Annotated in this window: 40 protein-coding genes; 13 read left to right on the top strand and 27 right to left on the bottom strand. The window is 63.4% G+C overall.

What is annotated here, in order from left to right; all coding sequences use genetic code 11:
- Positions 1 to 55 precede the first annotated feature (55 nt).
- Positions 56 to 949 (top strand): hypothetical protein, encoded by an 894-nt coding sequence (locus tag GNK13_RS10020; RefSeq protein ID WP_164102374.1) that lies wholly within the window; start codon positions 56 to 58, stop codon positions 947 to 949.
- Positions 950 to 974: 25 nt separating this feature from the next.
- On the opposite strand, the gene GNK13_RS10015 is transcribed toward GNK13_RS10020, so the two are convergent.
- The gene (locus GNK13_RS10015) at positions 975 to 1,361 is read right to left on the bottom strand and encodes an acyl-CoA thioesterase (protein WP_164102373.1); all 387 of its coding nucleotides are present in this window, start codon (positions 1,359 to 1,361) and stop codon (positions 975 to 977) included.
- A gap of 159 nt (positions 1,362 to 1,520) precedes the next feature.
- On the opposite strand from GNK13_RS10015, the gene GNK13_RS10010 reads away from it, so the two are divergent.
- Entirely contained in the window at positions 1,521 to 2,030 is a 510-nt protein-coding gene (locus GNK13_RS10010; protein ID WP_164102372.1) for an acetolactate synthase, read from the top strand.
- A 444-nt stretch (positions 2,031 to 2,474) separates the two neighbouring features.
- Here the strand turns inward: GNK13_RS10010 and GNK13_RS10005 are convergent, their stop codons facing one another.
- The 16 genes from GNK13_RS10005 to GNK13_RS09930 all read right to left on the bottom strand — a co-directional run bounded on the left by GNK13_RS10005 (position 2,475) and on the right by GNK13_RS09930 (position 29,041).
- Positions 2,475 to 3,794, bottom strand: a complete 1,320-nt coding sequence (locus tag GNK13_RS10005; protein WP_164102371.1) for a citrate synthase — start codon at positions 3,792 to 3,794, stop codon at positions 2,475 to 2,477.
- 88 nt (positions 3,795 to 3,882) lie between these two features.
- A complete protein-coding gene (locus GNK13_RS10000) occupies positions 3,883 to 5,172 on the bottom strand; it encodes a hemolysin family protein (RefSeq protein ID WP_164102370.1) in 1,290 nt (429 codons plus the stop codon).
- Positions 5,169 to 5,921 (bottom strand): rRNA maturation RNase YbeY, encoded by a 753-nt coding sequence (ybeY, locus tag GNK13_RS09995; RefSeq protein WP_164102369.1) that lies wholly within the window; start codon positions 5,919 to 5,921, stop codon positions 5,169 to 5,171. Before ybeY ends, GNK13_RS10000 begins: the two co-directional genes overlap by 4 nt.
- Entirely contained in the window at positions 5,890 to 8,247 is a 2,358-nt protein-coding gene (locus tag GNK13_RS09990) for an HD family phosphohydrolase (protein WP_164102368.1), read from the bottom strand. Before GNK13_RS09990 ends, ybeY begins: the two co-directional genes overlap by 32 nt.
- Positions 8,248 to 8,316: 69 nt before the next feature.
- Positions 8,317 to 9,375 carry a PhoH family protein gene (locus GNK13_RS09985; protein WP_235935014.1) on the bottom strand — a complete coding sequence of 353 codons (1,059 nt, stop codon included), beginning with the start codon at positions 9,373 to 9,375 and terminating at the stop codon, positions 8,317 to 8,319.
- A gap of 158 nt (positions 9,376 to 9,533) precedes the next feature.
- Positions 9,534 to 10,457 (bottom strand): phosphatidate cytidylyltransferase, encoded by a 924-nt coding sequence (locus tag GNK13_RS09980; RefSeq protein WP_164102367.1) that lies wholly within the window; start codon positions 10,455 to 10,457, stop codon positions 9,534 to 9,536.
- A gap of 198 nt (positions 10,458 to 10,655) precedes the next feature.
- Entirely contained in the window at positions 10,656 to 11,366 is a 711-nt protein-coding gene (gene uppS, locus GNK13_RS09975) for a polyprenyl diphosphate synthase (protein WP_261345404.1), read from the bottom strand.
- Positions 11,363 to 12,682: an adenylosuccinate synthase gene (locus tag GNK13_RS09970; RefSeq protein WP_203329015.1), complete on the bottom strand. Its 1,320-nt coding sequence runs from the start codon at positions 12,680 to 12,682 to the stop codon at positions 11,363 to 11,365. The genes uppS and GNK13_RS09970 overlap by 4 nt, the downstream gene beginning before the upstream one ends.
- A gap of 131 nt (positions 12,683 to 12,813) precedes the next feature.
- Positions 12,814 to 13,377 carry a glutathione peroxidase gene (locus tag GNK13_RS09965; protein WP_164102366.1) on the bottom strand — a complete coding sequence of 188 codons (564 nt, stop codon included), beginning with the start codon at positions 13,375 to 13,377 and terminating at the stop codon, positions 12,814 to 12,816.
- Between the two features lie 153 nt (positions 13,378 to 13,530).
- Positions 13,531 to 15,213 (bottom strand): MFS transporter, encoded by a 1,683-nt coding sequence (locus GNK13_RS09960; RefSeq protein WP_164102365.1) that lies wholly within the window; start codon positions 15,211 to 15,213, stop codon positions 13,531 to 13,533.
- Positions 15,214 to 15,612: 399 nt separating this feature from the next.
- Positions 15,613 to 17,121: a cytochrome B6 gene (locus GNK13_RS09955; RefSeq protein WP_203329014.1), complete on the bottom strand. Its 1,509-nt coding sequence runs from the start codon at positions 17,119 to 17,121 to the stop codon at positions 15,613 to 15,615.
- A 119-nt stretch (positions 17,122 to 17,240) separates the two neighbouring features.
- Positions 17,241 to 19,994, bottom strand: coding sequence for a malto-oligosyltrehalose synthase (gene treY, locus GNK13_RS09950; RefSeq protein ID WP_203329013.1), 2,754 nt, complete (start codon positions 19,992 to 19,994; stop codon positions 17,241 to 17,243).
- A 47-nt stretch (positions 19,995 to 20,041) separates the two neighbouring features.
- Positions 20,042 to 21,820, bottom strand: coding sequence for a malto-oligosyltrehalose trehalohydrolase (treZ, locus tag GNK13_RS09945; protein WP_203329012.1), 1,779 nt, complete (start codon positions 21,818 to 21,820; stop codon positions 20,042 to 20,044).
- A gap of 10 nt (positions 21,821 to 21,830) precedes the next feature.
- Positions 21,831 to 24,095, bottom strand: coding sequence for a glycogen debranching protein GlgX (gene glgX, locus GNK13_RS09940; protein WP_235935012.1), 2,265 nt, complete (start codon positions 24,093 to 24,095; stop codon positions 21,831 to 21,833).
- 556 nt (positions 24,096 to 24,651) lie between these two features.
- A complete protein-coding gene (locus tag GNK13_RS09935) occupies positions 24,652 to 26,115 on the bottom strand; it encodes a DUF1501 domain-containing protein (RefSeq protein ID WP_235935010.1) in 1,464 nt (487 codons plus the stop codon).
- A 16-nt stretch (positions 26,116 to 26,131) separates the two neighbouring features.
- Positions 26,132 to 29,041: a PSD1 and planctomycete cytochrome C domain-containing protein gene (locus tag GNK13_RS09930; protein WP_203329011.1), complete on the bottom strand. Its 2,910-nt coding sequence runs from the start codon at positions 29,039 to 29,041 to the stop codon at positions 26,132 to 26,134.
- A gap of 234 nt (positions 29,042 to 29,275) precedes the next feature.
- Between GNK13_RS09930 and GNK13_RS09925 the strand changes: the two genes are divergently transcribed.
- Positions 29,276 to 32,350 carry a PVC-type heme-binding CxxCH protein gene (locus GNK13_RS09925; protein ID WP_164102363.1) on the top strand — a complete coding sequence of 1,025 codons (3,075 nt, stop codon included), beginning with the start codon at positions 29,276 to 29,278 and terminating at the stop codon, positions 32,348 to 32,350.
- 111 nt (positions 32,351 to 32,461) lie between these two features.
- Positions 32,462 to 34,237 carry an aspartate--tRNA ligase gene (gene aspS, locus GNK13_RS09920; protein WP_164102362.1) on the top strand — a complete coding sequence of 592 codons (1,776 nt, stop codon included), beginning with the start codon at positions 32,462 to 32,464 and terminating at the stop codon, positions 34,235 to 34,237.
- A gap of 248 nt (positions 34,238 to 34,485) precedes the next feature.
- On the opposite strand, the gene GNK13_RS09915 is transcribed toward aspS, so the two are convergent.
- The 9 genes from GNK13_RS09915 to rny form a co-directional block, all read right to left on the bottom strand.
- A complete protein-coding gene (locus GNK13_RS09915) occupies positions 34,486 to 35,055 on the bottom strand; it encodes a hypothetical protein (protein WP_164102361.1) in 570 nt (189 codons plus the stop codon).
- Between the two features lie 192 nt (positions 35,056 to 35,247).
- Entirely contained in the window at positions 35,248 to 36,243 is a 996-nt protein-coding gene (locus GNK13_RS09910; RefSeq protein WP_164102360.1) for an ABC transporter ATP-binding protein, read from the bottom strand.
- A 26-nt stretch (positions 36,244 to 36,269) separates the two neighbouring features.
- Positions 36,270 to 37,298 carry an ABC transporter ATP-binding protein gene (locus tag GNK13_RS09905; protein ID WP_164102359.1) on the bottom strand — a complete coding sequence of 343 codons (1,029 nt, stop codon included), beginning with the start codon at positions 37,296 to 37,298 and terminating at the stop codon, positions 36,270 to 36,272.
- Positions 37,299 to 37,318: 20 nt separating this feature from the next.
- A complete protein-coding gene (locus tag GNK13_RS09900; protein ID WP_164102397.1) occupies positions 37,319 to 38,548 on the bottom strand; it encodes an ABC transporter permease in 1,230 nt (409 codons plus the stop codon).
- 119 nt (positions 38,549 to 38,667) lie between these two features.
- Complete coding sequence (locus GNK13_RS09895; RefSeq protein ID WP_164102358.1) at positions 38,668 to 39,597, bottom strand: ABC transporter permease; 930 nt, start codon at positions 39,595 to 39,597, stop codon at positions 38,668 to 38,670.
- The gene (locus GNK13_RS09890) at positions 39,597 to 41,576 is read right to left on the bottom strand and encodes a peptide ABC transporter substrate-binding protein (RefSeq protein ID WP_164102357.1); all 1,980 of its coding nucleotides are present in this window, start codon (positions 41,574 to 41,576) and stop codon (positions 39,597 to 39,599) included. The genes GNK13_RS09895 and GNK13_RS09890 overlap by 1 nt, the downstream gene beginning before the upstream one ends.
- A gap of 65 nt (positions 41,577 to 41,641) precedes the next feature.
- Positions 41,642 to 42,727 carry a succinylglutamate desuccinylase/aspartoacylase family protein gene (locus GNK13_RS09885; protein ID WP_164102356.1) on the bottom strand — a complete coding sequence of 362 codons (1,086 nt, stop codon included), beginning with the start codon at positions 42,725 to 42,727 and terminating at the stop codon, positions 41,642 to 41,644.
- A gap of 48 nt (positions 42,728 to 42,775) precedes the next feature.
- A complete protein-coding gene (locus tag GNK13_RS09880) occupies positions 42,776 to 43,567 on the bottom strand; it encodes a TIGR00282 family metallophosphoesterase (RefSeq protein WP_164102355.1) in 792 nt (263 codons plus the stop codon).
- A gap of 202 nt (positions 43,568 to 43,769) precedes the next feature.
- Complete coding sequence (gene rny, locus GNK13_RS09875; RefSeq protein WP_164102354.1) at positions 43,770 to 45,332, bottom strand: ribonuclease Y; 1,563 nt, start codon at positions 45,330 to 45,332, stop codon at positions 43,770 to 43,772.
- Positions 45,333 to 46,043: 711 nt separating this feature from the next.
- Between rny and tilS the strand changes: the two genes are divergently transcribed.
- The 7 genes from tilS (at position 46,044) to folD (ending at position 54,820) form a co-directional block, all read left to right on the top strand.
- Positions 46,044 to 47,273: a tRNA lysidine(34) synthetase TilS gene (gene tilS / locus GNK13_RS09870; protein ID WP_164102353.1), complete on the top strand. Its 1,230-nt coding sequence runs from the start codon at positions 46,044 to 46,046 to the stop codon at positions 47,271 to 47,273.
- An 85-nt stretch (positions 47,274 to 47,358) separates the two neighbouring features.
- Positions 47,359 to 48,528, top strand: a complete 1,170-nt coding sequence (locus tag GNK13_RS09865; RefSeq protein ID WP_164102352.1) for a leucine-rich repeat domain-containing protein — start codon at positions 47,359 to 47,361, stop codon at positions 48,526 to 48,528.
- Positions 48,529 to 48,746: 218 nt separating this feature from the next.
- On the top strand, positions 48,747 to 51,428 hold the full coding sequence (ppdK, locus tag GNK13_RS09860) for a pyruvate, phosphate dikinase (protein ID WP_164102351.1): 2,682 nt from the start codon (positions 48,747 to 48,749) through the stop codon (positions 51,426 to 51,428).
- A gap of 101 nt (positions 51,429 to 51,529) precedes the next feature.
- Positions 51,530 to 51,865 (top strand): scaffolding protein, encoded by a 336-nt coding sequence (locus GNK13_RS09855; RefSeq protein ID WP_164102350.1) that lies wholly within the window; start codon positions 51,530 to 51,532, stop codon positions 51,863 to 51,865.
- A 431-nt stretch (positions 51,866 to 52,296) separates the two neighbouring features.
- Positions 52,297 to 52,872, top strand: a complete 576-nt coding sequence (locus GNK13_RS09850; RefSeq protein ID WP_235935006.1) for a hypothetical protein — start codon at positions 52,297 to 52,299, stop codon at positions 52,870 to 52,872.
- A 13-nt stretch (positions 52,873 to 52,885) separates the two neighbouring features.
- Entirely contained in the window at positions 52,886 to 53,674 is a 789-nt protein-coding gene (locus tag GNK13_RS09845) for an SDR family NAD(P)-dependent oxidoreductase (protein WP_164102349.1), read from the top strand.
- Positions 53,675 to 53,938: 264 nt separating this feature from the next.
- On the top strand, positions 53,939 to 54,820 hold the full coding sequence (folD, locus tag GNK13_RS09840) for a bifunctional methylenetetrahydrofolate dehydrogenase/methenyltetrahydrofolate cyclohydrolase FolD (RefSeq protein WP_164102348.1): 882 nt from the start codon (positions 53,939 to 53,941) through the stop codon (positions 54,818 to 54,820).
- A 115-nt stretch (positions 54,821 to 54,935) separates the two neighbouring features.
- Here the strand turns inward: folD and GNK13_RS09835 are convergent, their stop codons facing one another.
- Positions 54,936 to 55,484: a MaoC/PaaZ C-terminal domain-containing protein gene (locus GNK13_RS09835; protein WP_164102347.1), complete on the bottom strand. Its 549-nt coding sequence runs from the start codon at positions 55,482 to 55,484 to the stop codon at positions 54,936 to 54,938.
- Between the two features lie 284 nt (positions 55,485 to 55,768).
- On the opposite strand from GNK13_RS09835, the gene GNK13_RS09830 reads away from it, so the two are divergent.
- Together GNK13_RS09830 and GNK13_RS09825 are read left to right on the top strand one after the other, a co-directional pair.
- Positions 55,769 to 57,124 (top strand): FG-GAP repeat domain-containing protein, encoded by a 1,356-nt coding sequence (locus GNK13_RS09830; RefSeq protein WP_235935004.1) that lies wholly within the window; start codon positions 55,769 to 55,771, stop codon positions 57,122 to 57,124.
- A complete protein-coding gene (locus GNK13_RS09825) occupies positions 57,111 to 57,488 on the top strand; it encodes a nucleotide pyrophosphohydrolase (protein ID WP_164102346.1) in 378 nt (125 codons plus the stop codon). The genes GNK13_RS09830 and GNK13_RS09825 overlap by 14 nt, the downstream gene beginning before the upstream one ends.
- Positions 57,489 to 57,671 lie beyond the last annotated feature (183 nt).

Below are 57,671 nucleotides of genomic sequence, written 5' to 3'. Positions count from 1 at the left end.
AATTCGCATCCTGCGAATCTGCTCGTTCCGATTCCCGCTCGCATGGAGGCAACCGATGTTCCGACGATCGATGACGACTCTCGCCCTGGGGATGTTGTGTGCCGCAGGGGCGGCTCCCCTGACCGCGGCCGCCGAAGCTGACTACGCTTTGCAGTACAAATTCCGGCAGGGCGAGCAGGTGCGGTACCGCGTCGTGCACATGGCCAAAACCAAGACGCGGATGGGGGATACCGAGGAGACCTCGCAAGTCCGCACGGTCAGCGTCAAAGTCTGGGATATCACCGAAGTCAATGACGAGGGAGACACCCGCTTCAACCACGGCGTCGCCTCGGTCGAGATGAGCCAGCAAGCCGGAGACGCCGAAGAGATTCGCTGGGACAGCACCAGCGATGACATTCCGCCGGTCCAGTTCAGCCAAGTCGCCGAGCGGCTCGGACGAACCCTCGGCTCGGTCCTGATCAACTCGCAAGGCCAGGTCAAGGAACGGAGTGAAGGAAGTGGCGGTTCGAGCAGCCTCGGGATGGGCGACGTGACGATGCCCTTGCCTGCCAACCGTGTGAAGGTGGGCGACAACTGGGCCGTTCCCCGTGAAGTTCGGGCCCGCAACGAAGCGGGAACCCAGAAGATCATCAAGATCCGCGAGCTGTACACGCTCGAAAAAGTCCAAACCGGCGTCGCCACGATCAGCGTACGGAGCGAGCCGCTAACCCCGATCGAGGATCAGGCGGTCAAGTCGCAGTTGGTTCAGCAGCTGAGCAACGGCACGATCCGATTCGACATCGACGCCGGGCGAGTCCTCAGCCGTCAACTCGACTGGGACGAGACGGTCGTCGGTTTCCAGGGGGCGAGCAGCATGATGGAATACCGCGCGCGGCTGACCGAAGAGCTCGAGGCGAGCGAGTCGCAGCGGACCGCCCGCCTAGTGACCCCCGAGGATGCGGATTACTGAACACGGTGCGGATTGGGGTGGGAAACTAGCCCGCTTGCAGCGAGGCGGGCAGCCGTTTGACTCGGCCGTCGGAACCGACGCAGGCGATGGTCGACTGGGCGGTGACGATCAGCTCCTCGCCGCGGGTGATCCGGTAGGAGTGGCGAATCCGCGCCCCGCGGGCCGACTCGACCGCCGTTTCCAGCTCCAGCAGATCATCGAATTCGGCCGGCTGGAAGTACCGCACGTTCATCTCCGAGACGACCAGCATCAGCCCTTCGTCTTCGAACGTTTTGTAGCTTTGGCCGAGCGAGCGGAGGAGTTCGACCCGCCCCCGCTCGAAATAGTTGAGATAATTGGCGTGGTGCACTCGGCGCTGGCCATCGGTTTCGCTGTAGGTGACGCGGATCGTCAAACGGTGCGAGCGGTGCATGGGCGTCGGTTACCGTCGAGAGAGGAATTGAAGAGCGGCGGGGGGTGGTTTGACCCATCGGGCGGAGGCAGCCTACACTTGTCCGCGCTCTCACGCGAAGCCAGTCGCCACAGGGGGCGAAATTTTTTTAGGCCGTAGCATTATTGGAAAGCATTTACGATGAGCGTTGGTGAGGGAGCGGGAACTTCGTTCGACACGATGCGGGGACGCGATTACGCGGGAATCCGCCAGTTCACCGTTTTTCTGGAAAACCGGGTGGGACAACTGCTGGAGTTGATCCGCCGCTTCGAAGGCACGGGGATCCGCATCGTCGCCCTGTCGATCAATGATGCGGCCGAGTGCGCGTTCGTCCGGTTCGTGGTCAGCGATCCCGAGCGGGGACGCGAGATTTTGGAGCGAGCCGGGCTGGCGATCATCGAATCGGACCTGATCGGCGTCCAGCTTCCCGGCGGGCCTCAGCCGCTGCTGCGAGTCTGCACGGCGCTGCTGCAGGCCGAGGTTAACATCATCCAGGCTTACCCGCTGCTGACTCAGCCTGGCGGTATCCCCTCGGTCGCCCTGATGGTCGACAACCTCGAGCTCTCGACCGAGACGCTCAACAGCAAGGGCTTCCACATCATCACCGAAGCCGACTTGTCCGACAGCGATGAACCCGAAGGTTTGGCGTAGGGGCGATTTGACCGTCGTTTAAGAAACGGCTCTGAGTCATCACCCTCCCCCCGGGAGGGTCGGGCTGGGACGGTGAAAAGCCCGGAGGAAAAAGTCGCCAGAAGTAGAAACGGCACGTCAAAACATCACCCTCCCGCTTGCGGGAGGGTCGGGCTGGGATGGTAGAAAGCCCGGAGGAAAAAGTCGCCAGAAGTAGAAACGGCGCGTCAAAACATCACCCTCCCCCCGGGAAGGTCGGGCTCTTAGGCCCGGGGAGGGCAATGGGTTTCGGCACGAACTCTCGATTGAGCCGTTAGAAAACAAGCCAATTCGTTGAGGAAAAAGGGTCGCACGCACTTATCACGCGAACGTCTCCCGGCCCCTCCCCGCTCGTTCCTCGCGACCCTCCCGGGGGGAGGGTGTCGTTCTGTTTTTCGACTGACGCGAGCGGCCCAGTTACTCGCCCTACGACCGCGATTCGATCGGGGTCCACTCCCGCTCGGTCGGGCCGACGTAGATCTGCCGCGGGCGACCGATCCGCTTGCTCGGCGAGTTGTGCATCTCGACCCAGTGGGCCAACCAGCCGGGGAGCCGTCCGATGGCGAACAGCACTGTGAACATCTGAACGGGAATTCCCAGAGCTCGGTAGATCACGCCCGAGTAGAAGTCGACGTTCGGATACAGCTTCCGCTCGACGAAGTACGGATCCCGCAGGGCGACCTCTTCGAGCTTCTGGGCGACTTCGAACAACGGGTCGTCCAGTTGCAGCTTGGCGAGCAGCTTGTCGCAGGCTTTCTTGATGATCAACGCTCGCGGGTCGTAGTTCTTGTAGACCCGGTGGCCAAAGCCCATCAAACGGAAGCCGTTCGTCTTGTCCTTGGCCATGTTGACGTACTTGTCGACATCGCCGCCGTCGTCAGCGATCTGCTGGAGCATGTTGACGCAGGCCTCGTTGGCACCGCCGTGCAGCGGTCCCCAGAGGGCGCTGATCCCGGCCGAGATGCAAGCGAACAGGTTCGCGTCGCTGCTGCCGACCATCCGCACGGTCGAGGTGCTGCAGTTCTGTTCGTGGTCGGCGTGCACGATCAGGAGCAGGTTGAGCGCTTCGGCGAAATCGGGATCGATCTCGTAAGGCCCGGCCGGCGTGGCGAACATCAAGTGCAGGAAGTTCGACGTGTAGTCGAGGTCGTTCCGCGGGTACATGAACGGCTGGCCGATCGACTTTTTGTAGCTGTAGGCGGCGATCGTCGGCAGTTTGGCCAGCAGCCGGTAGATGCTGATCGTGACCTGCTCGGGATCGTTCGGATCGAGCGAGTCTTGGTAGAAGGTCGAGAGGGCGCCGACGACGCTCGAGAGGATCGCCATCGGGTGGGCGTCGCGAGGAAAGCCGTTGTAGAACGACTTCATTTCCTCGTGGATCATCGTGTGTTGGCGGATTCCCTCGCGGAATGTCCGCAGCTCCGAGGCGGTCGGCAATTCGCCGTAGAGCAGCAAGTACGACATCTCGATGAAGTCGCAGTTCTGGGCGATCGTTTCGATCGGGTAACCGCGATAGCGGAGGATGCCTTCCTCGCCGTTGAGGAACGTGATGGCGCTGGTCGTGCTGCCCGTGTTGACGAATCCTTCGTCGAGGGTGATCACCCCCGTCTTGGCACGCAGCTTGGAAATATCCAAGGCGCTTTCGTTTTCCGTGCCTGTGATCACGGGTAATTCGAGCACAGTGTCACCGATGCTGAGTTTTGCGGTATCGGTTTGCTCTGCCGTGCGGCTGGTCGCCGTGCTCATCCGAATATCCCTATGAGGCCAGTCTTTGATTGGGTTCTGATTGGACACGCAGTGTACCGAGGGAGCTATCGGTCGACAATTCGGCAGCTCAACTTGGTTCGGCCGGCCGCCCATTTTGGCGGTGCAGGCGGAGTCGTTCGATTTGCCGGTTCGAGGCCCGCAAGACCTCGATCCGCAGCGGTCCGACCGTCAGCTCCTGGCCGTCGACCGGAATGCTCCCGGCGTGATGCAGGACGAATCCGGCGACCGTTTCGTATTCCTCCGACTCGGGCAGATCCCAGCCGAGCTGTTCGTTCAGCTCGTCGATCATCACGCGGCCCGCCGCTTCGGCCGTATCGTCGTCGAGCACCTTCAGCTCGATCTGCTCCTCGTCGTCCGACTCGTCGACGATTTCTCCGACGATCTCCTCAAGCGCGTCTTCGATCGTGACCACCCCGGCGGTCTGCTGGAATTCGTCGAGCACGATCGCCATGTGGCTGCGGCTGTGGAGGAACTCGCGGAGCAGCGACTCGACCGAACGATCGGTCGAAACGTACCAGGCCTTGCGGAGCAGCGACTCGAGGGGGCACGCGGGAAGCGTTCCAGCGATCACTTCGGGCAGCAAATCCTTGACGTACAGAATGCCCACGATCCGGTCGAGCGTCTCGTCGTAGACCGGCAGCCGCGTCCGGCCGACCTCGACGACAAACCGCATCACCTCGGGCCACGGCATCCCCAGACGGATCGCGTTGACGTCGCTCCGCGGCGTCATGATGTGCCCAACCGTGTCCTCGTGCAGCTCCAGCACCCCCTGGATCATCTCGCGGACGCCTTGCCCAAAGTAGCCCTCGCGGGAGCCAGCCATCAGGTTCTTGCGAATCTCGTCGTGCAGGATGTCCTCTTCGTCCTCCTCCTCGTCTCCCTGTCCGGCGAGCCGGCGGGTAAGGATTTCAAGGATCTCGCCCGGGGCCGACAAGGGAACCGCCACGATCGACAGCGAACGCCAGAACGGCCACGTGTGGTAGAGCAGCTGCGAGGAGGCGAACCGCGTGACCGCCGAGGGAAACCAGAGGTGCGTGAGCATGATCGAGGCGCCGGAGATCACCGCCCACAGGACCAGCGTCGCCAAGGTAAAGTCGGTCCCTCGCCAGACCACCAGCGAGGCGGTTCCAAAGGCAAGAAAAATCACGTTCCCAATCACGCGCAAATACTCGGCGCCCCGGATCGCGTCGTGCTGGTGATCGAGCACCGCTCCGTACCGCTCGCGGCGATGCTTGAGCCGGCAGTAGGCTTCCAGCGAGCGGCCGGCAAAGTTGTCCAACAGCTCGGTTCCGAGTCCCCCGACGGCTCCGGCGACAAAACCGACGGTGGATATGGGCAGCAGGGTCTCGAGCGTCACGGCGACCGCTCCGCTGAGTCGACGCCATCCCGCTCCGCTGAGTCGACATCGTACCGCTCCGCCGAGTCGACGTCGTACCGCTCCGCCGAGTCGACATCGTACCGCTCCGCCGAGTCGACATCGTACCGCTCCGCTCCGGGGAGCCCGAGCGATTGCAGGACGCGCTGTTCGGCGATCCGCATCTGGCGGCGGTCCTCCGCTTCTCGGTCGTCCATCCCGGCGAGATGCAGCGTGCCGTGGATCACGTACAGGGCCAGTTCGGTGGCCGCCGGCCAGTTGGTTCCGGCGGCCTGCCGCAACGCGGTCTCCCAGCTGACGATCAACTCGCCTTCGAGGACCTCCCCTTCGCACGCATACGGAAAGCTGATCACGTCGGTTTCCCAGTCGTGCTGGAGAAACTGGCGGTTGAGCTCGTGGATCTGGGGATCGTCCACGACGGCGATCTCGATCGATCCCTGGCGAAAGCCCCGCTCGAGTGCGGCGGCCGCCGCCGCGGTGCGAAGCAGTTCGAGCGTATCCGCCGGGATCGCCGGTAGCCGCCAAGAGCTACCGGCGCCGCTAGGCTCGGGGTCGCCCGAATCGGAGTCGTCCGAACCGGAGTTGGATTGGGGGGAAGCTGGCTCCGCTTCTCCGTCGAGATGCGAATGAACTTCGATCTGCAGCGAAGGAGCGGCGGCGGGCCGTGGGCTCGGGTGGGGCCGCGGGCTTGAGGCGAGCTCAGGCCGATTGTTGGCCGGGATATTTGACACGTGCGTGATAGATGGCGGTCAGAGATTTAACCAGGCTGTGCTTGATAACGTCCAACTGTAGCAGCGTCAGCCCACATTCGTCGAATTGGCGGTCGGTCAATTTTTTCATCGCGATCGAGTCGACCAAGCTGGCGATTCGCGAAGGGGTCGGGTCGACCAGCGCCCGGGCAGCGCTCTCGACCGTGTCGGCGAGCATTAAGACGGCCGCTTCGAGCGTCTGGGGACGCGGGCCGGGGTAGCGGAAATCCTTGTCCGAAACTTCTTCGCCGTTCGGATTCTGCTCGCTCTTGCGGGCCGCTTGGTGGTAGAAGTACTCGACCAGCGTCGTCCCGTGGTGCTGGAGAATGAAGTCGATGATCGGAGCCGGCAGGTGGTGCGAACGGGCCAAGTCCGCGCCGTCTTTGACGTGCGCGATGATCACCAGCGTGCTCATTGCCGGCTGTAGCGAATCGTGCTGGTTCGGTCCCTGTCCCTGGTTTTCGATGAAGTAGTCGGGTTTGAACATCTTGCCGATGTCGTGGAAGTACGCTCCCACGCGGACCAGCAAGCCGTTGGCTCCGATCCGTTCGGCGGCTGCTTCGGCGATCGAGGCGACGTTGATCGAGTGGTTGTAGGTGCCGGGGGCTCGCTGGGCTAACTGCCGCAGCAGCGGATGGCTGGCGTCGCCCAGCTCGAGCAGGCTGAGGTCGGTCTGGACGCCAAACAATTTCTCGACCAGCGGCAGCAGACCGGTCATTGCCAGCGAGGCGACGACGACGAAGCCGGCGGTCCAGACCGCTTCGGAGACCAGACCGCTCACCGCGGTGCTGAAGGGAAGCGCGTGAAAAAAGCCCTCCGGCGCGACGCCGGTCGGCTGATCCATCATCGTCTGGTCGGTGACGATCCCGATCCCGATCACTGTCGCCGCGGTCACGATCGCCGCTCCGATTCCCACGTACAGCAGCCGTGAACGACTGCGAATCCGGCCCAGGAACAGGATACAGCTGAGCGACGCGGCCGAGAGCGAAACCAAGTCGTTGACGTCCTGGCTGACGAACAGCGTCGTGGCCAGGCAGAGCGCCGAGAGCAGCACCAAAGCCAGCTCACGGCCGTAGGCGATGGCGGCCACGATCGCGGCCATCGTCAACGGCACGACCTCCGACTGCCACTGTTCGCGGGAGGCGAATTGGCACAGCGCGATGGTGATCGTCGCCAGCCCCAGCAGGCGGGCCAGCTGCAGATGGTCGAGGATCATCCGTCGGTCGTCGACGAAGTAGATGTAGCCGCCGACCAGCATGTACAGCGCGGTGATCATCCCGAAGTAGGCCCCGACGCGGAGCATCCGGTCGGTCCACGTCTGCCGCTCGCGGAGCTGATTCCACTCGTAGCGAAGCAGTTCGAGTTTCTCCGCTCGCAGCGGACGCCCGGCCGGAGCGAGACTGGTCACTCCCGCGGTGAAGGGAACCATCACCGGCTCGACGCTCTCGGCCGCCGCGTCGCGGGCTGCCGCACTCAGCTCCGGGTCGTACGTCAACGTCACCGGCAGCCGCTCGGCCAACCACTCGGCGATCATCTCGGCGGCGACCGGGGCTTCCTCGCGTTCGAAACGCTGGATCACTTCGCGTTTGAGCCGATCGACCAATTCGATCGACGCGGTGGCGATCCGGACTTTGTCGATCTCGACGGGGATCGCCAAATCGGGATGCCCTGCATCGTAGACATTGATCACCGCCTGATTGCCGGCGTCGATCGAGTGGCTCAGGCTGAGCAGCAGCCCGTGCTCGATGTGCGGCAGCAGAGCCAGCTTGACCGCTTCGTCGAGCCGCTTCAGCTCCGGATCGTCGGCAAAGGTCGCCTTGAGCGCGGCGAAGCGAGCCAGCGCCGAATCGTCTGGGCCAGCCGTCTCGTCGCCGATGAAGAAGTCTCCCCAGGCGTCCTGCCCTTCACTGCTGAGCTGTTCGAGGCTCGGCGCCGAGAGGACCAGGAACAGCTGGTCCCGAAGCGCTTCCCGCAGCTGGTTCAGCGATTGGCTGCGGTTGCGGTAGTAGACGATCGTTTCGCGCCGTCGCTGGTCCTGCAGGATCCGCGTCTTGGTCTCGTCGGGAACCTGAAAGTTCACGCGGGCGATCATGTCCCGCGGCGGGACGTAGCCGGTGCGATAGGAGAACGGCGGCTCCCAGCACTGGCAGACGACCAGCATGATCACCGCCGCCAAGCCGGCCAGGGCAAAGCGGCCCCAGAGCGCAGCATGTCGGAACTGCTCGCTGAGCTGCTGGAAGCGGCCCGGCGGCAACGGTAAGGCTTGGACCCGTTCGACCCGGGTACGCTTGGAAGGAACAGCACTCATGGGCATTTCGCCGGTGACGGCTGGAGATCGCCGAGCCGAGGCTCCGCGACTCAACCGCGCCGGTGATTATCAGCCTTCCTGTTCTTCGTAGGCACGCACGATCCGCTGGACCAATTTGTGGCGAACGATGTCAGTCTTTTGCAGCCGGACCATGCCGATTTCTTTGATGCCGCCGAGCCGCAGGATGGCGTCCCGCAGTCCGCTCTGAACGCCCCGCGGCAGATCGAGTTGCGACGTGTCGCCGCTGACGACCATGCGGCTCCGCTCTCCCATCCGCGTGAGGAACATCTTCATCTGGGCGACGGTCGTGTTCTGGGCTTCGTCCAGGATAATGAACGAGTCGTTCAGCGTGCGACCCCGCATGTACGCCAGCGGGATGACTTCGATCACGTCCTGCTCCATCAGCGTTCGCGCCCGATCGAAATCGATCATCTCGTTGAGCGCGTCGAGCAGCGGACGCAGGTAAGGATTTAGCTTTGCACGTAAGTCGCCCGGAAGGAAGCCGAGATTCTCTCCCGCCTCGACCGCTGGCCGCACGAGCACGATCTTGCGGACCGTCTGAGCCTTGAGTGCCTCGACCGCACAAGCCACGGCCAGATAGGTTTTGCCCGTCCCGGCCGGTCCGACGCAAAACGTCAGATCGTGTTCGTGGATCGCGTCGACATACGCCGCTTGCCCTTCGGTCCGCGGCTTGATCCGCCGACCGGCGGCCTGGATGTCGATGTCGCCCGGGCCGCTCATCGCGCCGCTGCCGAACAGCGGGCTGCCGCCCCCTCGCAGTCGCTCGTCACCGGCCCCCAGGGAGCCGGGCCGCGGCGAGCCGCCCCGCGAGGAACCGCTTCGCAGGACGCCGGAAGTTTTTTCCGCCAAGGCAACCTGCTCGTCCAAGATGTGGTCGACATCCTGGGGGAGCAGCGAACCGCGGCGCTCGAGAACCTCCCGCATCTTTTTCAGAACCCGCATCGCCGTGCGGACTTCCCGGTGCTCACCGGCGACCCGGATCCGCCCGTTGCGATGCGTGATCGAGACGTCGCAGCGGCTGCGGATGGCGCGGATGTGCTGATCGCGCGTGCCAAACAAGGTCAGCACGTCGCCCGGACTCGAGACCTCGAGGGTCGTTTCTGTCACGTGATCCCTTTCGCCTCGCCGCCCCAGCCCAGGAGGCGGAGCGTTGCCGAGGACTTCGGTTTGGAGGACGGATGCGAACGGAACAAACGCTGTCGTTCAACCGCAAGTATAGACCGCAGCCCACAGGGAAGGTGAAACCGAACCGCCGCCAGCGACCCTCACGCCACCGGTCCAGCCACGCCCGCTACGAAGCACAGATAGGCCGGCAGCGACGCCCCGATCAGCGAGTCGGTCACATCCCAGACGCCGCCGAGTCCCGGCAACAAGCCCCCGCTGTCCTTGGCTCCCGAATCCCGCTTGATCAGCGACTCGGCCAAATCCCCGAACATGCCCGCCAGTGCACAGGCCACGCCGAGCACGATCGGACCCCACCACGGGGCACCGGTGGGGAAGCCGGTCAGGGCCGGAAAAAGCCAGATAATGCATCCATAGCTGACGAGAATCGCAAACACGATTCCCCCGATCGCTCCCTCCCATGTCTTGCCCGGGCTGAGCCTCGGAATCAGTTTGTGGCGGCCCAAAGAGCGGCCTGTGAAGTAGGCTCCCGCGTCGGCCGATTTCGTCGCTGCGACCATCGTCACCAGGGCAGCTAGCCCCCACGCGGACGTGCTCCCAAGTCCCCGTAGCGCGACGAGCATCGCCAGCGGAAGGCCGACGTAGAGGGCGATGAACCCCCCTGAGGCGAGCCGTTCAATCGCTCCCGTGGGGCCTCTTCCGTAGGTGGACATTTCGGCAGCAAACACGATTCCCACCGCTGCGATCCCCCCGATCACGATCCAACCCAACCGGCCGACGGGACAGTCCGGTGGATACACCTCCCCAGCGAGCCCCCAGGCCGATGGAATCGTCGCCGCAAGCGTGACGAGCAAGGCACCAGCGACGGCGACCGGCGTGCGAACCAGCCGCCCGGCATGGACCAGCAACCGCGAAAGCTCCGTCGACGTCCCGCCGGCAAAGAACACCAGCAGCGGCAGCAACCACACGCCGCCGACGCCCCGAGGAGGGTAGTTTGCATCGAGCCACAGGCAGACGGCGACGATCGCCAGCAACACCGCGGAACTAATTAAGCGATCTCGCAGCACGTTCGGTTCAGTCCTTATTGGGTTTGGCCGTGATTCTGGCTCGGCTCTATCAAAAAACTGCTCCTTACCATTACCCTCCCCCCGGGAGGGTCGGGCTCTCAGGCCCGGGGAGGGCCAGCGGTGCACTTCGCGCGGATGCCCTCCCCGCTCCTTCCTCGCGATCCTCTCGAGGGGGGACGTTCACGTTTTCGGAAGAGTTTAGCGGCTCGTCAGGCCGCCGTAGCGGCGACTGCGGCGGGCAAAATCGGCGACCGCCTGCTCGAGGTCTTCGCGGGAGAACTCCGGCCAGTACTTGGGCGTGAACCACAGTTCCGCATAGCTGATCTGCCAGAGCAGAAAATTGCTGACGCGATGCTCTCCGCCGGTGCGAATCAGTAGATCCGGATCGGGAATCGCGCGGGTGTAGAGCGTGTTGGCGAAGGTCGTTTCGTCGATCGCCTCCGGCTCGAGCTCGCCGTTGCCGACGCGGCGGGCCAACTGCCGCGTTGCCTCGACGATCTCGCCCCGCCCACCGTAGTCGATCGCCAGGATCAACTGCGTGCCTGGGTTGGCCGCCGAGAGCCGTTCGGTCTCCTCCATTTCAGCGATCACTTCCGCGGGGAGCCGGTCGCGGCGGCCGATCACCGTCAACCGCATCCCCTGGTCCATGATGATTTGCCGCTCCCCGACCAGATATTCCTGGAGGAGCTGCATCAGGAACTGGACTTCGCTCTCCGGACGCTTCCAGTTCTCGCTCGAGAGGCAATAAAGGGTGAGCGCTTCAATGCCCCACTCGGTGCACGTTTCGCTGACCATCCGAACGGTTTCCGCGCCCCGGCGATGCCCCTCAATGCGGGGCAAGCCGAGCTGCTCGGCCCAGCGGCCGTTGCCGTCCATGATGAACGCGATGTGCCGGGGCCGCTCGTTCACCGCAGGGGAGCTTCCGCGACGGGAGAATCGACAAAAATCGTCTGAGCGCGGTCGGGACCGACCGAGAGGATTCCCACCGGGACTCCGACCAGGGCTTCGATGCGGCGGACGTAGTCGATCGCTCCGGCCGGGAACTCGTCGACCCGGCGGGCATCGTCGACCGGCTCGTTCCAGCCGGGGATCGTCTCGTAGATCGGACGGCAGCGGCGGAGCGCGTCGACGTGCGTCGGCAACTGCTCGATTCGCTCGCCATCGAGATCGTAGGCCACGCAGACCTTGATCTCGTCCAAGTGGCTGAGGACGTCCATCATCATCAGGGCCAGCCGAGTCACGCCGCTGAGTCGAGCGGTGTAGCGGACCGCCACTGCGTCGAACCACCCGCAGCGGCGAGGCCGACCGGTGGTCGTGCCGTACTCGTTGCCGAGCTTGCGAATTCGCTCGCCCGTGGCGTCTTCGAGCTCGGTCGGGAACGGTCCCCCGCCGACCCGCGTGCTGTACGCCTTGCAGACGCCGATCACCTCGTCAATCCACCGCGGCGGCACCCCGGCTCCGGCGCACACGCCGACGCCGCTGCTGTTGCTGCTGGTCACGAACGGGTAGGTCCCGTGGTCGATGTCCAGCAGCGCTCCCTGGGCTCCTTCGTAGAGGATTTGCTGATTCGCCTCGGCCGCATCGAGCAACAAATAGGTCGTGTCGCCGATCATCGGCCGCAGCCGCTCGGCCCAGGCCGCAGCCCGTTCGGCCACGACCGACGGTTCGAGCTGGGCGAGTTCTTCGTCGCTCCCGCCGAGCCCGCGGAGGATGGCGATCTTCTGCTCGGCGACCGCTCGAATGCGTTCGTCCCGACCGCCGTTGACCAAATCGGCCACGCGAATCGCATGCGTGCGGCCGACTTTGTCGCGATAGCAGGGGCCGATCCCGCGGAGCGTCGTTCCGATCGATTCGTTGCCGACGTGCTGCTTGTTGAGCAGCCGGTCTTCGACGATGTGCCACGGCATCACCAGGTGCGCCCGCTCGCTGATCCGCAAATTCGAACCGCAGGCAATCCCGCGCTTCTCGAGTGCGTCGAGCTCATCGATCATCGTCGACGGATTGATGACCACCCCGGGGGTGATCAGGTTCTGCACCTGGGAGTGCAAAATGCCGCTGGGGATATGGTGCAATTTGTAGGTCTCGTTGCCCGCGACGACCGTGTGGCCGGCGTTGGCTCCACCTTGGTAGCGAACGACCAAATCAAATTGAGGGGCCAGCAGGTCGACGAGTTTGCCTTTGGCTTCGTCGCCCCATTGCAAGCCGATAACGCACGTTCCGGGCACCGATGATCCTCCCGCTGCGGGACGCGACCGGCGCTCCGCTCGCGCACGATCGTCCCCTGCGGCTGTGGTGTGGTCAAAACAAACGGCAAAGCGTAGAAAACCAGACCCCAAAGAGCAACCCAGGGCCCCGGTTACAGCTCCGCTTCGATCGCTTTGATCACTTCGGGGGCTTCCGGCTTGGTGCGGGGGCTGAAGCGGGCCGCCACTTGGCCGTCGCGGCCGATCACGAATTTTTCAAAGTTCCAGCTGATCTCGCCGCTGCCGACCGGTTCGGTGTTCCGCGAGGTCAAGTACTTGTACAGCGGCGCGGCGCCTTCGCCGTTGACTTCCAGCTTCGAGAACAGGGGAAAGCTGACGTCGTACTTGGTCGTGCAGAACTGCTTGATCTCGGCGTCGGTTCCCGGCTCTTGCCCTTTGAACTGATTGCAGGGGAAGCCGAGCACGACGAAGCCCTTGTCCTGGTACTTTTCATAAATCGCCTGCAGCCCTTCGTACTGCGGAGTCAGCCCGCATTTGCTGGCGACGTTGACGATCAGCACGACCTGGCCTTTGTACTTCTCCAGATCGACCGATTCCCCTTCGATCGTCTTGGCTTGGAAGTCGAGCGCGTGGGCCGGTTGCTGGGAATCCGCAGCCTGCAGGGTGGAAGCGGTCAAGGCGATGGCTCCGGCAGCGAGCAAAGCGAACAGTTTCATCGAAGCAAGTTCCTGTCTAAGGGTAGGGAAAATTCGGCGCAGCTCGAAAGAAAACTGGAAACGGCCGTGGCGAGCGGGACGCAGCCCAACAGCCCGTCCCGCTCGAGGTGCATCATAAGCGATCCGCGGCGCCACTACCGCACGGCGGCGCCACTACCGTACGGCGGCCTCGACGCCGCCGGTGTACTGCTCGCCGCTCTCGTCCAGATCCGAGTCGACGTGCTCCCGCGGCGCTGCCAGGTGTTCCACTCGGTAACCACCCCGAGCCCGGTAGTAGATGACCAGCCCGAGGTAACCGACGAACAGTAGCGCCGGGATCACCGCGGTGCACAGCAGCGCCATCTGGCCGCCGTAGATGTCGGCTTGACGGACCAGCGGAGCATCGGTCGCGGCCAGCGGAGCCGCTTGCTGGGTCCACCACGCGTAACTGCCCGCTAGCTCCGGAGTGACTTCGGCCGACTCGGCCTTCTTTTCGAATTCCTCGAGCAAGCTCGAGCCCGGGGGATCGGCCAACAGCGTCTTCTTCTTCTGCCCGTCGAGACCCTGGACCGGAGGCACAAACGGAAACGGCTTGTTCGGCGCATCGTTGGCGTACCGCTGGTAGGTCTCGGGGGCCAACTCCCGCAGCCGCTGTGAGGCGAAATAGTCCTGTTCGTAGCCGATCGCCGGAGCACCGAGCAGCCCGGCGGAGAGCATTCCGATGCCTCCCATCGCCCCCATCGTCAGCGCCCCGCCCTTGGGGAACCGCTCCCCGACGACGCCCAGCATCGTCGGCCAGAGGAACGTCTTCCCAAAGCCGTACACGGTGACCGCCACGATCACCAGGAAGGTCGTCTGCACCGAGCCGAGCAACACCAGCCCCACGGTTCCCAGAGCGGCGCTTGCGCAGAGCAATCCGAGCGGATTGATCCGTTCGACGATCGGTCCAGCAAAAAACCGCAAGACGAACATGATCGTCGAGGTGTACACGAACAGGATCAACCCGCCCCCTTTGAAGCTGACGAGCGTCTCGGTGATGTTGGCGATCCAGCTGTCGGTGCCAAGTTCGACCCAGCCGACCATCGCGTGCATGACCAACAGCATCAGCAGGATCGGCGAGGCGAACTGAATCACCATCTCCCCCATCGAGACCCCAGCCGCTCGAGCCTCCGAGAGCGGGAACCGCTCTTTGAGGACGATGATCCCGTACCACAGCGTGGGGACGAGGAACAGCAGCATCGGGATCTCCCACCGCAGGTGCTGAATCATCGGCGAAGCGCCGCTGAAGCAGGCGGCGAACAATCCGCCCACGATCAGCCCCGCCGGCCAGCCGGCGTGCAGGATATTTAGGTAGTGGGTCTTCTGTTTCGGGTACAGCGTAGCAACCAGCGGGTTGATCACCGCTTCGCACAACCCGTTGCCGATGGCGAACATGAACATCGCCAAGAACAGCAACCAGTAGGTCGCATCCTCACCGGCCGCGGCGTAGACCGGCGTGGCGGCGAGCGTCATCAGCGCCGAGATCAAATGCAGCACGAACGCGATCAGCATCATCGCCTTGTAGCCGATCCAGTCGACGAACACGCTGGCCAACAGGATCACCATGCCGAATCCGATCAGCCCCCCGCCAGTGATCTGCCCGAGCTCGGTCATCGTGAAACCGAACTGGCCCGACCAGTCGCCGAGGATCCCCGCGCGAACGCTGAACCCGATGCCCGCCGCGACGAGTGCGAGGAAGGATGCCCACAGCAGCTGGCCGCGATTCCGCGGAGGTGCGCCCGCGAGCGTGCTGCCCGAATCGGTGCCGTGGGGCGTGCGGATCGCGCCGCCCGCGGCCGGAGATTGATAGGGGTCCATGGCGTCTGTGCTCCAGATCAAAAGATCGCTGCGAGTGGTGCTGAACGCGGCCACTATAGCCAGCCCAAGGGCGCCGTTCTACACACGGCGCCAATCCTTTGACCGTTTGAATTCCCCTCGTCATGGTCGTCTTCTCAGATCATCCATCAGCCGCCACTCGCTAGCCCGGATTATTCATTCGCTTGCATAAATGCGTTGCAAGTCCTTGTGGTGCTTGAAGTTGCGACAGACCGTCGCGAGACAGTGCGTTAAATCAGCCGCCACGCGCTAGCGTCCGGTTCTCACGGCGTTTTCGGGAACCGGGGGCTAGCGCCCGGCGGCTGATGAATAATCCGGGCTAGGCTCTGTCAGAAGACCCGAGATCGACACCCTCCCGGGGGGAGGGTAATGGTAGTGCCCTTACAGACAACGCATGAACGCCACCAGCGCTTCCTTCTCTTGCTCGCTGAGCTTCAGTCCCAGCACGAGGTTGAAAAACTCGGTGCTGTCCTCGAGCGTCATCAGCCGCCCGTCGTGCAGGTACGGCGGCGAATCCTTGATCCCCCGGAGCGTCGTTGTTTTCATCGGCCCGGCCGGATGATCGAAATGCCCCAGCACCATCTTCGGCTCGTAGAACCGTTCCAGATGGAGGTCATGCATCAGGTTGTCAAGATAATGCGGGGCGGGATGGCACTCTCCGCACTTCGCTTTCCCAAAAAATAGTTCTTCACCCTGACGCTCCAGGTCACTCGCCTTCTCATGATCGAGCCGCCCGAGCAGGTTGAGTTTCGGAGCCGGGGGAAAGTCGAGCATGCTCTGCATCTGCCCCATCGCCGAAACCGCCGTGCCGCGGTCGAGCGAGTTGACGCCCTTCTTGGCGGCCGTGACGTGGTCGCCGTCGAAGTAGGCGGTCCGCTGCTCGAATTCAGTGAAATCCTCCACCGAGCGGAGCGCCCGCTTCGAGCCGTGGATCTGCTGGTTGAACATTCCGCGGAGGCTCGGCGTCTCGATGCGGAGCCGCAACGCCTGCGGACGGGTGTCGGGATTGAGATGGAATGCGGCGTTGGTATGACCGTTGGCGTGGCAGTCGAAACAGGTCACGCCAAAACTCGGCTCGGCCACTTTGCGGTCGTGCGTCGCGTTAAACTGCTGCTGGGGAAACGGCGTCAGCAGCATCCGCAGCCCCTCCATCTGAAATGGAGTCAGCTTACCTTGCATCAATTCGAAGAAGTTGTCGCTCGTCAGAAGTTGCCCTTGGGTGACGTCGCCCAAATCGGGGCGGTTGGTCAAAAACATCGGCGGCGGAAATTCGGGAGTCAGGTGCTGGGGAAGATCGAACTCCACATCAAAGCGATTTAAATCGCGATGCTCCGCCTGTTGGATTTTCTCGATCTGCTCTTCGGGAAAAACCATCCCTCCGGTCGGATGTTTGACGTGGGGCAGAGGCCGAAAACCGGCCGGCCACAGCTCTTGGTCCTTGATCTCCTGCGGTTTCCGCTCCGCCAGCTCCTCCCAACTCGTTCCCTCGGGCAGCTTGACGCGAACGCCCTGCTGGACTTTTTTTCGCTTCCCTGACATCCACTGCTCGGTCGGATCGTCTTTCAGGTCATAGCGTTGTTCGAGCAGTTTCTTCTGCGCTGCCAGCACCTCGTCCCTCTCAGCCACGTCCTTTTTTCGCATCTCCTCGAATGTCTGTTCCATCACGACCGGCATGTAGGTCTGCCGCTGGTCGACTTCTTTCGGAAGATGCGAAGCGTCCTTCCGCTTCTCCTCCTCGCGGTTCGCCTTTGATTCATCGCTCGTCCGTGCCGGTTCGTCGGCGTGGAGCGGCGCGGGAGTCAGCTCGCCGATTGCGAGCAGGGTCGTGGCAACGCCCACCCCGACTAGTGGGACGATGGCGGGGCGGAGGAGCTTACGGAGCGCGATCATTAGGGCACCTCGAGGCGTGGGGGCATATTCGGCGGGATGCGGCCATGCAAGAGCAACTCCGGTGCCGCCCTGCCCTTTGCGCGAGTGGGCAGGTGCCGTTGCCGAATCTCACACGCTTCTCATCCGGCCGACGTGAGGACGGCCCAGCGGAGCCCCAGCGCGGTCAAGTCGATCGTCTCGACGCTGCCGGCTTCGAGCTCGGCCGAATCTTCCCCACCACCACCATTTCCCCCGGCACCATTTCCCCCGGCACCCTTTGCACACTTCTGCTTCTCGGCCTTGACCGTGCCACAAACCTGGGCGCCGCTGAGCGACTCGGTCCAGCGGCGCCCGGCCAGATCCGCTGGGAGCTGGAGCTCGGCCGGTTGTTGCTGCTGCCAGTTGCAAGGAAACCGCGAGACGGCGACGACGACCGCCGCACCACCTTGCTCTCGTGCGAAAGCAATCCAGCATTCGGCGGCGGGACCGCAGACTTCGAGCGCGCGATAGCTCCCGCTCGCGAACAGCTCGGGGTACTCCCCGCGGAGACGTAGTAAGCGTGCGGTCAGATAGAACTTGACCGTTTCGTCCCGCTGCTCGATGAGTTCTGCGACGGCGCCGCGCTGGGGTTCTTCGAGCAAGGGCTGAAAGTGCTCGAGCAATTGCTTGCGTCGTTCGTAATCGACCGGGCGGCGGTTGTCCGGGTCCACCAGCGACAGATCGGCCAATTCGCAGCCTTGATAGATGTCGGGCACTCCCGGGGAGGTGAACTTGAGCACCACTTGGCTGAGCGAATTGAAGAACCCCTCGTCGGCGAGCTTTGCGGAGAGCGACTCGATCGCCGGACCGGTCCGCGCATCGGCGAGCATCGACCGGACGAAATTGTCCAGATCTTTCTCATAACTCTCGTTGGGATTATTCCAACTGGTTCGCAGCTTGCTCTCGCGAGAGGCTTTCTGCATGTAAGCCGTGAGACGCTCCTCCAGAGATTCCGGGGTGCTCCCCTTCCAGAGCGCCACCAGCAATTGGTGAAAAAGATATTCGTCCAATCGCGATGGACCATGCAGCCCGTGGTAGTTCTGTCCGATCTGCACCAGCTCGCGCAAGGTTTCTTCCCACCGGTCGGGCATCTCGGTCAGCGCGATCAGACGAGCGCGGGTATCTTCACCCCGTTTGTGGTCATGGGTCGCAGTCGCTAGGAGCGCCGTGGGGTACCGCTGGGCCCGGAAGCGAGCATGCGAGTGAAATGCCTGTACCGGCTGAGGAGAAAGCTGCGGTTCTCCTCCGACTTCGTTCAAGGCCACCAGCGGGAGGTAGCGGTAAAAGGCGGTATCCTCGACCCCCTTGGCGGCGACCGGTGCGGTGTACTGTTGGAAGCGGCCGACCCACGCCTGCTGTCGTTCGCGAAGCTCTTCGGGAACATCGCCGAGGATCACGCGGGCGATGAAATCGTAGAGCGATGGCTCGAACGACGGCGTCCGTTGCCGGGCCCGTCCGACCGCTTGCTCCACCACTTCGCGAGCCGTCTCAGCCTCTTCTGGAAGATAGGTGCGATAGCGGCCGAGCGCTGCCACCAATTCGGCAACGCCGTCGCGGAGCGTCCCCAAAGCGAAATCGCGGGTGTGGTAGTCCGACTTGCAGAGCAGGTTCAGCTCGTGGGCCAAGCGGTACAGTTCGCTCGAGAGGGACGACCGGATCACCAACAACTTGCTGTCATGGACAACGTCCTCATAAGAATCCGCATCGGGAACAAAGTGAAAGTAGATCCGCTCGATCGCCTTCAGCCCTTCACCACGAAGCAGCACGTTCATCAGGTCGTTCATGAATTCGTAGCCGGTCGTGCCTTCGACCGGCCAGCCGTCGGGCAGCGTTTCGCGCGGTGCAAGGATCTTCTCGACCCAGATCTGACGCGTGCCAAGTTCCTTGAGTCGCGTTAAATAGGCTTGGGGTGCGAACAGCCCATCGACGTGATCCACGCGAACCCCGGCGACTCCCTCTTCCGCGACCACGTCTCCGAGCAGCCGATGAGATTTCCAGAATACCTCATCATCCTCCATCCGCAGGGCGGCCAAACCATTGATATCGAAGAATCGCCGGTAATTGATCTCATACCCTGCGGTTTTCCAGTAAGCCAACCGCCAGCATTGCCGCTCCAGTAGTTCGTGTAGCTTGGCTCCTTGGAACTCGTCGAGCGTTTCTTGCCACGACACCTTTTCCTCAAACGTCTCCAATCGCCGGCCAACGATTTCTGCTTTCTCGACCTCTTGCGGGGAGAGGGAGGCGTAGGTTTGTTGCAAATCCTTGAGGTCGAAATAGACCTCCGTTCGCTCGTAGTGTGGAAGCGCAGTGGCCAAGATTTCCGCGTAGGTCGCGGGGCTGAGAGCGAAGCGATTTTCGAAATAGGTGGCGTAGAACTTTCCCGCTTCATAGGACAAACGAATTTCTCCGTCGTCGAGCGCTTCGCCATAGGTCTTGCCCAGGAAAGGGAGCAAGACCTTGCCTTGTAAAGTTTCCTCCAGCGGTGCCCAGTCGATGTCAAAATAACGAGCGAAGGGAGAGTGTTTGCCGTAGGCCAAGACGTTTTGCCAGGCTTCATTGCGGGGCCCTACTCCCGAATGGTTCGGCACGATGTCGAAGATCAGCTGCAGACCCGCTTCGCGGATCGTTTGCAGCAGATTCTCCAGTCCTTCGCGGCCCCCAAACTCACTGCGGATGCGGTTGTGATCGATCACATCGTAGCCGTGCGTGCTGCCCGCCCGAGCCTCGGTGATCGGCGACAGATAAAGGTGACTGATCCCCAGCTTCTTCAGGTACGGGACCAGTGCGGCGACCTCGGAGAATCCGAATTCGGGGATCAGCTGGAGGCGATAGCTGGCGATCATACGGGATGTCATTGGGGGGGAGCGGAAGGGCGTGGGGAAGGAGCTTCAGTGCCGGGGCTTCAGTCAGAGTCGATCGCGAAGACGGCGGCTGCAGCAACCGGCAGGTAGAGCGAATCTCCTTCGACGCGCGGCGGCTTACCATCGCGGGCGTACTCGGCCTGCTCGGTCGAAAGTACGAGCTCCGCCCGCGGCGGGGGCAACGGCAGTGACTGCTCTCCCTCGAGGGCGACGACCAGCCAGCGGTTGCCGCGGCGGACCGTGAGGGCTCGATCGTTGTGAACCGTGACCTCCACGTCCCCCGAGAGCTGGCCGCGGTAGGCGATCAAGTCTCGGTAGAGATTCCAGATGCCCCGGTGCGGCCACTTCTCTCGCTCTTCCCACAGCAAGTGGCTGCGCTGGAAGGTTTCGGGGTCTTGCGGGTCGGGGACTTCGTCCGCATCGGCAATCGCTTCGAACTCGTGCTTCCGCCCCTCGCTGACCAGCACCCCGAGTTCGTCGTGATGGTCGGTGAAAAACTGGAAGGGAGTCGACGCGGCCCACTCCTGGCCCATGAACATCAGTGGCGTTTGGGGGACCCACAGCAACAGGGCCGAAGCAGCGCGAAACGCGCTCAGTGGCACCTCATGATGGAGCCGATCGCCGTCGACGCGATTCCCGATCTGATCGTGGTTTTGAATACAGAACACAAACTGCTCGTAAGGCAATCCGCTTGCGTCGGTGCCCCGCGGAATCCCACTCCGTTTTTGAGGTTGTCCGCTGTAGTACCAGCCGTTGCGGATCGTCACCGCGAGGTCCGCTGCCGTGCAGTCGACATAATCTCCGTAGTAGCCATGAGTGTCGCCGGCGAGCATGTGGCGAATCAGATGATGAAAATCATCCGCCCAGACGCCGTCCATCTCATAGCCCCCTTCGCTCCGCGGCAGAAGCACGGTGCGAAGGTTGCGGAAATCTTCAGCGATCAAATACCGCTCGGGACCGGGGACCGTATCGACCGCTTCGGAAAGTTCCGCGAGGAAGTGCGGCGTGCTATCATCCTGCAACGCGTTGATCGCATCGAGACGGATTCCGTCGAAGTGGTATTCGCCGAGCCAATGCAGCGCATTGTCGATGAAGAAGTCGCGGACGCCTCGACAGTGGACGTCGTCCAGATTGATCCCGGCGCCCCACGGCGTGTGGTGCTTCTCGGAGTGAAATGGCGCGTAGGCCGTCGCATACGCGCCGTCGGGGCCGAAGTGGTTGTAGATCACGTCGATAAAGACGGCCAAGCCGATCTCGTGCGCCGCATCGACTAGCGCCCGCAGGTCATCCGGAGTCCCATAGGCCCGCGACGGAGCGTAGAAGGCAGCCGGGTCGTAGCCCCAGTTCCAGCGGCCGGCGAAATCGGCCAATGGCATCAACTCCACCGCCGTAATCCCCAGCTCCTTCAGGTAGGGCAGCCGCGGGATCAGACTGCGAAAGGTTCCCTCGGGGGTGAACGTCCCGACATGCAGTTCGTAGAACACGAGTTCCTGCCGAGGAATGCCCTGCCACGCCGCGTCCTTCCAAGGGTAGGCGGACGGATCGATGATCTGCGACGGACCATGCACTCCCTCGGGCTGAAACCGCGATGCCGGATCGGGCAAGGGCTCACCTCCGTCGAGGCAATAGCGGTAGGTCGCTCCCGGCTTGAGACGCTCTACGAACAATTCAAATAACCCATCCTCGCCCGGGATCATCGGCATCCGAAGACCCGAGTCGAGTAGCAGTTCGACCGTCTCGGCGAGCGGTGCCCAGAGCGAGAACTGGACACCCTCGCCCGTCACAATCGCCCCGTGGGCGGGGCGCGTGGTGCTAGGCATTCCGTTGGAACTAGGCATTCCGTTTGGCTCCTTCGGCCTCGGTGGAAGGTTCAACCAACTCCGGGGCTAAGCGAAACACGATCACCGAGGCGGCGGCCATCGAGTACGGTTGCCCTGCCTGGAAGATTTCGGGCTCGGCGTCCGGCATACTGGTATCGAGAATCCGCTCCCAGGGCCCCTGCTCCTCGACTTCGGGCAGCGTGAAAGGGATCGGGTCGCCGTGGTCACCATTGAACAGGATCAACAGCGAATCGCCGCTGATCTGATCGCCGTGATCGTCGACGTCAATGCTGTCGCCGAACAACAAAAGTCCGAGACACTTCGAGTATTCCGTGTTCCAGGCTTCCTCGGTCATCTCAGCGCCGTGGATGTTGATCCAGGCGACTTCCGGCGCGGCGTCCCCTTCGATTGCTTGCCCATGGAAAAACCGGCGGCGATGGAAAACCGGTTGCGAGCGGCGAAGCTCGATCAGACGCCGCGTAAACTCCAGCAACTTTTCCTGGGCTTTCGTCAAATCCCAGTGGAGCCAAGTCAGTTCGTTGTCTTGGCAGTAGGTATTGTTGTTGCCCTGCTGCGTGTGGCCCATCTCATCACCGGCGAGGAGCATCGGCACCCCTTGGGAAAGCATCAGCGTCGCCAGGATGCTCCGCTTCTTACGCTCCCGCAGCTCGAGAATTTCCGGATCCTCAGTAGGGCCTTCTTCACCGCAGTTCCACGAGATGTTGTCATCCGCCCCGTCGCGATTGTCTTCGCCATTGGCCTCGTTGTGTTTCTCGTTGTAAGAAACCAGGTCGTGCAGCGTGAACCCGTCGTGGCAGGTGACAAAATTGATGCTCGCGTGCGGCCGTTTTCCGCTCCACTCATAGAGATCGCTCGATCCGCAAACGCGGGTCGCGAACTCGCTGACAAAACCGCCGTCACCCTTCCATAGATGCCGCACGCAGTCGCGGTACTTTCCGTTCCACTCGGACCATTGGACTGGAAAGTTGCCGACTTGATAGCCGCCGGGCCCCAGATCCCACGGCTCGGCGATCAGCTTGACTTGGCTGAGCACCGGGTCTTGATGGATGATGTCGAAGAATCCACCGAGCTTGTCGACCTCGTGCAATTCGCGGGCAAGCGTGCTGGCCAAGTCAAACCGGAACCCATCGACGTGCATTTCCGTGACCCAGTACCGCAGGCTGTCCATGATCAACTGCAGGACCTGCGGATTGGTCATGTTGAGCGTGTTGCCGCAACCGGTGAAATCGGTGTAGTAGCGGGCATTTTCTGGGGACAGCCGATAGTAGGCGGCGTTGTCGATGCCGCGGAACGAGAGCGTCGGCCCGAGCTGGTTGCCTTCGGCCGTGTGGTTGTAAACGACGTCCAGAATGACCTCGATCCCGGCTGCGTGCAGTGCTCGCACCATCGTCTTGAACTCCCCGACCGAGTCGAGCGATCGCGAAGGAGCGTCGTAGGCGAGCTCGGGGGCGAAGAAGCCGAGCGTGTTGTAACCCCAGTAGTTCGACAGCCCCTGATCGAGCAGATGCCGGTCGTTAAGGAAAAAGTGGACCGGCAGCAGTTCGACGGCGGTGATCCCGAGTTTCGTCAGGTGCTCGATTGCCGGGTCGCTCGCCAGTCCGGCGTAGCTGCCTCGTAGCGGCTCGGGAATTCCCGGATGCAGTTTCGTAAACCCGCGGACGTGCATCTCATAGATGATCGTCTTGTGCATCGGGGTGTTGGGACGGCGATCATCTCCCCAGGTGAAGGAGGGATCGACCACGCGTGCCAGCGGGGCGTAGGGAGCGCTGTCGCGATCGTCAAAGGTGAGGTCTTCCTCGGCACTGCCCACGGTGTAGCCGAACAGTGCGTCGTGCCACTGCGGACGGCGGGCGATCGACTGGGCGTACGGGTCGAGCAGCAGCTTGTGGGGATTGAAGCGATGCCCTTGCTCGGGATCGTACGGCCCGTGAACTCGATATCCGTACAACTGGCCCGGCGTCACGTCGGGCAGATAGGCGTGCCAGACCTGATTGGTCCGCTCGGTCACCGGAATGCGGACGCTCTCCTTTTGGGACTCGATTGAATCGAATAAGCACAACTCGATCTTGGTGGCGTTTTCCGAGTAAATCGCAAAGTTCACCCCGCGGCCGTCCCAGGTCGCTCCCAGCGGATAGGGCAACCCGGGCCAGATCCGCAGCACCGACGAAGAGAGCCCCACGCGCTCTTCCTGGCTGCGGATTCCTCGTGCACGCTTGTGCTGCCCCACAAACTGCTTTGATTCGGCGGTCGACATCCAATGCTTCCTTCGACGCTGCTGACTTCTCCGTGGGATGGATCCCGCATGCGGGGGCGAGACGTCCTCCGGAGTCACCGTCTCAGCTCCACCGCAAGGCGGAAAGCAAAGCGTGTGCCGCTTCAACCTTCTGAGCCGCACGCGCTAGCCTCGGGTGAGCCGCCGGGCGCTAGCCTGGATTATTCATCAGCCGCCGGGCGCTAGCCCCCGGTTCCCGAAAACGCCGTGATAACCGGACGCTAGCGCGTGGCGGCTGATTTAACGCACTGTTTCGCGAGGGTCCGTCGCAACTTCAAACACCACAAGGACTTGTAGCGCATTTATGCAAGCGAATGAATAATCCGAGCTAGCCCCCGGTTTCCGAAAACGCAGTGAGAACCGGACGCTAGCGCGTGGCGGCTGATTTAACCCACTGTCTCGCGACGGTCTGTCGCAACTTCAAACACCACATGAACTTGCAACACATTTATCCAAACGCATGAATAACCGGACGCTAGCCCATGGCGGCTGATTTCACTCACGGTTTCGCGACATTTTCCCCGAGTCCTGACCGGGGCTAGGCGATGATCGCTTCGATGGGGCTGCCAAAGTCCTTCTCGAGCCGCTTCCGCCCCGGGACCGTCAGTTGGCGGGGGTCGAGTCCGAGCTGGTGGAGCAGCGTCGCATGGATGTCGGTTACGTAATGCCGGTCCTCGACCGCGTGGTAGCCAAGCTCATCGGTGCGGCCGTGGGCCACGCCGCCGCGAATGCCTCCGCCAGCCATCCAGACGCTGAACCCGAACGGATGGTGGTCGCGGCCGTCGGCGAGTTGCGACCCCGGCGTTCGCCCGAACTCGGTCGCCCAGACGACGAGCGTCTCGTCGAGCAGCCCTCGTTGCTTGAGGTCTTTCAGCAGAGCCGCGATCGGTTGATCGACTTGCTGGCACAGCCGCGAATGGCCCGCTTTGAGGCCCTTATGCGAGTCCCACTGCCCGGCCCCGCCATTGTTGCCGTGGTAGACCTGCACGAACCGCACTCCCCGCTCGACCAATCGCCGAGCGGTCAACATCTGTTCGCCGAACGTCTTGGTCTCCGCTTGATCGAGCCCATACAGCTGCCGCGTGACCTGCGTCTCGTCGTTGAACTGGACGATTTCGGGAATCGCTGCCTGCATCCGAAACGCCAGTTCGTACGAGCGGATGCGGGCGCGGAGCGCTTCGTCGTCCGGATAGGCTTCGGCCGACACTCCGTTGAGCTGGCGGAGCAGCTCGAACTCGCCCGCCTGCTCCTCGCGGTAAACGTCGCCCGGTGGTTGGGCATAGGGAAGCGGGGCGACCGGATCAACATCCAGCGGGATCCCGTCGTACTGCGGGCCGAGGTAATTCGCCCGGTGCGCTTCTCGTCCGCCACAGCAGTCGGCGATCGGGTCCCCCATCACGACGAACTGCGGCAGATTGTCGTTGATCGAGCCCAGCCCGTAATTCACCCACGAGCCGATCGTCGGAAAAAAGCCGTCGACGCGATGCCGCCCGGTGTGGAACTGCAGCTGAGCCCCATGGTTGCTGTCCTCGGTCCACATCGAGCGAACGATCGCCAGGTCATCGGCGCAATCGCCCAGATGGGGCCACCAGTCGCTGATCTCCAGCCCGCTCTGCCCCCGCTTCTTCCAGCCGGTCTGCAGCGGAAAAATTTCGTTGCGAACGTGGCCGTTGTTGGGGTCAAACGCGACGACTCGCTCGTTCTTCAGAAACGGCGAGTTGAGCACGTCGCGGTGCGGCGTCTCGTCGATCGTTTTTCCCGCGTACTTGTTGAGCGCCGGCTTCGGATCGAACGACTCCAGATGGCTGGTCCCACCGATCATGAACAGCCAGATCACGCTCTTCGCTTTGGGAGCAACGCTCGCGAGCGGCAAATGATTACCGTGGCTCACCGGTGCGGCGGCCATCGCGTCGCGGTGAAGCATCGCCGAAAGCGCAACGCTGCCAAAGCCCATGCCGAGATTCGACAGAAAGTCGCGACGGGTTGGTTCAAAAGGACTCACCGGTCGTTGCCTCGAACTAGCGGAGGGTGACAAAGTCGTTGTGGTTGAGCAAAACGTGCAACAGGTTTTCGCGGGCCCTGACCGCAGGATCTTCCGCCGGAGCGAGCTGCGGAGCGGCCTTGCCCGCCGAGGCGGTGAGCTGCGCGGGATCGGCCAGCAACCGCTGTTGGCGGTCGAGAAACTCAAGACAGAGTTGCACCTCGGCGGCCCGCGGTGGCCGCGAGAGCACCCGGGCAAATGCCGCGCGAATGAACGCCTCGGCCGGCAGCAGCGGCTCGCTGGCACCCGCTTCCTCGCCGGTTGCCGCGGCATCAATCGGGGCGCTGCAGAGCTGACGGGCCAGGCGGCGGGCCTGGGTGAGGCTCGCCGTGCTGTTGGAGAGAGCCAGCGCTTGCTGCGGAAGGATGCTCGAGCCGCGGCGGTAGCACTCGTTGGGGCTGGCCGCATCGAACAGCGTCAGCATCGTCATCTGTTTTTCGTAGGCATGCTGAAAATAGACGCTGCGGCGGGGTACCGTCTCACCCTCGGTGGCCGGAATCTCGGGCCCTCCGAGCGTCAGGTCGAGGCTGCCGGAGACGAAAAACAGGCTGTCGCGAATCACCTCCGCATCCAGCCGCCGCGTGTTGGCTCGCCAGAACAAACGGTTATCGGGATCGATCTTGGCCGATTGCCGCAGTCCAACTGGCTCAGTCACTGCCAGCCCGCTCGAGGCGGCTGTATAGGCTTGCGAGTGGACGATCAACCGATGGAGGTGCTTGAGCGACCAGCCGGAATCGACCAATTCGGCAGCCAACCAGTCGAGCAGGTCCGCATGCGCAGGCCGGGGAGCTTCAAGCCCGAAATCAAAAACGCGGTCGACCAAGGGCGTCCCAAAATGCCGCAACCAAACGTGGTTCACCGCGACGCGCGCGGTGAGCGGGTTGTCGCGGCTGGCGATCCAGCGGGCCAGTGCCAACCGTCGGCCGGTGCTTTGTCGCGGGTAGGCTTCTCCCACCGCCGTGTACTCATGGCTCTCTTCACCGGTTGCGGTTTCGCCTGCCGCGGTTTGGGCTGCGGTCAAGGCTTCGCGAGCCGCTGCGAGTTCTTTGCTCGCCTGTTCGGCCGCCTTCTGAAGTTTGGCCACTGCGGCTTGCTGCTTCTTGGCGTCCGCTGCGTCCGCTGCGTCCGCCGGCTTGTCGGCTGCGGCCACTTGTTTGTCGGCAGCGGCCTGTGCGGCTTGCTCGGCTTTCTCCGCCGCCCGCTCTTTCTCCGCGACCTGCAGCTCGGCTTCCAACAGCTTCGCTTGGCGTTCGGCGGTGGCCGCCGCGGCGGCGAGTCGCTCCGTTTCCTCTGCAGGCTGGTCGGTGTGTTTCGCGCGGTCGGCGTCCCAGCGGCGAGCGAGCGATTGCTCGGCGGCCCGGGCGGCCGAAAGCTTCAGCCGAGCGAGTTCGAGTTCCCCATTCGATGCCGCGGCTTGCTCGTCGCTCGACTCTTTCGCCGGAGCTAACGCATCGAGGGCTTTTTGGGCGGCCTCGACGCGTCGAGCGGCCGCTGCGAGATCCTCGCGCTCGACGTGTTCGGCGGCGGCCGGAAAGTAGGCCTGGAGCGGTAGCGAAACAGGCTCGATGCTGAGCGGGCGATCGAAGAAGGCCGGGACCGCCGGAGCGAGCGGATGCTCTTTGTCGGGCCGCTTCTCGTTTCCTTGGATGTATAGATACGTCTCCGCCTCGGGCTCGGCGTCAAAGGCTCGCGGCAGCGCGTCCTGAGCCACGTTGGGCTGGCCGGCAATGCGGTCGGAGCGGACTCGATGCGGCTCAAAGATCGCCCGGAACGCGTAGTACTCGCGTTGGCTGATTGGATCGTACTTGTGGTCATGGCATCGCGCGCAGGCGATCGTCATCCCGAGGAACGCTTTGGCCGTATGTTCGACCGTCGCGTCGAGCCAGATATCGCGGTTGCTGTGATGATAATTGCGAGCCAAGAAACCGGTGGCGCGGAGCGTGTCGGGATCCTCCGGCGCCAGCTCGTCGCCGGCGAGCATCTCCAGGATCATCTGGTCGTATCCCTTATCCTCATTCAACGACTCGATGATCCAGTCGCGCCAGTGCCAGATGTGCCGCTGGCTGCCACGGAGTTCGTTTTTGTAGCCGTCCCAATCGCTGTACCGCCAAACGTCCATCCAGTGCCGGCCCCAGCGCTCGCCGAACCGCGGGCTGTCGAGCAACCGGTCGACGACGCGGGCGTACGCTTCGGGGGAATCGTCGGCCATGAACTCCGCGAGCTCGTCAGGCCGCGGTGGGAGGCCCGTCAAGTCCATCGTGATGCGGCGGAGCAGCGTGGCGGCGTCGGCACGCGGCGCCGCGGTGACGCCTGCTTGCTGGTGCGCGATCGCCAAGAACTGATCGATCGGATTCCGCGGCTCGCCCAAAGGATCGGCGGCTGCGGGTGGAACTTCCGGACGCTCGATTGGCTGATAGGCCCAGTGCTCTTCGGGCGGAGGCAGCGGTTCTTCCGCTTCGGGTGCGGGAAGCCCAGCGGCGATCCAGCGACGGAACAGCTCGATCTGCTCGGCCGTCAACGCTTCGCCTTCACTCTCCGGCGGCATCCGGTCCTCGCCATGTTCGGCGGTGATGCGGTCGAGCAGATAACTCTGGTCCGGCTCCTCGGCCACGACGACCTCTCCCGAATCACCCCCGTCGAGCAGCAGCGCCGCGGTATCGACTCGCAACCCGCCCTCCTGCCGAAGCGGACCGTGACAGCTGACGCACTTGCTCAGCAGCAGCGGTTTGATCTGCTCGAGATAGTCGGGCGTTTGGCCTGGAGCCGGCGAGTCGCCGCGGGCCGGCGGCGCGGCCCCCCACACTCCAACCCCCAACAGCCCGAGCAAGAACAGGCCCATCCACGGCAGGCCCATCCACGGCAGAATTGAAAGCTGGTGATGGCGCATCTCACCGCCCCCGGGGTGGTCGATCGGTGTGGAAACAGGAAGGGAAACCGCAATCGTAGCAGATCCGAGCGGAGATCGTCGGTGCTCCTACTCCCACTCGTGCTCACCGCTCCGCTGAGCAGGCGGGATGAGGCCCGGCGAAATTGGTTGAGACCGCTGTGGGCTCGCTCTACGATTGCGTGCACCCGCCTCTCGCTTTTCTTTGTCTCTCACGTCCCGTCTCTCGAGCCCGCCATGAATTGCTGTTTCCGACTCCGGTCCCCTGCTGTTCTCGGTACGCTCCTCGTCCTTGCGTTCTCGGGACTTGTCACTCCGGCGATCGGAGCGGAGGAGTTCATCCCACGCCGCCAGGAAAAGCCGCCCGGGCCGCCGCTGTCGCCGGAGGAAGCGCTGCAGAAGATGAGCGTCCCGGAAGGTTTTTCGGTGGAGCTCGTCGCCGCCGAGCCGCAGCTGGTCAACCCGGTCTCGATGACGATCGACGAGCGGGGACGGTTTTGGGTCACCGAGAGTCTCGAGTATCCGCGTCGTGCTCCGGGCCCGGGACGCGACCGGATCAAAGTCCTCGAGGACACCGACGGCGATGGGCGAGTCGACAAGACGACCATCTTCGCCGACGGCCTGAATATTCCCTCGGGGATCGCCGTCGGCTATGGAGGCGTGTGGGTGGCCAACGCTCCCGACATCCTCTTCATGCAGGACACCGACGGCGATGGCGTCGCCGATACGCGGGAGGTCGTCGTCACCGGGTTCGGCCGCGACGATACGCACGAGCTGCCGAATTCGCTGACCTGGGGGCCCGACGGCTGGCTGTATGGGCTCAACGGGGTCTTCAACCCGAGCCATATCAAGCACCAGGGCAAGGAGCACCACTTCACCTGTGCCCTGTTCCGCATCCATCCCCGCACCCGCGCCTTCGAAGTCTTCGCCGAGGGAACCAGCAATCCCTGGGGCATCGCTTGGGATCCCGAGGGAAGTGCGTTCGTCAGCGCGTGCGTAATCGACCACCTTTGGCACTTGGTTGAGACTGGTTACTACCACCGCCAAGGAGGCCCCTATCCGCCTTACACCTGGAAGATGGAATCGATCGTCGAGCACAAACACCAATTGGCCGCGTACTGCGGAATCCATTACTTCGACAGCGACGCCTACCCTGAACCGTATCGCGACAAGCTGTACATGGGGAACGTCCACGCTGGGGCGATCAACGTCGACAAATTGCAGCGCGACGGAGCGACCTACTTCGGCACGACCGAAGAAGACTTTCTGCAAGCCAACGATGTGTGGTTCATGCCGGTGGTCCAGAAGACGGGGCCCGATGGGTGCTTGTACGTCCTCGACTGGTACGACCGATTCCACTGCTATCAAGACGCCAATCGCGATCCGGCGGGAGTCGATCGTCTGCATGGGCGGCTCTATCGAATTCGCTACCAAGACACACCGCGGGCTCCCCGCTTTGATTTGGCGGAAGAGACCGACGCACAGCTCGTCGAGCGGCTGCACAGCCCGAACGTCTACTTCCGCGATCTCGCCCAGCGGTTGCTCGCCGAACGGTTGCTCGCCGAGCGGGACTCGTCCGAGACGCGGCCGCAGCTCGAGCGACTCGTGATGGACGCGTCGGTCGCTCGCAAGACGCGGATGCACGCCTTGTGGTCGCTGGTCAGCACGGGCCGCTTGGAGGAGCTATTCCACGCAGCACTCTTGCGGCATACCGACCCGGGCTATCGCGCGTGGGGCGTTCGCGCGGCGGGCAATTTCCGCAACCCCAGCCCGGCGGTCACCCGCCAAGTCGCCGCCCTCGTCGCGGATCCATCGGCCGATGTGCGGCTGCAGGTGGTGATCGCTGCGAACAAGATCGAGGGGCTCGACGCGATTGCTCTGCTCGGCGACGCCTTGACCCACGTCGGGGACGACAAGATCCTGCCGAACGTGATCTGGCAAAACCTCTACCCGCTGCTCGACTCGCAGGGCGACCGTTTTCTCGAACAGGCCCGTCGCGAGGAGTTGCGACAGGCGGCCGTGATGCGTGAGATTCTGCCGCGAGCGATCGAACGCTTGCTCGACGGCGGAGAGAAGAATGCCTCGACCGTCGCAGCCTTGCTGACCGCGATGCTCGCTGGTGAAGCGACCGACGGAACGACTGCTAGGGCGATGACCGACTTCGGCACGGCGGCCGAAACGCTACGGATGCTGACCGCGAAGATCCAGTCGGGAGAATTGGGGGGTCCGGGACTCGAGTCGCTTCGCAAGGAGCTCCGGCCCGAGCTGGAGAAGGTGTTTGCCGAGGCGGACCATCCATTACTGATTCCCGCGGCGCTGCTGGCGACGACCTGGAGCGATCCAGCCGGAGTGGCCGCCGTGCGGGCTCGGCTCGCTTCGACCGAATCGCCCGCGGCAGTGCGGCTCGAAGCGCTCGAGGCACTCGTCGCAGCGGGACACGGGTCGGTGCTCGAGGAAGTCGACGCGATCCTCAGCCGGCCACGGCAATCGTCGCCCGAATTTCGCGGCGCGGCACTGGCTGCCCTGGGACGCCTCGCGCTGCCGCAGGTGGCCGAGGTGGTGCTGCGGAATTACTCGCTTCAGGAGCCCGCGGTACAGCCCAAAGCGATCGAACTGCTCACTCAGCGGGCGTCTTGGAGCAAGGCGTTGCTCGAGCGAATCGGCCGCGACGAAATTCCAGCCACGGCGCTCCACGTCAATCAAGTCCGGCAGCTGCTCGCGGCCGGCGATCCGGAGCTCGCCGAGATGGTCCGCTCGCGGTGGGGTTCGATCCGCAGCGGGCGGAATCCCGAGGCCGACCAGCTGATCGCCGAGATTCGCGTTCAGCTCGGCCAGCAAGCCGGCAATCCGCATCGCGGCCAGGCGGTATTCACCAAGCTCTGCGCCCAGTGCCATAAGATCCACGGGCAGGGCCAGGAGGTGGGGCCTGACATCACGCTGATCGGCCGCACGACGCTCGACCAACTGCTCTCCAACGTGCTCGACCCGAGCTTGGTGATCGGCGTCGGGTACCAGCAGACCAACGTGCTGACGGTCGACGGCCGCGTCCTTTCGGGGATTGCCGTGGAGAGCAATCCGCAGCGCGTCGTGCTCAAGCTGCAGGGCGGAAAGACCGAGACGATTCCGCGTGACGAAATCGAGCAAGAAAGGCTGAGCGAGCTCTCGATGATGCCGGAGGAACTGGAGAAGCAGCTCAGCCGGCAGGAGTTGCTCGACCTGCTCACCTTCCTGGCGCTCGACAAACCACCGAGCGACCCCAACGCGAAAAGCCTTCCGGGAGTCGCCGAAATCAAGGTCGAGGCAGGGCGGTAGCTTGCTCACCTTTTCGGTGTCGGCTCTTCGTCGCTAGAATGCCCGACTTTTCCCGCACTCTCCGCGCGGTTCCGGTCGGGCCGCGCCCATCGTTCACGAAGGAACGTTGCTTTGCTCCGTACGCACACCTGTGGCCAACTCCGCCCCGAGCATATTGGACAAACCGTCACCCTCTGTGGTTGGGTCGAAAGCACGCGGGATCACGGCGGGGCGGTGTTCATCGACCTCCGCGATCGGTATGGGATCACCCAAGTCGTGGTCGGTCCCGAGAGTGGTCAAGCGAACGTCGACGCGGCCGGTCGGCTGTCGAACGAGTCGTGCATCCGCGTGCGGGGAGTCGTGGCGGCACGGCTCGAAGGCAAGAAGAACGACAAACTGGCCACCGGCGAAGTCGAACTGCGGAGCGAAGAGGTCGAGCTGCTGAACGACTGCGACAGTCCTCCCTTCGTACCGACCCAGCAGGAGCTGCCGGGCGAGGATCTGCGGCTCCGCTACCGCTACCTCGATCTGCGGCGACCCGCCATGCAGCGGTCGCTGATCCTTCGCAGCCAGATCATCAAGGAGATGCGGGACTATTTTGCCGAGAACGACTTCATCGACGTCGAGACGCCGATCCTCGGCCGCAGCACGCCCGAAGGGGCCCGCGACTATCTGGTTCCGAGCCGCGTCCATCCGGGCAAGTTCTACGCGCTGCCCCAGTCGCCTCAGCTGTACAAGCAGATCTTGATGGTCGCCGGATTTGACCGCTACGTCCAAGTCGCCAAGTGCTTCCGCGACGAGGATCTGCGGGCCGACCGGCAACCCGAATTCACGCAGCTCGACATGGAGATGTCGTTCGTCGACGCCGACGATGTGATCGGCATGATCGACGGCCTGGTCGCTCGGACGGCAAAGAACATCCTCGGAGTGGACGTCCCCACGCCGCTGCCCCGAATGACCTATGACGAGGCGATGCGGCGGTTCGGGCACGACGCGCCCGACCTGCGGTTCGGGATGGAGATCGTCGATCTGACCGAGATCGCCAAAAAGACCGAGTTCCGCGTGTTCCGTGGAGCGGCCGACTCCGGCGGTTTCGTCCGAGGGATCAACGTCAAGAACGCGGCGGGCGATTTCTCGCGCAAGCGGATCGACGAGCTGACCGAATACGTCAAACACGACTTTGGCGCGAAAGGCTTGGCCTGGTTCCGCGTCGAGCCCGAAGGCACGCTGTGGTCGCCGATCAGCAAAAACCTCGAGGACGCACACCTTGCGGAAATCGCCACCGCGATGGAAGCCGAGCCGAACGACCTGCTGCTGATCCTGGCCGATTCCTGGAACGTCACCTGCAAAGGGCTCAACGGACTCCGCAAACGGCTCGGTGCCGAGCTGAAGCTGTATGAGCCGGGCGCGCTGCACTGCTCCTGGGTCGTCGAGTTCCCGATGTTCGAGCGCGACGAAGAGGAAGGGCGGTTTGTCGCCATGCACCACCCCTTCACCGCGCCGCGGCCGCAGGACCTCGAGCGGCTGGCGAGCGATCCCGAAGCGTGTCGCGCCCAGGCCTACGATTTGGTCATCAACGGTTCCGAAGCGGGCGGCGGGACGATCCGAATCCACGACCAGGAGATCCAGCGGCAGGTCTTCGATCTGCTGGGGATCGACGAAGAAACGGCCAAGGACCGGTTCGGCTTCCTGCTCGACGCCCTGCGGTTCGGGGCCCCGCCGCACGGCGGGATCGCGCTCGGCATCGACCGCTGGGTGATGCTGTTCGCCGGACTGGAGAACATCCGCGAAGTGATCGCCTTCCCCAAGACGCAGCGAGCGTACGACAACATGACCGAAGCGCCCGGATCGGTCGACGACAAGCAGCTCAAAGAGCTCGCCCTCCGCAGCGTCTCGGTCAAGTCGTAAGCGTGTACGTCAGGCTTTCCAGCCTGACAACTGTCCTGAATATGCACTCTGGCAGAGAACCCTGTTATTCATCAGCCGCCGGGCGCTAGCCCCCGGTTTTCGAAAACGCCGTAGAAACCGGACGCTAGCGCGTGGCGGCTGATGAGACGCATCGGTTAGGCTGGAAAGCCTGACGTACGGGGCACGAAAAAACCCGGCGTCTGGGAGTGGACGCCGGGTTTGCGTTTTGGGGCGCGTCGGGAACGCGACTACTTCAGCATCGTCTTGACTTCATTCATCACCGCGGCCACGTCGAGCTCGGCCGCCTTGGACGAGTGACGCGAGATGACCTCTCCATCGCTGGCGATCACGACCGTGACTTCCGCCTTCGGATCGAGCTGGTAGGAGTTCGGTCCGTTCTCGGTGTCTTCGGCGACCACGATCGGGAAGTTTTTCGATTTGGTGGTGGTGGCGACTTTTTCTGCGTGCTTGGTCAGATTTTCCTTCTTGTCACCGATCAGCGTCAGGAAGCCGCGGAGCTGAGCGTCCTTGTTCTGCTCGACCGCCTGATCCAGCTGCGTCACCAATTCGTTGACTTTGCCGCCGGTTTCCCGGGCAAAGACCATCACCATCGGGCGGCTGCCGTACTTGCAGCGATAGCACAACTGCTGACCCTTCTCGACGCCGTCGTCCGCGGCACCGGCGACTTTCGTCACGTAGAAGGCGCCGATCGGATCGCCCTTCTTCAGCCCGTCGGCCGCTTTTTCCGCGGCACCGGCCGAAACGGCTGCGATCGTCAGCAAACCCGCCAGCGAGGCGGCAAATAGCGTGCGTACCATAGTTCCGATTTCTCCGTGAAGCCCGTGGGTAAACCGAGAGAAACAATCGATGCGGCCGGTAACATCCCGACCGCGAATTGACGATTATAACGGTTGGGCAATCGCAAGTGCGGTCGCACCCCGGCATTATTCCGCCGCTCAGCCGCCGGGCAAGGACTCCGTACCCAGTACTCCGTACTCCGTACTCCGTACTCAGTGGCTCTCGGCTCTCTGCTCGACGATGCAGGCAGTCGCGTGCGGGGCTTCTGGCAACAGCGGACGCACTTCTCGGCATCCCGCCTCCGCCAGCGGGCAACGATCGACGAACGAACAGCCCGGGTACTCGCGGTCGGGCGAGGGAACTTCTCCTTTAAGAACGATCCGCTGACGCGTCGATTGCTGCCGCGGGTCGGGGGTGGGGACAGCCGACAGCAGGGCCTGGGTGTAGGGATGCCGCGGGTTGTTGAACAACTCGTCGACGGCCGCCGTCTCCACGATCCGCCCCAAATACATCACGCCGACGCGATGCGCGATATGCCGCACCACGCCAAGATCGTGCGCGATGAACAGATACGACAGCCCCAAACGTTGCTGGAGATCCATCAGCAGATTGATCACTTGAGCCTGGATCGAAACGTCCAGAGCCGAAACCGGCTCGTCGCACAGGATCAACTTGGGCTGGACGGCCAATGCCCGTGCGATCCCGATTCGCTGCCGCTGTCCGCCGCTGAACTCATGCGGGTAGCGATTCAAGAACCGAGGGTTGAGACCCACCAAGTCCATCAAGCGAATGACTTCCAGCTGGGCGTCGCGGCCCGCCGCCAAGCGATGGATCTTCAGCGGTTCGCCAATGATATCGCCGACCGTCATCCGGGGATTCAGCGAGGCGAAAGGGTCCTGGAAAACCATTTGGACGACCCGCCGCAGAGGACGCATTGCGGCATCGCCGAGGCCTGCGATGTCGCGGCCTTCGAGCAGCACTCGCCCTCCGGTCGGGCGGACCAAGTTGATGATGGCCCGGGCGGTGGTTGACTTTCCACAGCCCGATTCGCCGACCAACGCGAAGGTTTCTCCTTCCCCAATCTCCAGATCGATTCCATCGACCGCGCGGATAAAACCCTTCTGGGGCCGCAGCAACGAACCGCGGCTAAAGGGGAAATAGACCTGCAGGTCTTCGACGCGCAGCAGTGGTGTGGAAGAAGCAATCATCGAGCGCTCAGGCAATCAGCAAGAATTTATTGAGGGGCTCGCACGGGGCACGCCGCGGCGCGATCCGAGTCGGCCCCGAGCGTCACCAGCGGCGGATCGACCAAGCGGCACTGGTCGATCGCGTACTCGCAGCGAGGTTGAAAGGCACAGCCGGCGATCGCGGTGGCCAGATTCGGCGGCTGACCGGGAATCGCTTTCAGCTGTTCGCTGCCCCGCTGATCCCACCGCGGAATCGAATCGAGCAAGCCTTGGGTGTAAGGGTGTTGCGGAGCGTCGAACAGCTCCTCGACCGAGGCCGATTCCACGATCCGTCCGGCATACATCACCATCACGCGTTGGCAGATGTTGGCGACCACGCCCAGATCGTGCGTGATCATGATGATCGACGTTCCTAGGCGGTGCTGAAGGTCGCGAAGCAGATCGAGGATTTGAGCTTGAATCGTCACGTCGAGCGCGGTGGTCGGCTCGTCGGCGATCAACAGTTGCGGATCGCAGGACAGCGCCATCGCGATCATCACGCGCTGCCGCATCCCGCCGCTGAATTGATGGGGGTAGTCGCGGAGTCGTTTGGCGGGCGAACTGATCCCGACCGCTTCGAGCATCTCCGCCGCTCGGTCCCGGGCTTGGCGGGGATTGAGCTTGAGGTGCTTGCGGGTGACCTCGGTTAATTGCTGCTCGACGGTCATCAGCGGATTGAGCGCCGTCATTGGGTCTTGGAAAATCATCGCGATCCGGCGGCCGCGAATCGTTTCCAGTTCCGCATCGGGAAGCGCCAGCAGATCGTCTCCGTCGAACCAAGCGCGCCCCGAATCAACCCTTCCCGGCGGGCGTGGCACCAGCCCCATCAGCGCCAGGTTCGTCACGCTCTTGCCCGAACCGCTCTCGCCGACCAGCCCCAAGCATTCTCCAGGCATGACGTCGAACGAGACGCCGCGGACGGCGCGGACCTCTCCCTCGTCGCTGCGAAAGCTGACGCGGAGGTCTTCGACAGCCAGCACGGGCTGGGGCGGTGCGGTCGCTTCGGTGCCGCGATTCACAGTGGGCAGGGTCGACATGAGCGTGCGTGTCCGTCGCGTTAGTCGCGATTCTTCATTCGAGGATCTAAGGCGTCCCGCAAACCGTCGCCTAAAAAGTTCAACGCGAACAGCGTCATGGCCATCGCAAGCCCGGGGAACAGCGCAAGCCACCAAAAGGTTTTGACGCTCGAGAGTGCCTTGACGCCCTCATCCATTAACAGTCCCCAAGAGACGTCGGGCGGTTCCACTCCAATCCCCAGGAACGACAAAAACGCCTCAAACAACATCACAGCAGGAATCGTCAGCGTCATATAAACAATGACGATGCCCAACACGTTGGGAACCAGATGGCGAAAAATGATTCGTCCTTGGGGAGCCCCAATCGTTCGTGCCGCTTCAATGAATTGTTCATGGCGGAGGGAGAGGACTTGACCTCGGACCACGCGTGACATGGTCAGCCAGTAAATCGCACCGATCAACAAATAGAAGATCGTCATCCGGCTGACCCCGACCGATTCCAAGTACGCTTTCGTCTTGTCGTCTTCCAAGAACGTGAGCACGAAGATGACGACGAAAATAAATGGAATCGAATACAGCAAGTCGACGATCCGCATCATCGCCGCATCGATGACGCCGCCGAAGTAACCCGCGATCGCACCGTAGCTGACGCCGATGACGAGGCTGACCAGCGTCGCGACCAGCCCCACGATCAACGACACGCGGGCTCCCCAAAACACGCGGGCGAGCAGATCGCGGCCGAGATCATCGGTGCCAAAAATCGATGGAATCGCCCAGTCGCCAAAGATCGCGATCCGGACCTGGACCATCGCCCAGCTGACCGGGCCGAGATCGTGCCACAGTTGATGGAACGGATGGTCGACCTCGACCCGTTGGTCGATCTCCACCATCCGCTTCTCCCGCGCCGCCGGGTCGACGATCTGCGCTGCTTCAGAGCGAAGTTCGGCGATTCGGGTTTCGAATTCCGCCAGTTCGGCGGTCAGCCGGTTGTCGGCAAATTGCAGGCTCGGCCGGTCACCCAAATGCGCCGCGGCCAAGTTGGGCGGCAGAAAACGGCGGTTCTGCAGATCTTTGTCGACCGGGCTCTGCAGCGGTAGCAGCGGAGTGATGAACGCCAGCAGCGCCACCGTCGCGAGGAGCCACAGCGAGAAAATCGCCACGCGATTTCGCTTCAGCCGTCGCCACGCGTCTTGCCACAGCGAGACGCCACGAATGTTGCGCGACTCCTCGAGGAGCTGCTCGAGGCGTTCGCGTTCGGCGCTCTCACGCAGTGCCCGCTGCGCCGTGGCGGCGTCGGGCTGACCTGCACCGGAAGCGGGGCCTACACCGGAAGTGGGGCCTGCACCAGAAGGAGAGCCTTGAACCGGGTCGGTTGGGGCGGCATCCACACTCACTGCATTTTCACCCGTGGGTCGATAATCGCATAGGAGATGTCGACGATCGTGTTCATCGTGAACAGCAGGACGGTGTAGGTTAGCACCATCCCCATCGAAAGCGTGAAATCTCGCTGGAGTGCCGAGTTGACGAAGTGACTCCCCATGCCGGGAAGTGCAAAGATTTTTTCCAACACCAGCGAACCGGTCAGCACGCTCGCCGTCGCCGGGCCAAGATAGGAGACGACCGGCAGCAGCGCTCCGGGCAACGCGTGCCGAAGCACGATCGTTCGCTTGGAGAGCCCTTTGGCGGCGGCGGTCCGCACGTAATCACGGCCTAATACTTCCAGCATCCCGGTGCGCGTCAGCCTCGCGATATAAGCCGCGACGGGCAACCCCAGACAGATTGCCGGTAACAAAATCTGACGAAAGGTGCCCCAGCCGGCGGCGGGAAAAATCGGGATCAGAAACACGAATAATAGAATCGCCAAGCTCGCCAAGACGAAGTTCGGTATGGCGATCCCGAGCACCGCGGCCGACATCATGCCGACATCAGCGACCGATCCGCGACGGACTGCCGAGATCACCCCAGCGGTGACGCCCAGAATCACGGCGAAGACGAGGGCAAAAATTGCCAGCGAAGCCGAGATGGGAAAGCCTTCGGCGATCACCTGCGCGACGCTGTAGTCTTCGAGCTTCATGCTCCAGCCGAGATCGCCGTGAAACACCAAATTGCCGAGGGCTTGCCGATACTGCTCCAGCGGCGTCCCGTCCATGTTGTAACGAGCTTCCAATTGTCGGCGGATCGCCGGCGCCACCGCCCGCTCGCCATCGAACGGATTGCCGGGAACGGACCGCATCAACACGAAGGACAGCGTGAACACCGCCCACAACGTCAGCAGCATCCACCCCAAACGCTTTAGCAGGTAGCTGGCCAAGTCTTGCATCAGTCCTCCTCGGACGGTTGGCGGTACCGCATCAAATGCAGGGGGTGCTTATCTTGAGCCGAGGGGGCGAATCCCTCGACCTCCGGTTTCACCATGTTCAGCGACGTGTAGGAGTAGACCGGAATGACCGGCATCTCCTCAATCCAAATCTCCTCGGCCTGTCGCAGCAACTCCATTCGCTTGGCCGGATCCCCTTCGAGTCCAGCGCGGCGAATCAGATCGTCGTACTCGGCGTTGCTCCATCCCGTGCTGTTCTGGGGACCGTCGGTGACCCACATATCCAAAAAAGTATTCGGATCGGGGTAGTCAGCGATCCAGCCGGCGCGGGCCATCTGGTAATCGATCTGGAAAACTTTATCGAGGTAGGTGCCCCACTCCATGTTTTGCAGACCCACGGAGATGTTGAGATTGTTTCGCAGTTGCTGTTGGATCACTTCGGCGATCGCCCGGTGACCCTCGCTGGTGTTGTAGAGGATAGTGATCTTGGGCATCCCTCGGCCGTTCGGGAAACCCGCCTCACTGAGCAGTCGCCGCGCTTCCTCGACGTCATAAGTCAGACCCGTCGCCTTCTTGTACCCAGCCAGCCCCGGTGGGACGGCGGAGAACGACGGAAGCTGGCCGCCCTTGGTGACCTCTTCAACGATCTCCGTGCGATCGATCGCCATTGCGATCGCGCGGCGGACCCGCACGTCATCGAGCGGCGGACGCGTCGTGTTGAGGCGATAGAAGTAGACCGACAACTGCGGAGCGCGGATGAAATCCTCCCGCGAACGGAGCTCTTCGAGCAGTGCTGTCGGAGGCGCCGTGACCCACTGGATTTGGTCGGTCTCGTACATATTCATCGCCGTCGTCTCGCTCTCGACACTGAGAAAGTCGACGACCTCGAAACCCGTCACCTCGGCGTTCCAGTAGTTTTCGTTCTTGACCAGTCGCAGGCGATCGCGGAGCCGCCGCAGCTGGAGCACGTACGGACCGTTGCTGACGATCGCTCCGGGCTGCGTCCACTGGGGCGAGCCATGGTCTTCGACGCAGCCGCGATGGACCGGATAGAGCGAGTAGAAGGCGACGACGTGGGGGAAGTAGGGGACGGGGTTCTCGAGGTTCACGACGAAGGTGTGATCATCGGGCGTCTCGAGAGCGCCGAGACGGTCGAACGCGACCAGCACGTGGTGCACCCGCTCCACGCCGTCGTCGCGCCGCGCGGTGGCGTAGCTCTGGGTGAAGCGGCGGAGCTCTCCGGGCGTCTCCCAATCGATGCTGCCGTCGGCGTTTTCCAAGCGCGTCTCGACCTCATAGACCCACTTCTCAATCCACTCGCCCCGCAGCCGCTCTTGCGCTTCCTCCGCGAGGCCTTCGGGAAACTTCGGCTCCTCGGGCTTGAGGATCTGCTTGAGGACTCCGTAGACCAAGTCGCCGCGGGGAAAAGGTTGCACGTTCCCCTGCTCCGCTGCGCTCTCGCCGGGCCGCGTCCAAAGCTCGACCTCAACCCGGTCGCCCGTTTCGACTTTCGCCAGGTTGTATTCCTCGGCGTAGGGGAGCGCGTGGAGGTGAAACGCGTACTCGCTGGCCGATTCCGGATGCAGCAACCGCAGCCACGACCAGCGGAAATCGTGCGAGGTTACCGGATCGCCGTTGGACCAGCGGGCGTCGCGGCGGAGGTGAAACGTGTAGGTGCGGCCATCCTCGGAAACCTCGTACGACTCGGCCATCGCCGGTTGGGGCGTTTGCGGCTGGACCCCGGTCTCGGGATCGACCGGGCCATCGGGAAGGGTCCGCAGGAGTCCTTCGAACAGAGCGTCGAGCAGACGGCCTTCGATATTGCCCGTCGCTCGCGCCGGATCGAGCGTCTTGGCGTCGGTCCCGCTTTGCAGCGAGAAATCGGCAGGCGGGAGGGCATCGAAGATCGAAGCCCAGACGACAGCACCGACCACCAATGCGGCACCGCAGAAGAGAAACGCGCGACGGATTTCTGGCGGCACAGCCTTTTCTCCCTCAAGGCAATTCGTGAAGAGGCACCCGGAGCCTCATCCTACGCGATCGGCGTTTACTCCGTTCGCTCGACCACGTGTAGATTTGTCGCCAGGTCGTCGCGGATCCGCTGGTCCAGGGGGTCGCGGCGTCCCCGCATCTCGACCGTCAAGCGATGGTAGGTTTCCGAATCGAGCCGTCCCAGGTTGCAGATCGGCTCGCCGGGGCTGACCGCCGGAAGGGTCGTCATCCCGATCACGACCGCGTCGAATGGGGCGACCAGCGAATCGCGCTCGGCGCCAAGCAAGCTGGTGTTGGTCGCCAGCGGCTGCCCTTCGGCGACGATCTCGCCCGGAGCCGTATGGAATTGCAAGAACCCTCCCCGGTCGGCGCGAGCCCACCACGTCTTCTCGATCACCACCTGGACCGGAGGCCGTTGCGGCTGGAGATCGATCATCCCCAGCTCGGAGAGGACGTTCTTGACCCCCCGCTGGGCCACGGCGGCGACCATCGGTTCGACTTTCCAGACCTCGCCCGCTTCGAGAATGATTGTCGGGCAGCCGGCCCGGGTCGCTTCGCGGCGGAGCGAGCCGAGCGGACCTTTGCCCGAGATGATCCACTCGCAGCCAAAAGCTTCGGCCAGCCGCCGGACCTCGGGATTGCTCAGGTCACCGCGGACGTTGGGGAAGTTCGTGCGGCGAACCGCGGCGGTGTGCAGGTCGATCCCGTAGTCGCAGCGGAGGACGATTTCGTCGAACAGCGTCCGCGCCATCCGGGCGGAAAGGCTGCCGGTGGCCGAGCCGGGGAAGCTGCGATTCAGGTCGCGGCGGTCGGGCAGATAGCGGCTGTGGCGGTCGAAGCCGAGGACGTTCACGACTGGCACCATCAACAGCGTGCCGGCTGAGAGGGCAAAGTCGGGATCGGCGATCAAGGAGCGGATCGCTCCGGTGCCGTTGATCTCGTTGCCGTGCAGGGCGGCGGTCAGAAAAACCGTGGGCCCGTCCTTGAGACCTCGCTCGACGAAGATCGGGATGTGGACCGGCATCCCGCTGAAACTTTCCGAGCTCGCCAAGCGGAAGCAGCGATCGCCCCCTCGGGGGACCGCGGGAATAATGTCAGCGAGCGTGGAGACCGTCTCGATGGGAGAGGAGAGGCTGTCCATAGTCAATCGATGCGTGGTTGCGGGAACGGATTGAGGAGGTGGATCGCGTCACGGCGATTTCGGCACGGGCCGCTCGAATCGTTCGATCCGACGAGCCAAACCGGTCTCCGTGTCGATCTCCACCAAGATGCCGCACAGGCGGACATCCTCCGTGGCGACGTAAAAATGAGTCGGTTCAAAGGTCAACGTGGTCTGGGTGACGCGGCTGATGCTGCGGCCGATGATCGACTCGTAAGGACCGCTCATCCCCGCGTCGGTCTGGTAGGCCGTTCCTCGAGGCAAGATGCGGGCGTCGGCGGTTGGCACGTGCGTGTGCGTCCCCACCGCCACAGCGACCCGGCCATCCAAGTGCCGGCCCAGCAACTGTTTGTCGCTGGTCGCCTCTGCATGAATATCGCAAAACCGCACCCGGACGCTATCGGGAATTTCCGCCAGCACCCGATCGGCCGCGGCAAACGGGCAGTCGACCGGACGCATGAAAACCCGTCCGAGCAGGCTGAAGACCGCCACTTCGGTGCCGCAGGCCGCGCGAAACGTCGTCCACGTGCAGCCAGGAGCATCGGCCGGATAGTTGGCCGGTTTGACGATCCGCCGACCCTTTTGCAGCGTGGGAACCAGTTCGCTGCGGCGGTAGATGTGGTCCCCCATCGTTATGCAGTCGACCCCGGCGGCGAGCAACCGTTTGTACTGGGCGACCGTCAGCCCCGAGCCGTCCGCCGCGTTCTCGGCATTGGCGACGACCGCGTCCAACCTCAATTCACCGCGGAGCTCGGGCAGTAACCGGACGACGGCTTGCATCCCCGGTTTGCCAACGATGTCACCGAGAAAGAGGAGATTCAAGGGAAGGTTTTAGGGTTTAGGTTTCAGCGGATTTGAAATCTCAGAATTGAGATTTGAGATTCTTAAAACTCGTACTCGTACTCAGCGAAGCGGTACTCGTACTCGTACTCGAATCCAGCACGACGCTTTGGCCCAGGGATCGAGTACCGCTGCGCTGAGTACGAGTACGAGTACGAGTACGAGGAGAAAACCTGCTCGCCTCTCACCTCGCTGTTGCGGTGTAGCGGCTTTCGCGGACGACGGTGACTTTGATCTCTCCCGGGTATGTCAATTGTTGCTCGAACGCTTTGGCGATCTCACGGCAGATCTTGGCGGCTTTGGCATCATCGGTTTGCCGCGAATTGGCGATCACCCGCAGCTCGCGGCCGGCTTGGATCGCGAAGGCTTGCTCGACTCCTTCGAATCCGGTGGCGATCGATTCGAGCTCTTCCATCCGTTTGATGTACCGCTCGAGCGACTCGCGGCGAGCTCCCGGACGGCTCGCGCTGCAGGCGTCGGCGGTGGCTACGAGCATTGTGTAGGGATACTCGGTGACGATCTCATCATGATGTCCCAGAGCCGCGTGGACCACCTCGGGCGGGGCGCCGTTGCGGCGGAGCAGGTCGGCGCCGATCTTGGGGTGGCCCCCTTCGAGCTCGTGGTCGGCCGCTTTGCCGATGTCGTGGACCAATCCACAGTAGCGGGCCAAGTCGCCGTCGAGGCCGATCATTTCGGCCAGCATCCCGGAGAGGAACGCGACTTCGACGCTGTGCCGGAGCACGTTTTGGCTGTAGCTGGTGCGGAAGTGGAGTCGCCCGAGCATGTGGATCACCCGCTCGGGGAGCCCCGGCACGTTGACTTCGTCCGCCGCTTCGCGTCCTTTGCGTTTAAGGAATTCGTCGATCTGCGTTTGCGTTTGAGCGACGACTTCTTCGATCCGCGAGGGATGGATGCGGCCGTCGCTGATCAGCGTGTCGAGCGCTTGGCGGGCGATTTCGCGGCGGACCGGATCAAAACCGCTGACGATCACGACGCCTGGCGTGTCGTCGATGATCACGTCGACCCCGGTCGCCTTTTCAAAGGTGCGGATGTTCCGTCCCTCGCGGCCGATGATCCGCCCCTTCATGTCGTCGTTGGGGATGTCGACGGTGCTGGTCGTCGATTCGGCCGTGTGAGCGGCCGCGTAGCGTTGGATCGCCGTCAGCAGGATCTCGCGGGCTTTGCCGTCGACCACTTCGGTCATGTGCCGCTGGTGGCGAAGGATCGCGTGTCCGATCTCCTGTTCGAGCTCGGTTTCGAGCGACTTGAGCAACCGCTGGGCGGCTTCCTCGCGGCTCAGCCCGCTGATCTGCTGCAATGCCTGCTGCTGCTGTTCGACCAGCGCGGTCATCTCCGCCGAGCGGTGGGTGTAGGCCTCGATCTGGGCGGTCAAACGCCGCTGAGTGGTCTCGACACCCCGCTCTTGCTTGCGGAGATCCTCGCTCTGTTGCCGCAGCAGGTCCTCGTTCCGCTCGAGCTTCAGTTCGCGTTTTTGCAGGGTCGCCCGCAACTCGCTGATCTCTTTCTCCGCCTGGGCCTTTTGCTGCAGCAACTCCTCCTTGGCCTTCAGTTTGGAGGTCCGAAGTTCCGCCTCGCTATGGGCCTTCGCCTGCTCGACGATCCGCGCCGCTTCGCTCTGAGCGTCCTTGCGACGGAGCGAGTCGACCCAACGAAGCACCGCAAACACGCCGCCACCGCTCAGCAAGATGCTGACCAGGAGCAGCAGAAGCCATTGAAAAGTAGTCATCGTGCGAGCCAATCCAGCTGAGGATCGTCACCACGCAAGCACGCGAGCCGGGGCGCTCGGGAGGAATCTCTCGAGGCGTTGCTGCCGAGGACAGTCGATTGAAGCGGAAGGGTCGAAGTGGATACTGTCGCTTCCCGGCACCCCTGGCGCACGGAGCTCCCGCCAGTGGGAATCCCCCTAGACGAGCTCCCGCGAGCCGAGCGGCCCAAAGCCTCGCGGTCGGGGCGCTCCGGGAACAGCCGCGCTGCGCCGAGCGGCGTTGCGCGTGAACCCAGGGGACCGCGATCGAGGTGGTCCCGAGAAGAGCAACAAATAACAACATCAGATTGAGAGCTGCTTCGTTTGGGTAGACTGCCCGGCCAGACGCCCTGCAGAATCGCGGCAACTTGAAAATCGTCCGCGGTCGCTTGGGTGGTGTCAGGTTTCAATTTGGGACGAATCAACCCGCTTCGGTCACGACTCAAAACGCTGCCGAGGCAGGCTCCAAGAAGATCCGAAGCAGTTTAAAAAAGGACCAAACCGGTCCTGGGCAAAAATGTAACAGAGCCGGAATCGCGCCGATAGCATCCTCGGAAGCGGGGGTGACGGCGGGGGGACCGGCTCCCGCCGCTCGCGGTTGCAGCCGCTCGCGGTTGCGGCCGCGCGTGGTTGCGGCCTCGCGTGGTTGCTGGGGCACACGAACCAGCGGAGCGATCCGTTCGAGAGTCAGGAATGCAGATGGGGCGAGCCAGCGGCTGGGGAGCGGAAAACGGCGCGGGGGCCGACAAGGGCGCGGGGGCCGACAAGGGCGCGGGAGCCGACAAGGGCGCGGGAGCACTCGACGCCCTCGGCGAGGCGCTGACGCGGGCATGGCCGCTCGAGCGGTTCGCCGAGGTGACGACGATGGTCGCGGTCAGCGGGGGGGCGGACAGCGTGGGGTTGCTGCGTGCGCTTCTGCGGTTGCTTGGCAGCGACGCACCGCGACGGCTGATCGTGCTGCACTACAACCACCGCCTCCGCGGTCCCGACTCCGATGGCGACGAAGCTTTTGTGACCGCCCTCGCCGCCGCGCATCACCTGGAGTGCCTCGTGGAGCGGGCCGAGCGACCTCAACCGCTTCAGCTCGATGCCCCAGCCGAGTCGCAGCGTGCGGACGAGTCGCAGCGTGCGGACGCGTTCTGTGGAGTCGACGAGGCTTCGCTGCGACACCAGCGGTACGCGTTTTTTGATGCGGTCGCCCACCGCCGTGGAGCCCGCTACGTCGCGACCGCCCATACTGCCGACGATCAGGTTGAGACTTTGCTGCACCAGCTGCTCCGCGGCACCGGGCCGGCCGGCATGACCGGGATTCCGTCGCATCGCGATCTGGGCGCCGACGTGGTGCTCGCCCGACCGCTGTTGGCGGTCCGCCGGGAGCAGATCCGCCGGGCACTCATGGCGATCGGTCAGCCGTGGCGGGAGGATGCCAGCAATGGCGACGAGCGATGGCAGCGGAATTGGATTCGCGGCCGACTGTTGCCTGCAATCCGTGGCCGCTACCCCGATGCTGACGCCGCGATCGCGCGGCTTGCTCGGCAGCAGTCGGAACTGATCGAATGGCTCGAGGTGGACGCGCGGGCCTGGGCCGCGCGGCATCTCCACGCCAGCCGCGGCGGACCGCTGCGGATCGAGCTCGCACCAGCCGGCCTCGCACCAGCCGGTCTCGCACCAGCCGGCCTCGCACCAGGCGGATCTGATCCTCCGCCGCTCCCGCCTCGCCCGGTCGTGATCGCCGCGCTTCGCAGAGCCTGGGACGAGTGTGGGTGGCCGAGGGGAGCGATGAGCGAGAGGCACTGGCATGTGCTGGCCGCCGCGATCGCCCACACGAGCGGGGTGCCGTTGCCGATCGATCTTCCCGGCGGCGTCCGCGTTCGCCGGGCCGATCCGCGGACGGTGGTGGTCGCGGCCATCGGGGGCGATTAGCCTGGAGGAAACCGCTCCTGCTGGAGTTCCGGTGACGAAGCCCTCCCACCCCGCCCTTCCCCACCTTCGGAACGAGTCTATTGCAATGTCGACGTTTCGCCTTTCACTCCCGCTGCTGCTGTCGGTCGTTCTGATCGGATTGGTCCCCGCTCGGTTCGCTGCGGTGGCCGATGAGCCCGCCGCCGAAGCTCCCGCCGCACCGGCCGAAGAAAAACCGGCAGAGGACAAGCCGGCCGAAGAAAAACCGGCCGAAGAAAAACCGGCTGAGGAAAAACCGGCTGAGGACGCTGACAAGGCCGCTGCTGACAAGGCCGCCGCCGAGAAGGCTGCTGCGGAGAAGGCGGCTGCCGAGAAGGCTGCTGCTGAGAAGGCTGCTGCGGAGAAAGCGGCGGCTGAAAAGGCTGCTGCGGAGAAAGCGGCTGCGGAGAAGAAGGCGGCCGAGATGAAAGCGGCTGAGGAAAAGAAGGCGGCCGAGGAGAAAGCGGCGGCGGTCAAGCTGTTCCCCGATCCGGGGCTCGAAGCGGCCGTGCGGGCGGAGGTTTTTGAGAAGCGGTACAACACCGAGCCGATCACCAAAGAGGATGTGGCGCAGATTTCCCGCGTCGTGGGAGTCGGCAAGGAGATCAAGAGCCTCGAGGGGCTCGAGCACTGCACGTCGCTGATGCTGATCGACTTGGCCCACAACGCGATCAGCGACTTGAAGCCGATCGCGGGGCTCAAGCGGCTGCAGTCGGTGACGCTCGCCGGCAATCAGATCAGCGACATCCAGCCGCTGGAGAACCTGACGGCGATCCAGTTGCTCGACCTCTCGGGGAACAAAGTCGCCTCGCTCGAGCCGCTCAAGAAGATGAGCAACCTGCGGTCGCTGTGGATGGCCGACAATCAGATCAAGACGCTCGAGCCGATTGCCGGGCTGTCGAAGATCTGGTCGCTCGACGTTGCCGGCAACGGGCTGGCCGACATCACGCCGGTCGGCAAGCTGGCCTGGCTGACGAACCTCGATCTCGACCGCAACGCGATCACCTCGCTCGAACCGCTCGCCCCGCTGACCGAGCTCGATCTGCTGCTGGTCCGCGAGAACAAGCTGGAAGACCTCGCTCCCCTGGTGGAAATGTGCCGTAAGGACGCCGAGGGAGCGAAGCGGTTTGCCCCCTATTTGCGGGTTTACTTGAAGGGGAATCCGCTGAGCGAGGCAGCCGGCGGCGAACAGCTCGAGCAACTCCGGAAACTCGGGGTGCGCGTGGTCATGGAGTGAGCTGATCGGGCGATTGCGTCATTGACGCTAATCCGGCCCCCCTCTACATTCGCCGGTTTTCATGGCGGGCAGAATCCGTCGGCAGGGCGTGTGACGGTCGCGCGGCGACCGTCCGTCCGCCGCGATCTAGGGCTCCTCCCACGCCACGCCGGTCGACCCTTGATTGCGATGCGGTCGATTCAACGAAACACCTGCAGCACCCTTGAGGGGACTACCCGATGGCAAAGACAGCCCGTGGCCAAGCGGCCAAGCCGGCCAAGATGGTCTACTACTTCGGCAAGACCAAGACCGAAGGCAAAGGTTTAGGCAAGCCGCTGCTCGGCGGGAAGGGCGTGAACCTGGCGGAGATGACTTCGATCGGGCTCCCGGTCCCTCCCGGTTTCACGATCACGACCGAAGTCTGCGACCAGTACTATAAGGCGGGCAAGAAGCTCCCGGCCGGGCTGATGGACGAGGTCCACCAGACGATCGCCATTCTCGAGAAGGAACTCGGCAAGAAGTTCGGCGACGACGAAAACCCGCTGCTGTTCTCGGTCCGCTCCGGGGCCGCGGTCAGCATGCCGGGGATGATGAACACGATCCTGAACCTCGGGCTCAACGACGCGGCGACCGAAGGGCTGGCCAACGCCACCAAGAATCCGCGGTTCGCCTACGACGCTTACCGCCGCTTGATCAACATGTTCGGCGACGTGGTGATGGAGATGGATCACCACCAGTTCGAGACCGCCTTCGACAAGATCAAGCAGAAGTACAAGGTCACCGAGGACACTGACGTTCCGGCCGAAGGGCTCAAGGACCTGTGCGACGCTTACAAAGCGGTCTTCAAAAAGCACACCGGGCAGGAATTCCCCCAAGATCCGTACCGCCAGCTGGAGCTCGCGATCGAGGCGGTGTTCGGGTCGTGGAACACCAACCGGGCGGTCCGCTACCGGCAGATCGAAAACATCCGCGGGCTGCTCGGCACGGCGGTCAATGTCCAGAGCATGGTCTATGGCAACATGGGCGATGACTCGGGCACCGGGGTCGCCTTCACCCGCAACCCGAACACCGGCGAGAACAAGTTCTTCGGCGAGTTCCTGATCAACGCCCAGGGCGAAGACGTGGTGGCCGGGATCCGCACGCCGCTGCCGGTTGCCGAGATGCCGAAGTGGAACAAGGAGATCCACAAAGAGCTGCTCGAGGTCAAGGAAACTCTCGAGACGCACTATAAAGAAATGCAGGATATCGAGTTCACGATCGAACGCGGTAAGCTGTTCATGCTGCAGACCCGGACCGGCAAGCGGACCGGGGTCGCCGCGGTCAAAATCGCGGTCGACATGGTCAAGGAAGGTCTGATCGACGAGAAGACCGCCGTGCTTCGCGTCCCGGCGAACGACTTGACGCAGCTGCTCCTGCCGAGCTTCAAGACGACCGCTCGCAATGCGGCCGATGTCCTCGCCCGCGGCCTGCCCGCTTCCCCGGGAGCCGCGGTCGGCAAGCTCGCTTTCACCGCCGAAGAAGTCAAGGAACGGGCCGCGGCTGGCGAAAAGGTGATCCTCGTTCGCCGCGAAACCAGCCCCGAAGACGTCGAAGGAATGCACGCCGCGGCTGGGATTCTGACCAGCACCGGAGGGATGACCAGCCACGCGGCGGTCGTCGCTCGCGGCTGGGGCAAGTGCTGCGTGGCCGGTGCCGGTGAGATCTCGATCAACGAGAAAGCCAAGAAAATCACCGTCGGCGGCAAGTCGTTTGGCGTCAAAGACACGATCAGCCTCGACGGGACGACCGGCGAAGTCATGGTCGGCGAAGTCGAAACCCAGGAACCGACTCTGGCCGGCGACTTCCGCAAGCTGATGGAATGGGCCGACCAGTACCGGCGGCTCCGCGTGCGGACCAACGCCGACACGCCGGCCGACAGCAAGCGGGCTCGCGACTTCGGTGCCGAGGGCATCGGCCTCTGCCGCACCGAGCACATGTTCTTCGAATCCGACCGGATCATGCACATTCGGTCGATGATCCTGGCCAATAACGAAGACGACCGCCGCAAGGCGCTCAAGAAGTTGCTGCCGTTCCAGCGGAAGGATTTTGAGGGCATCTTCAAGGCCATGCAGGGGCTGCCGGTCACGATCCGGCTGCTGGATCCCCCGCTGCACGAGTTCCTCCCGCACGATGCCAAGGCCCAGAAGGAAATGGCCGAAGAGCTCGGCATCAAGCCCGCCGAGGTCAAGGCTCGGGCCGAGCAACTGCACGAGCAAAACCCGATGCTCGGCCACCGCGGTTGCCGGTTGAGCGTGACGTATCCGGAAATCCTCGAGATGCAGGTCCGGGCGATCGTCGAAGCGGCGATCAACTGCGCCAAAAAGGGAACCGCCGCCGAGCCGGAAATCATGATCCCGCTGGTCGGAACGGCCGCCGAACTCGAGCTGCTCCGCAAGCAGGTCGAGGCGACGATCGAGCAGACCAAGAAGGACAAGAAGCACGAGGGCGATCTGCCGATCCTGATCGGCACGATGATCGAAATCCCCCGCGCTGCCTTGACGGCCGACCAGATCGCCGAACACGCCGACTTCTTCAGCTTCGGGACCAACGACTTGACCCAGCTGACGTTCGGCTACAGCCGTGACGACGTCGGTACGTTCCTGCCCGATTACCTCGCCCAGGACATCCTCCACGTCGACCCCTTCCAGTCGCTCGACGCGACCGGGGTCGGCCAGCTGGTCGAGATGGGCGTGAGCAAGGGACGCACCGAGAAGCAGAAGCTCAAGTGCGGTATCTGCGGCGAGCACGGGGGCGATCCCGCCTCGATCCACTTCTGCGACGGAGCCGGACTGGACTACGTCAGCTGCAGCCCCTTCCGCGTGCCGATCGCCCGCTTGGCCGCCGCCCAGGTGGCGCTCGGTAAGAAGGTCAGCGACATGTAAGTCGGCTGCGGCTGCCTTACGGTAGGATATCGGCGGGGGCGTGAATCAGTTCACGCCCCCGTTTTTCATATTTCCCCTTCCTCTTGCGCGATTTCCCCGCCATGTCCGATCCCCACGCCGCCTACAGCGAAGCGGAAAAGTTCATCGACGCCGAGCAGAACGACGAGGCCCTCGAAGCGTTGCTCAAGCTCATCGACGAGCACCCCGATTTCACCCTCGGACATCTCGCCCTGGCACGCGTCCTCACCAAGCTGGGCCGCCATCTCGAAGCGGTCGAGCACAGCAAGAAGGCGTGCGAGCTGGAGCCGGAGGAATCGTTCAACTTCACGGCGATGAGCGTCACCTGCCAGAAAGCCTGGGCCGGAACGCAGGACAAGAAGTTCATCCAAATGGCCGAAGACGCAATGGCCCACGCCCACGCCCTGCAGGGAAGGTAGGGAAGGTTTCAGGTAGCAGGTTCTCTTTCGTACTCGTACTCGTACTCGTACTCAGCGGAGCGGTACTCGTACTCGATCATTGCGGCCACTCTTTGGATCAGACTCCAGCGGCGGGTGCCAGCGCGGTTGCGAGTACGAGTACCGCTTCGCTGAGTACGAGTACCGCTTCGCTGAGTACGAGTACTGCTTCGCTGACCTGAAACCTGCAACCTGAACCCTGCCGCCCTCTTCCTTCCCCTTCCCTGGCTGGGTTTTCTGGGCTGTTTTGCGGATTCTTCCGGAAAACCCGCAAGACCCCTCCAAGTTGACACGATAGAAGAGGTAACCGACACCGTATGCGGCGGTGCTGGGATTGGATTAACAGGCCGTCTCGGAAGACCCCGCGATCGTAGTGTCGCCTCCGGGGGAGCTGCTCAAGGGAAGGGCGAAACATGACGCGTTACGGTTCCAAAACGTTGCTGGGCTTGCTGGCCGGCGTCGCCGCCATCAGTAGTGCGGGCTGCAATGGACTGAACACCGGAACTCTGCCGGTGGTCTTTTCATTCCCGATTCCGGTCAGCCCTTACTTCCAGCAGAAGCAAGAGGACAAGCACGAGTGGCACGAGATGTACGATCGCGTGCCGATCCTCGGGCCGACGACCGCTGGCGGGCCTCCGGTGGCACTCGATCCGCCGAGCGACCACGAGGTGATGATGGCGCTCGAGAAAGCCCGCCCGGTCCAAGGGGGCGTGCCGCTGATCTACGAGAAGCAGCGGAACAACGTCCGGATCGTCAAAGAGAAGATCGCCGATTACGTCGATCCGCCGCGGCACTACCCGCTGCTCGGACCGGCCCAGCTGCACCACGCTCACTACAAGTGCACGATCTACTCGTCCGAGCGTGAGATCGTCGGTTGGCCCGTGCCCCACACGCTGGAGGATCGGGAGTCGGTCGAAGTGATCTACATCGACCACAACCACTTCCACATGGTCGGCAATGTCGACGAGGGCCCGCTGCCACTCAACTGATCGGCGACCAACGATGCGTCCTCTCGATCGACACCACGTGGTGGTCACGGGCAGCAGCAGCGGGATTGGGCAAGCGATTGCCACGGCCGCCGCTCGCTCGGGGGCCGAGTGCCTGATCCACTATCGCAGCAACCGCGAGGGGGCCGAGGCGACGGCCGAGGCGATCCGCGCCGCTGGAAGCGAGCCGCGACTCGTCGCCGCCGATCTGGCCGATCCCCGCGATGCCGAGCGGCTGGTCGAAGAAGCCTTCGCCTGGTCGCCCCGGATCGATGCCTGGATCCACAACGCCGGAGCCGACGTGCTGACCGGGGCCGCCGCGCGGCTCTCGTTTGACGCCAAGCTGGCTCGGCTGTGGGAAGTCGACGTGCAGGGGACGATCCGCCTGGCCCGGAGCGTGGCCGCGAGGATGCTCGAAGCGCCGCCAACGCCCCTCCCCGCTTCGATGCTGTTCATCGGCTGGGACCAGGCGGTGCACGGGATGGAAGGCGATGCCGGACAGCTGTTCGGACCGATCAAAGCCGCCGTGATGGCGTATGCCAAAAGCCTCGCCCAAACCCTCGCTCCCCGGATCCGCGTCAACTGCGTCGCTCCCGGCTGGATCCGCACCGCTTGGGGCGAAAACAGCGACCCCTACTGGGACGCTCGTGCGCGAAACGACGCCCTGATGCACCGCTGGGGAACTCCCGAAGACGTCGCCGCCGCGGCGATGTACCTGATTTCCCCCCAAGCCAGCTTCATCACCGGGCAAGTGATCGAAGTCAACGGAGGCTGGAATCGGAAGCCGGTAGCCGGTAGCCGGTAGCCGGTAGCCGGTAGCCGGTAGCCGGTAGCCGGTAGCCGGGAGGTTAATCGTTTAACGGCAAGCCGCAGGCGACTGCTTTTCAGTTTTCCGTACTCCTCCGCGCTCCTCTCACGCGATGCCTAGTGCTTCGCGCTCCTTGTGGTGGTCGTCCACTCTTTGCACTCGTAGGAAAAGCAGTCGCCTGCGGCTTGCCGTTAAACGAATTGTCGGTAACCTGCCCCGTGCTGGCTGAAACGTGAAACCTGCTCCCTGAAACCTACTGCAATGACTGCTCGCATTCTCGACGGAAAACAGATCGCCTCGGAGATTCGAGCCGAGATTGCTCGCGACGTAGCGGCGCTGCTCGAGGCAGGCGGACCGCGGCCCGGATTGGCCGCAGTGCTTGTCGGAGACAATCCGGCCAGCGAGGTCTATGTGCGGAACAAGCAGCGGGCGTGCGAACGGGCGGGCATCGATAGCCGGCTGCATCGCTTGGACGCGGCGGCCGGGGACGCTCGCCTGTTGGAGCTGATCGAGCAGCTGAACGCCGACCCGACCGTGCACGGGATTCTGGTCCAGCTCCCCCTTCCCCGCGGCTTCGAGGAGCGCGCGGTTCTCGATGCGGTCGACCCGCTCAAGGACGTTGACGCGTTCAGCCCCGAGAACGTGGGGCTCCTGGTGCAGGGACGGCCTCGGTTCCTGCCCTGCACGCCGCACGGCGTGATCCAGCTCCTGCACCGCTGCCAAATTCCGGTCGCCGGTCGACACGCGGTGGTGGTGGGAAGGAGCGAGATCGTAGGCAAACCGATGGCGCTACTGCTGGCTGCTCGCGACGGCACGTGCGGTCCCGAGGCATGCAACGCCACAGTCACCCTCGCCCACAGCCGCTCGGAGAACCTGGCTGAGATCGTGCGGTCGGCCGACATCGTCGTCGCCGCCGTCGGCCGTCCGCAGATGATCCGCGGCGAGATGCTCAAACCCGGCTGCACCGTGATCGATGTCGGGATCAACCGCGTTGGCGACGCGCTCGTGGGCGATGTGCATTTTGAGGAGGCGGCCCAAGTCGCCGGAGCGATCACGCCCGTCCCCGGCGGAGTGGGGCCGCTGACGATCGCCATGCTGCTCAGCAATACCCTCGCCTCAGCCCGCAAGGCTGTTAACTCTTGAGCCGCCATAGTCGCCTTTCGCTCCGCGAAAGTAGCGCAAGCAGAGTCGCCTTTTGCTCCGCGAAAGTTGCGGGGGATACGCTACTTTCGCGGAGCGAAAGGCGACTATGGCTCCTCTACCGCGGATGCGAAGCCGCGGTGGGGACTTTGGGGAGCCCCGAGGCGGCCGTGTAGGAGTTGAGCTTGGCGCCGACTCCCACCGGTTGCGGCTTTCGCTTGTGCGCGGTGCGGGCGGCGACGAGCGTGACCAGCGAGCCCTCTTGCAGAATCTGACCGGCGGCACTGATCAAGCGGCGGTGCCAGGTCACCCGGCCCGCTCGGCGGCCGTGCGGTTCGAGATCGACGATCTCCGTCTCCACGTGAACGGTGTCGCCAAAGTAGAGCGGGCGGCGAAATTCCCAATTACCGAGGCTGACAAGCGCTAAGGTCTGCACTCGGGGGTGCTCCGACGAAAGGCCGGCGAGCACCGAAAGGCCCAGCAACCCGTGGGCGACCGGCCGACCGAACGGCGAACTCGATTCACCTGCGGCATTCGAAGCGTGCAGCGGAGTGTGGTCTCCGGTCAGCTCCGCAAAATCGGTGACGTCGTCCGCCGTGATCGTCCGTGCGGGACTCAGCCACCGCTGACCAACCTGTAGGTCTTCGAAGTGAAGCGTCTCAGCCAATGCGTCATCCCCGCCGTGGAACTCGGTTTAGTTGCACCAGCGTAGAGCATCCAGCCCTCCGCCACAGGCGAACTTGACAAAATTTTAGACGAAAATCCGCTCGAGAAGGGGGAACGCGGCAAGCTCTCCGGCCTGGGGGGGCTGTTTCTCGCAGGAGAACCTCTGGGAGACGCTGTCGAGTAAGATAAACCGCGACGTTGTTGCCCCGACAACGGCGGTTCCCCAGCCGCTCACCTCTCCCCCACCCCGTCTCCTCCCTTTCCGACAACTGCCGAGGACGCTCGATGTTCGACTCAGGAAACGCAAATCGTTCCCGATATGTGCCCGCCCGCAACCGCGATGCCCGCAACCGCGATGCCCGCAACCGCGATGCCCGCAACCGCGATGCCCGCACTGGCCGACGAGCCTCGCGGCATCGTGTCGGACGGATGTTCGCCCTCCTCGTTGCGGTTGCCGTCACTTCTCCCGCGTTGGATGCGACCGCGGCTGAGCCGGCAGAAACGCAGACCGCGAGCTCCGCCGCGACGGACCACCCGATCGAGTTCGATGTCCGCCTGCTCACCGTCGATGCCAACGAAGGCATTGCGGCGGCCGATATCGACGGTGATGGAAAAACCGATCTCGTCGCTGGACGCAATTGGTACCGCAATCCCGAGTGGACTCCGCGGCCGCTGCGGATCATCGAAGATTGGAACGGCTATGTCCAAAGCAACGGCGACTACATCATGGACGTCAACCAGGACGGGCGGCCGGACGTCGTCGCCGGTTCGTTCATTCCGACCGAAGTTCGGTGGTTCGAGAATCCGGGCCCGGAAGCGCTGCGGCTAGGAAAAATCTGGCCGGCCCACGTGTTGGTCGACACCGGCAACAGCACCAACGAAGGACAATTGCTCGAGGACGTCGACGGCGACGGGATCGGCGAGTGGGTCGTCAACAGCTGGAGCAAGGACGTGCCGATGTTCCTCTGGCGGTTCGTCCGCGAAAGCGAGAACGGCCCGCTCACGATGAAGCCACACCAGCTCGGTTCGAGCGGCAACGGCCATGGCGTCGGCGTCGGCGATTTGAATGGGGACGGCAAGGCGGATGTGCTCGTCGGCCAAGGCTGGTACGAGCAACCCGCTGCGGATCCGTGGAGCCAGCCCTGGACATTCCATCGCGACTGGGACCTGCACTCCAGTCTCCCAATGCTGGTTCGCGATCTCAACGGCGACGGCAAAAACGACATCGTGTACGGAAACGGGCACAACTACGGACTGTTCTGGTGGGAACAGGTGGGCCGTGAGGCGGACGGCAAGATCGTCTGGAAAGAGCACCTGATCGATCGCGGCTTCAGCCAGCCGCACAGCATGGTCTTTGCCGATCTCAACGGTGACGGCCAAGACGAATTGATCACCGGCAAGCGGTACTTTGCCCACAATGGAAAAGACCCCGGCGGCATGGAACCGCCCTGCCTGTACTACTACACCTGGGATCCCAAGGCGGAAAAGTTTGAGCGCCACGTGATCGACGAAGGCCGCGTGGGGACCGGACTGCAGATCGTGGCTGAAGATATTACTGGCGACGGCAAAACCGACATCGCCGTGGCTGGGAAAAGCGGAACCTATCTGCTAACCGCGGGGCCGGCCAATGACGAAGGCTGAGGAGACGGGGGCCGATGGCGCCTCGGCAGAACTCACGGTCGCCGAGGCGCAGCGGCAGGTCGACCAGTGGATTCGCACGATCGGAGTCCGCTACTTCGGCGAGCTGACGAATCTCGCACAATTGGTTGAGGAGGTGGGCGAAGTCGCTCGGATCCTCTCGCGAAGCTGCGGCGAACAATCGTCCAAGCCGGGAGAGCCGCTGGGAGACTTGGGTGACGAACTCGCCGACGTGCTGTTCGTCGTGATCTGTCTGGCGAATCAAAGCGGAATCGATCTCGAAGCGGCCCTCCGCCGAAACCTCGAGAAAAAGACCCGCCGAGACGCCACCCGCCACCAGCAAAACGCCAAGCTCCGCAGCCCGTAGCGGCGATTCATTCATCAGCCGCCGGGCGCTAGCCAGGATGCTTCATCAGCCGCCACGCGCTAGCGTCCGGTTTTCCCGCCGCTGTCGAAAACCGGGGGCTAGCCCGGATATTTCATCCGCTGATCAGCGTAGGTATCTAGCGCGAGAGCCTTAGTTCCGGTAGACATTGGAGTTACCACACTT

The organism is Candidatus Laterigemmans baculatus (genome assembly GCF_010367455.1).
Classification (GTDB): domain Bacteria; phylum Planctomycetota; class Planctomycetia; order Pirellulales; family Pirellulaceae; genus Laterigemmans; species Laterigemmans baculatus.
The sequence above is the reverse complement of the archived record's forward strand: the minus strand, read 5'-3'. Positions and strand labels throughout refer to the sequence as shown.

Excerpts from the sequence above, each read along its gene's own strand:
- folD (WP_164102348.1), top strand. The coding sequence starts at position 53,939 with ATGACTGCTCGCATTCTCGACGGAAAACAGATCGCCTCGGAGATTCGA.
- GNK13_RS09850 (WP_235935006.1), top strand. The coding sequence starts at position 52,297 with ATGACGCGTTACGGTTCCAAAACGTTGCTGGGCTTGCTGGCCGGCGTC.
- GNK13_RS09990 (WP_164102368.1), bottom strand. The coding sequence starts at position 8,247 with ATGAGTGCTGTTCCTTCCAAGCGTACCCGGGTCGAACGGGTCCAAGCC.
- GNK13_RS10020 (WP_164102374.1), top strand. The coding sequence starts at position 56 with ATGTTCCGACGATCGATGACGACTCTCGCCCTGGGGATGTTGTGTGCC.
- GNK13_RS09925 (WP_164102363.1), top strand. The coding sequence starts at position 29,276 with ATGAATTGCTGTTTCCGACTCCGGTCCCCTGCTGTTCTCGGTACGCTC.
- GNK13_RS09845 (WP_164102349.1), top strand. The coding sequence starts at position 52,886 with ATGCGTCCTCTCGATCGACACCACGTGGTGGTCACGGGCAGCAGCAGC.
- GNK13_RS10005 (WP_164102371.1), bottom strand. The coding sequence starts at position 3,794 with ATGAGCACGGCGACCAGCCGCACGGCAGAGCAAACCGATACCGCAAAA.
- tilS (WP_164102353.1), top strand. The coding sequence starts at position 46,044 with ATGCAGATGGGGCGAGCCAGCGGCTGGGGAGCGGAAAACGGCGCGGGG.
- GNK13_RS09855 (WP_164102350.1), top strand. The coding sequence starts at position 51,530 with ATGTCCGATCCCCACGCCGCCTACAGCGAAGCGGAAAAGTTCATCGAC.
- GNK13_RS09905 (WP_164102359.1), bottom strand. The coding sequence starts at position 37,298 with ATGTCGACCCTGCCCACTGTGAATCGCGGCACCGAAGCGACCGCACCG.
- GNK13_RS09895 (WP_164102358.1), bottom strand. The coding sequence starts at position 39,597 with ATGCAAGACTTGGCCAGCTACCTGCTAAAGCGTTTGGGGTGGATGCTG.
- GNK13_RS09885 (WP_164102356.1), bottom strand. The coding sequence starts at position 42,727 with ATGGACAGCCTCTCCTCTCCCATCGAGACGGTCTCCACGCTCGCTGAC.
- GNK13_RS09955 (WP_203329014.1), bottom strand. The coding sequence starts at position 17,121 with ATGATCGCGCTCCGTAAGCTCCTCCGCCCCGCCATCGTCCCACTAGTC.
- GNK13_RS09865 (WP_164102352.1), top strand. The coding sequence starts at position 47,359 with ATGTCGACGTTTCGCCTTTCACTCCCGCTGCTGCTGTCGGTCGTTCTG.
- GNK13_RS09965 (WP_164102366.1), bottom strand. The coding sequence starts at position 13,377 with ATGAAACTGTTCGCTTTGCTCGCTGCCGGAGCCATCGCCTTGACCGCT.
- GNK13_RS10015 (WP_164102373.1), bottom strand. The coding sequence starts at position 1,361 with ATGCACCGCTCGCACCGTTTGACGATCCGCGTCACCTACAGCGAAACC.
- GNK13_RS09910 (WP_164102360.1), bottom strand. The coding sequence starts at position 36,243 with ATGATTGCTTCTTCCACACCACTGCTGCGCGTCGAAGACCTGCAGGTC.
- GNK13_RS09915 (WP_164102361.1), bottom strand. The coding sequence starts at position 35,055 with ATGGTACGCACGCTATTTGCCGCCTCGCTGGCGGGTTTGCTGACGATC.
- GNK13_RS10010 (WP_164102372.1), top strand. The coding sequence starts at position 1,521 with ATGAGCGTTGGTGAGGGAGCGGGAACTTCGTTCGACACGATGCGGGGA.
- GNK13_RS09930 (WP_203329011.1), bottom strand. The coding sequence starts at position 29,041 with ATGCGCCATCACCAGCTTTCAATTCTGCCGTGGATGGGCCTGCCGTGG.
- GNK13_RS09830 (WP_235935004.1), top strand. The coding sequence starts at position 55,769 with ATGTTCGACTCAGGAAACGCAAATCGTTCCCGATATGTGCCCGCCCGC.
- rny (WP_164102354.1), bottom strand. The coding sequence starts at position 45,332 with ATGACTACTTTTCAATGGCTTCTGCTGCTCCTGGTCAGCATCTTGCTG.
- glgX (WP_235935012.1), bottom strand. The coding sequence starts at position 24,095 with ATGTCGACCGCCGAATCAAAGCAGTTTGTGGGGCAGCACAAGCGTGCA.
- treY (WP_203329013.1), bottom strand. The coding sequence starts at position 19,994 with ATGACATCCCGTATGATCGCCAGCTATCGCCTCCAGCTGATCCCCGAA.
- GNK13_RS09960 (WP_164102365.1), bottom strand. The coding sequence starts at position 15,213 with ATGGACCCCTATCAATCTCCGGCCGCGGGCGGCGCGATCCGCACGCCC.
- GNK13_RS09825 (WP_164102346.1), top strand. The coding sequence starts at position 57,111 with ATGACGAAGGCTGAGGAGACGGGGGCCGATGGCGCCTCGGCAGAACTC.
- ppdK (WP_164102351.1), top strand. The coding sequence starts at position 48,747 with ATGGCAAAGACAGCCCGTGGCCAAGCGGCCAAGCCGGCCAAGATGGTC.
- treZ (WP_203329012.1), bottom strand. The coding sequence starts at position 21,820 with ATGCCTAGCACCACGCGCCCCGCCCACGGGGCGATTGTGACGGGCGAG.